This is a genomic window from Polynucleobacter yangtzensis, from assembly GCF_027924165.1.
Taxonomy (GTDB): Bacteria; Pseudomonadota; Gammaproteobacteria; order Burkholderiales; family Burkholderiaceae; genus Polynucleobacter; species Polynucleobacter yangtzensis.
Map to the genome: position 1 here is coordinate 799,650 of NZ_AP026973.1, position 56,499 is coordinate 856,148.

The 56,499-nt window shown below is 46.2% G+C and carries 64 protein-coding genes and 2 tRNA genes (2 of these 66 running past the window's edge); 58 read left to right on the plus strand and 8 right to left on the minus strand.

What is annotated here, in order from left to right:
- The 16 genes in view from leuD to QMF28_RS04245 are tightly spaced (at most 60 nt apart) and all read left to right on the plus strand, a layout consistent with a single transcriptional unit that may run on beyond the window.
- On the plus strand, positions 1-631 hold the 3' portion of the coding sequence (gene leuD, locus QMF28_RS04170; protein WP_068321370.1) for a 3-isopropylmalate dehydratase small subunit. It extends 17 nt beyond the left edge of the window; 631 of the gene's 648 nt are visible here — the last part of the coding sequence; its start codon lies beyond the left edge, outside the window; the stop codon is at positions 629-631.
- 23 nt (positions 632-654) lie between these two features.
- Positions 655-1,725: a 3-isopropylmalate dehydrogenase gene (gene leuB, locus QMF28_RS04175; RefSeq protein WP_281743396.1), complete on the plus strand. Its 1,071-nt coding sequence runs from the start codon at positions 655-657 to the stop codon at positions 1,723-1,725.
- A 50-nt stretch (positions 1,726-1,775) separates the two neighbouring features.
- Positions 1,776-2,933, plus strand: coding sequence for an aspartate-semialdehyde dehydrogenase (gene asd, locus QMF28_RS04180; protein WP_281743397.1), 1,158 nt, complete (start codon positions 1,776-1,778; stop codon positions 2,931-2,933).
- A gap of 10 nt (positions 2,934-2,943) precedes the next feature.
- Positions 2,944-4,341, plus strand: a complete 1,398-nt coding sequence (locus tag QMF28_RS04185) for a FimV/HubP family polar landmark protein (RefSeq protein ID WP_281743398.1) — start codon at positions 2,944-2,946, stop codon at positions 4,339-4,341.
- Between the two features lies 1 nt (position 4,342).
- Positions 4,343-5,173: a tRNA pseudouridine(38-40) synthase TruA gene (gene truA, locus QMF28_RS04190; protein WP_281743399.1), complete on the plus strand. Its 831-nt coding sequence runs from the start codon at positions 4,343-4,345 to the stop codon at positions 5,171-5,173.
- Between the two features lie 47 nt (positions 5,174-5,220).
- Positions 5,221-5,898: a phosphoribosylanthranilate isomerase gene (locus QMF28_RS04195; protein WP_281743400.1), complete on the plus strand. Its 678-nt coding sequence runs from the start codon at positions 5,221-5,223 to the stop codon at positions 5,896-5,898.
- A gap of 30 nt (positions 5,899-5,928) precedes the next feature.
- Positions 5,929-7,122, plus strand: a complete 1,194-nt coding sequence (gene trpB, locus QMF28_RS04200) for a tryptophan synthase subunit beta (protein WP_068321388.1) — start codon at positions 5,929-5,931, stop codon at positions 7,120-7,122.
- A 34-nt stretch (positions 7,123-7,156) separates the two neighbouring features.
- The gene (gene trpA / locus QMF28_RS04205; RefSeq protein WP_281743402.1) at positions 7,157-7,954 is read left to right on the plus strand and encodes a tryptophan synthase subunit alpha; all 798 of its coding nucleotides are present in this window, start codon (positions 7,157-7,159) and stop codon (positions 7,952-7,954) included.
- Positions 7,955-7,960: 6 nt separating this feature from the next.
- Entirely contained in the window at positions 7,961-8,848 is an 888-nt protein-coding gene (gene accD, locus QMF28_RS04210; RefSeq protein ID WP_068321394.1) for an acetyl-CoA carboxylase, carboxyltransferase subunit beta, read from the plus strand.
- Positions 8,849-8,852: 4 nt separating this feature from the next.
- Positions 8,853-10,178: a bifunctional tetrahydrofolate synthase/dihydrofolate synthase gene (gene folC, locus QMF28_RS04215; RefSeq protein WP_281743403.1), complete on the plus strand. Its 1,326-nt coding sequence runs from the start codon at positions 8,853-8,855 to the stop codon at positions 10,176-10,178.
- A gap of 3 nt (positions 10,179-10,181) precedes the next feature.
- Positions 10,182-10,997 carry an SPOR domain-containing protein gene (locus QMF28_RS04220; RefSeq protein ID WP_281743404.1) on the plus strand — a complete coding sequence of 272 codons (816 nt, stop codon included), beginning with the start codon at positions 10,182-10,184 and terminating at the stop codon, positions 10,995-10,997.
- Entirely contained in the window at positions 10,997-11,563 is a 567-nt protein-coding gene (locus tag QMF28_RS04225; RefSeq protein WP_281743405.1) for a CvpA family protein, read from the plus strand. The genes QMF28_RS04220 and QMF28_RS04225 overlap by 1 nt, the downstream gene beginning before the upstream one ends.
- Before the next feature lie 4 nt (positions 11,564-11,567).
- Entirely contained in the window at positions 11,568-13,106 is a 1,539-nt protein-coding gene (gene purF, locus QMF28_RS04230) for an amidophosphoribosyltransferase (protein WP_281743408.1), read from the plus strand.
- 60 nt (positions 13,107-13,166) lie between these two features.
- A complete protein-coding gene (locus QMF28_RS04235) occupies positions 13,167-14,375 on the plus strand; it encodes an O-succinylhomoserine sulfhydrylase (RefSeq protein WP_281743410.1) in 1,209 nt (402 codons plus the stop codon).
- A gap of 22 nt (positions 14,376-14,397) precedes the next feature.
- Positions 14,398-15,015 carry a class I SAM-dependent methyltransferase gene (locus tag QMF28_RS04240; protein ID WP_281743411.1) on the plus strand — a complete coding sequence of 206 codons (618 nt, stop codon included), beginning with the start codon at positions 14,398-14,400 and terminating at the stop codon, positions 15,013-15,015.
- A 10-nt stretch (positions 15,016-15,025) separates the two neighbouring features.
- Complete coding sequence (locus QMF28_RS04245) at positions 15,026-15,742, plus strand: Crp/Fnr family transcriptional regulator (RefSeq protein ID WP_281743412.1); 717 nt, start codon at positions 15,026-15,028, stop codon at positions 15,740-15,742.
- An 81-nt stretch (positions 15,743-15,823) separates the two neighbouring features.
- Here the strand turns inward: QMF28_RS04245 and QMF28_RS04250 are convergent, their stop codons facing one another.
- Entirely contained in the window at positions 15,824-16,132 is a 309-nt protein-coding gene (locus QMF28_RS04250; protein WP_215326902.1) for a high-potential iron-sulfur protein, read from the minus strand.
- Positions 16,133-16,332: 200 nt separating this feature from the next.
- On the opposite strand from QMF28_RS04250, the gene QMF28_RS04255 reads away from it, so the two are divergent.
- The 8 genes from QMF28_RS04255 (at position 16,333) to QMF28_RS04290 (ending at position 20,666) form a co-directional block, all read left to right on the plus strand.
- Complete coding sequence (locus tag QMF28_RS04255; protein ID WP_281743413.1) at positions 16,333-16,917, plus strand: rhodanese-like domain-containing protein; 585 nt, start codon at positions 16,333-16,335, stop codon at positions 16,915-16,917.
- Between the two features lie 214 nt (positions 16,918-17,131).
- On the plus strand, positions 17,132-17,659 hold the full coding sequence (locus tag QMF28_RS04260) for a YeeE/YedE thiosulfate transporter family protein (RefSeq protein WP_281743414.1): 528 nt from the start codon (positions 17,132-17,134) through the stop codon (positions 17,657-17,659).
- Between the two features lies 1 nt (position 17,660).
- Positions 17,661-18,227, plus strand: a complete 567-nt coding sequence (locus tag QMF28_RS04265) for a DUF6691 family protein (protein ID WP_281743415.1) — start codon at positions 17,661-17,663, stop codon at positions 18,225-18,227.
- Between the two features lie 17 nt (positions 18,228-18,244).
- Complete coding sequence (locus tag QMF28_RS04270) at positions 18,245-18,478, plus strand: hypothetical protein (RefSeq protein WP_281743416.1); 234 nt, start codon at positions 18,245-18,247, stop codon at positions 18,476-18,478.
- Between the two features lie 7 nt (positions 18,479-18,485).
- Positions 18,486-19,112 carry a DUF6969 family protein gene (locus QMF28_RS04275; protein ID WP_281743417.1) on the plus strand — a complete coding sequence of 209 codons (627 nt, stop codon included), beginning with the start codon at positions 18,486-18,488 and terminating at the stop codon, positions 19,110-19,112.
- A 10-nt stretch (positions 19,113-19,122) separates the two neighbouring features.
- The gene (locus tag QMF28_RS04280) at positions 19,123-20,100 is read left to right on the plus strand and encodes a sulfurtransferase (RefSeq protein WP_281743418.1); all 978 of its coding nucleotides are present in this window, start codon (positions 19,123-19,125) and stop codon (positions 20,098-20,100) included.
- Positions 20,101-20,111: 11 nt separating this feature from the next.
- A complete protein-coding gene (locus QMF28_RS04285) occupies positions 20,112-20,429 on the plus strand; it encodes an ArsR/SmtB family transcription factor (protein WP_281743419.1) in 318 nt (105 codons plus the stop codon).
- Positions 20,430-20,447: 18 nt separating this feature from the next.
- On the plus strand, positions 20,448-20,666 hold the full coding sequence (locus tag QMF28_RS04290) for a YgaP family membrane protein (protein WP_281743420.1): 219 nt from the start codon (positions 20,448-20,450) through the stop codon (positions 20,664-20,666).
- Between the two features lie 65 nt (positions 20,667-20,731).
- Here the strand turns inward: QMF28_RS04290 and QMF28_RS04295 are convergent, their stop codons facing one another.
- Together QMF28_RS04295 and modB are read right to left on the minus strand one after the other, a co-directional pair.
- A complete protein-coding gene (locus QMF28_RS04295; RefSeq protein ID WP_281743421.1) occupies positions 20,732-21,841 on the minus strand; it encodes an ABC transporter ATP-binding protein in 1,110 nt (369 codons plus the stop codon).
- Positions 21,841-22,494, minus strand: coding sequence for a molybdate ABC transporter permease subunit (modB, locus tag QMF28_RS04300; protein WP_281743422.1), 654 nt, complete (start codon positions 22,492-22,494; stop codon positions 21,841-21,843). The genes QMF28_RS04295 and modB overlap by 1 nt, the downstream gene beginning before the upstream one ends.
- 112 nt (positions 22,495-22,606) lie before the next feature.
- On the opposite strand from modB, the gene QMF28_RS04305 reads away from it, so the two are divergent.
- The 17 genes from QMF28_RS04305 (at position 22,607) to mnmH (ending at position 35,450) form a co-directional block, all read left to right on the plus strand.
- Positions 22,607-22,942, plus strand: a complete 336-nt coding sequence (locus QMF28_RS04305) for an ArsR/SmtB family transcription factor (protein ID WP_281743423.1) — start codon at positions 22,607-22,609, stop codon at positions 22,940-22,942.
- A 35-nt stretch (positions 22,943-22,977) separates the two neighbouring features.
- On the plus strand, positions 22,978-24,378 hold the full coding sequence (soxC, locus tag QMF28_RS04310; RefSeq protein WP_281743424.1) for a sulfite dehydrogenase: 1,401 nt from the start codon (positions 22,978-22,980) through the stop codon (positions 24,376-24,378).
- Positions 24,362-25,453 (plus strand): c-type cytochrome, encoded by a 1,092-nt coding sequence (locus QMF28_RS04315; RefSeq protein ID WP_281743426.1) that lies wholly within the window; start codon positions 24,362-24,364, stop codon positions 25,451-25,453. The genes soxC and QMF28_RS04315 overlap by 17 nt, the downstream gene beginning before the upstream one ends.
- Positions 25,454-25,534: 81 nt before the next feature.
- A complete protein-coding gene (gene soxY, locus QMF28_RS04320; RefSeq protein WP_216239504.1) occupies positions 25,535-25,987 on the plus strand; it encodes a thiosulfate oxidation carrier protein SoxY in 453 nt (150 codons plus the stop codon).
- A 54-nt stretch (positions 25,988-26,041) separates the two neighbouring features.
- Positions 26,042-26,350, plus strand: coding sequence for a thiosulfate oxidation carrier complex protein SoxZ (gene soxZ / locus QMF28_RS04325; protein ID WP_068321433.1), 309 nt, complete (start codon positions 26,042-26,044; stop codon positions 26,348-26,350).
- 52 nt (positions 26,351-26,402) lie between these two features.
- A complete protein-coding gene (gene soxA, locus QMF28_RS04330; RefSeq protein WP_281743428.1) occupies positions 26,403-27,218 on the plus strand; it encodes a sulfur oxidation c-type cytochrome SoxA in 816 nt (271 codons plus the stop codon).
- A 19-nt stretch (positions 27,219-27,237) separates the two neighbouring features.
- Entirely contained in the window at positions 27,238-27,876 is a 639-nt protein-coding gene (gene soxX, locus QMF28_RS04335; protein ID WP_281743430.1) for a sulfur oxidation c-type cytochrome SoxX, read from the plus strand.
- Positions 27,877-27,925: 49 nt separating this feature from the next.
- On the plus strand, positions 27,926-29,656 hold the full coding sequence (gene soxB, locus QMF28_RS04340) for a thiosulfohydrolase SoxB (RefSeq protein ID WP_281743432.1): 1,731 nt from the start codon (positions 27,926-27,928) through the stop codon (positions 29,654-29,656).
- A gap of 21 nt (positions 29,657-29,677) precedes the next feature.
- Positions 29,678-30,115, plus strand: a complete 438-nt coding sequence (locus QMF28_RS04345; RefSeq protein WP_281743433.1) for a DsrE family protein — start codon at positions 29,678-29,680, stop codon at positions 30,113-30,115.
- A gap of 43 nt (positions 30,116-30,158) precedes the next feature.
- Positions 30,159-31,079, plus strand: a complete 921-nt coding sequence (locus QMF28_RS04350; protein ID WP_281743434.1) for an MBL fold metallo-hydrolase — start codon at positions 30,159-30,161, stop codon at positions 31,077-31,079.
- Positions 31,080-31,156: 77 nt separating this feature from the next.
- Positions 31,157-31,468: a hypothetical protein gene (locus QMF28_RS04355; RefSeq protein ID WP_216214634.1), complete on the plus strand. Its 312-nt coding sequence runs from the start codon at positions 31,157-31,159 to the stop codon at positions 31,466-31,468.
- A 21-nt stretch (positions 31,469-31,489) separates the two neighbouring features.
- On the plus strand, positions 31,490-32,611 hold the full coding sequence (locus tag QMF28_RS04360) for a YeeE/YedE family protein (RefSeq protein WP_281743436.1): 1,122 nt from the start codon (positions 31,490-31,492) through the stop codon (positions 32,609-32,611).
- Positions 32,612-32,631: 20 nt separating this feature from the next.
- Complete coding sequence (locus QMF28_RS04365) at positions 32,632-33,069, plus strand: YeeE/YedE family protein (RefSeq protein ID WP_281743622.1); 438 nt, start codon at positions 32,632-32,634, stop codon at positions 33,067-33,069.
- A 1-nt stretch (position 33,070) separates the two neighbouring features.
- Positions 33,071-33,514 carry a YeeE/YedE family protein gene (locus tag QMF28_RS04370; RefSeq protein ID WP_281743437.1) on the plus strand — a complete coding sequence of 148 codons (444 nt, stop codon included), beginning with the start codon at positions 33,071-33,073 and terminating at the stop codon, positions 33,512-33,514.
- Positions 33,515-33,571: 57 nt separating this feature from the next.
- Positions 33,572-33,916 (plus strand): protein tyrosine phosphatase family protein, encoded by a 345-nt coding sequence (locus QMF28_RS04375; RefSeq protein ID WP_216214643.1) that lies wholly within the window; start codon positions 33,572-33,574, stop codon positions 33,914-33,916.
- 22 nt (positions 33,917-33,938) lie between these two features.
- A complete protein-coding gene (locus QMF28_RS04380; protein ID WP_281743438.1) occupies positions 33,939-34,358 on the plus strand; it encodes an acyl-CoA thioesterase in 420 nt (139 codons plus the stop codon).
- Positions 34,359-34,364: 6 nt separating this feature from the next.
- A complete protein-coding gene (mnmH, locus tag QMF28_RS04385) occupies positions 34,365-35,450 on the plus strand; it encodes a tRNA 2-selenouridine(34) synthase MnmH (RefSeq protein WP_281743439.1) in 1,086 nt (361 codons plus the stop codon).
- On the opposite strand, the gene QMF28_RS04390 is transcribed toward mnmH, so the two are convergent.
- Complete coding sequence (locus QMF28_RS04390; RefSeq protein WP_068321473.1) at positions 35,447-36,625, minus strand: acyl-CoA dehydrogenase; 1,179 nt, start codon at positions 36,623-36,625, stop codon at positions 35,447-35,449. The genes mnmH and QMF28_RS04390 overlap by 4 nt on opposite strands.
- A gap of 104 nt (positions 36,626-36,729) precedes the next feature.
- On the opposite strand from QMF28_RS04390, the gene QMF28_RS04395 reads away from it, so the two are divergent.
- Both QMF28_RS04395 and QMF28_RS04400 read left to right on the plus strand, forming a co-directional pair.
- Entirely contained in the window at positions 36,730-37,440 is a 711-nt protein-coding gene (locus QMF28_RS04395) for a queuosine precursor transporter (RefSeq protein WP_068321476.1), read from the plus strand.
- A gap of 103 nt (positions 37,441-37,543) precedes the next feature.
- A complete protein-coding gene (locus QMF28_RS04400; RefSeq protein WP_281743440.1) occupies positions 37,544-39,151 on the plus strand; it encodes an ABC-F family ATPase in 1,608 nt (535 codons plus the stop codon).
- A 51-nt stretch (positions 39,152-39,202) separates the two neighbouring features.
- Here the strand turns inward: QMF28_RS04400 and QMF28_RS04405 are convergent, their stop codons facing one another.
- From QMF28_RS04405 to QMF28_RS04420, 4 genes are all read right to left on the minus strand, one after another.
- Positions 39,203-39,472 carry a DUF1289 domain-containing protein gene (locus QMF28_RS04405; protein ID WP_281743441.1) on the minus strand — a complete coding sequence of 90 codons (270 nt, stop codon included), beginning with the start codon at positions 39,470-39,472 and terminating at the stop codon, positions 39,203-39,205.
- On the minus strand, positions 39,469-40,641 hold the full coding sequence (locus tag QMF28_RS04410; protein ID WP_281743442.1) for a GNAT family N-acetyltransferase: 1,173 nt from the start codon (positions 40,639-40,641) through the stop codon (positions 39,469-39,471). Before QMF28_RS04410 ends, QMF28_RS04405 begins: the two co-directional genes overlap by 4 nt.
- A gap of 2 nt (positions 40,642-40,643) precedes the next feature.
- Positions 40,644-41,030, minus strand: a complete 387-nt coding sequence (gene gloA / locus QMF28_RS04415; protein ID WP_281743443.1) for a lactoylglutathione lyase — start codon at positions 41,028-41,030, stop codon at positions 40,644-40,646.
- 74 nt (positions 41,031-41,104) lie between these two features.
- A complete protein-coding gene (locus QMF28_RS04420) occupies positions 41,105-42,775 on the minus strand; it encodes an electron transfer flavoprotein-ubiquinone oxidoreductase (RefSeq protein ID WP_281743444.1) in 1,671 nt (556 codons plus the stop codon).
- Positions 42,776-42,933: 158 nt separating this feature from the next.
- Between QMF28_RS04420 and QMF28_RS04425 the strand changes: the two genes are divergently transcribed.
- From QMF28_RS04425 to QMF28_RS04500, 15 genes are all read left to right on the plus strand, one after another.
- Positions 42,934-43,635, plus strand: a complete 702-nt coding sequence (locus tag QMF28_RS04425; RefSeq protein ID WP_068321629.1) for a CoA transferase subunit A — start codon at positions 42,934-42,936, stop codon at positions 43,633-43,635.
- A 42-nt stretch (positions 43,636-43,677) separates the two neighbouring features.
- The gene (locus QMF28_RS04430; RefSeq protein ID WP_068321494.1) at positions 43,678-44,328 is read left to right on the plus strand and encodes a CoA transferase subunit B; all 651 of its coding nucleotides are present in this window, start codon (positions 43,678-43,680) and stop codon (positions 44,326-44,328) included.
- 81 nt (positions 44,329-44,409) lie between these two features.
- Positions 44,410-46,239: an alpha/beta fold hydrolase gene (locus tag QMF28_RS09950; protein WP_345739975.1), complete on the plus strand. Its 1,830-nt coding sequence runs from the start codon at positions 44,410-44,412 to the stop codon at positions 46,237-46,239.
- Between the two features lie 21 nt (positions 46,240-46,260).
- Positions 46,261-48,294: a RelA/SpoT family protein gene (locus QMF28_RS04445; RefSeq protein ID WP_281743445.1), complete on the plus strand. Its 2,034-nt coding sequence runs from the start codon at positions 46,261-46,263 to the stop codon at positions 48,292-48,294.
- A gap of 18 nt (positions 48,295-48,312) precedes the next feature.
- Positions 48,313-48,389: transfer RNA gene (locus QMF28_RS04450), tRNA-Val, on the plus strand.
- Positions 48,390-48,513: 124 nt separating this feature from the next.
- Entirely contained in the window at positions 48,514-50,436 is a 1,923-nt protein-coding gene (gene thrS / locus QMF28_RS04455; protein WP_281743446.1) for a threonine--tRNA ligase, read from the plus strand.
- 33 nt (positions 50,437-50,469) lie between these two features.
- Complete coding sequence (infC, locus tag QMF28_RS04460) at positions 50,470-51,003, plus strand: translation initiation factor IF-3 (protein WP_420865686.1); 534 nt, start codon at positions 50,470-50,472, stop codon at positions 51,001-51,003.
- Positions 51,004-51,130: 127 nt separating this feature from the next.
- Positions 51,131-51,328 (plus strand): 50S ribosomal protein L35, encoded by a 198-nt coding sequence (gene rpmI, locus QMF28_RS04465; protein WP_011902674.1) that lies wholly within the window; start codon positions 51,131-51,133, stop codon positions 51,326-51,328.
- A 25-nt stretch (positions 51,329-51,353) separates the two neighbouring features.
- On the plus strand, positions 51,354-51,719 hold the full coding sequence (gene rplT / locus QMF28_RS04470; RefSeq protein ID WP_011902675.1) for a 50S ribosomal protein L20: 366 nt from the start codon (positions 51,354-51,356) through the stop codon (positions 51,717-51,719).
- Between the two features lie 25 nt (positions 51,720-51,744).
- The gene (gene pheS / locus QMF28_RS04475; protein WP_216156758.1) at positions 51,745-52,791 is read left to right on the plus strand and encodes a phenylalanine--tRNA ligase subunit alpha; all 1,047 of its coding nucleotides are present in this window, start codon (positions 51,745-51,747) and stop codon (positions 52,789-52,791) included.
- A gap of 33 nt (positions 52,792-52,824) precedes the next feature.
- On the plus strand, positions 52,825-55,281 hold the full coding sequence (gene pheT, locus QMF28_RS04480; RefSeq protein WP_281743448.1) for a phenylalanine--tRNA ligase subunit beta: 2,457 nt from the start codon (positions 52,825-52,827) through the stop codon (positions 55,279-55,281).
- A 49-nt stretch (positions 55,282-55,330) separates the two neighbouring features.
- Positions 55,331-55,654 carry an integration host factor subunit alpha gene (locus QMF28_RS04485; RefSeq protein WP_068321512.1) on the plus strand — a complete coding sequence of 108 codons (324 nt, stop codon included), beginning with the start codon at positions 55,331-55,333 and terminating at the stop codon, positions 55,652-55,654.
- A complete protein-coding gene (locus QMF28_RS04490; protein WP_216214672.1) occupies positions 55,632-55,982 on the plus strand; it encodes a MerR family transcriptional regulator in 351 nt (116 codons plus the stop codon). The genes QMF28_RS04485 and QMF28_RS04490 overlap by 23 nt, the downstream gene beginning before the upstream one ends.
- A 25-nt stretch (positions 55,983-56,007) precedes the next feature.
- A tRNA-Pro gene (locus QMF28_RS04495) sits at positions 56,008-56,084 on the plus strand.
- Positions 56,085-56,118: 34 nt separating this feature from the next.
- Positions 56,119-56,499, plus strand: partial view of a PaaI family thioesterase gene (locus QMF28_RS04500; RefSeq protein ID WP_216214674.1) — the 5' portion only. Its footprint extends 33 nt past the window's final position; 381 of the gene's 414 nt are visible here — the first part of the coding sequence; it begins with the start codon at positions 56,119-56,121; its stop codon lies off the right edge, out of view.

The window sequence follows — 56,499 nt, forward strand, 5'->3', positions numbered from 1 at the left end:
ATACAAAGGTTTAGTTGCTCCGCTTAATCGCGAGAACGTGGATACCGACGCCATCATTCCAAAGCAATTCTTAAAGTCCATTAAAAAAACTGGCTTTGGGCAAAATCTCTTTGATGAATGGCGCTATCTAGACCACGGTGAGCCTGGTCAAGATTGCAGCACTCGTCCAATTAATCCCGACTTTGTCCTAAATCAACCTCGCTATAAAGGTGCAGGTATTCTGTTAGCTCGCAAGAACTTTGGTTGTGGCAGCTCCCGTGAGCACGCGCCATGGGCATTAGATCAATACGGTTTTAGAGCAGTTATCGCCCCAAGCTTTGCGGATATTTTTTATAACAACTGCTTCAAAAATGGCGTTTTACCCATTGTTTTGACAGAAATGCAGGTGGATCATCTATTTAATGAAACCATGGCTTTCAATGGTTACCAGTTGACGATTGATCTAGAGGCTCAGCAGGTCATCGCCCCTGATGGCACCGCCTATAGCTTCGATGTCGCCCCCTTTAGGAAATATTGCCTTCTTAATGGCTTAGACGATATTGGCTTAACACTGCAACATGCAGATAAAATCAAGGCTTATGAAGCTGAACGCATCCTCAAGATGCCTTGGCTTGCGACACAATTGCCGTAATTTCGTTGATTTAAAGGCCTTTCATGAAAATTGCAGTTCTCCCGGGCGATGGTATCGGCCCGGAAATCGTTGCTCAAGCCGTTCGAGTACTCCACGCGCTTGGCCCAAAGTTTGATTTAGAAGAAGCTCCAGTTGGTGGGGCTGCTTATGATGTTGCTGGTCATCCTCTGCCACCAGCAACACTAGAACTTGCTAAAAAAGCCGATGCGATTTTATTTGGCGCGGTAGGTGACTGGAAATATGACACCCTTGCGCGCGAACTACGTCCTGAACAAGCGATCTTGGGTTTACGTAAGCATCTTGAGTTGTTCGCCAACTTTAGACCTGCTATTTGCTATCCAGAACTCACTTCTGCATCGAGTCTTAAGCCAGAAATTATTGGTGGCTTAGATATTTTGATTGTGCGCGAACTCAATGGCGATATTTATTTTGGTCAGCCGCGCGGCATTCGTACCTCAGAGTTACCTTTATTTAAAGGTGCTCGTGAAGGCTTTGACACTATGCACTATAGCGAGCCAGAAGTAGAGCGAATTGGGCATGTTGCTTTTCAAGCTGCACGCAAGCGCGGCAAGAAAGTATGCAGCGTTGATAAAGCGAACGTATTAGAAACTTCACAACTTTGGCGTGAAGTGATGATTCGTATTGCAAAAGAGTATCCAGACGTTGAGTTGTCGCATATGTATGTGGATAACGCCGCAATGCAGTTGGTTAAAGCACCTAAGGCATTTGACGTAGTGGTCACTGGTAATTTGTTTGGTGACATTCTGTCTGACGAAGCAGCTATGTTGACTGGCTCGATTGGTATGTTGCCATCTGCCTCATTGGATAAGAACAATAAAGGCTTATATGAGCCAAGTCATGGCTCTGCGCCGGATATTGCTGGCAAAGGCATCGCCAATCCATTGGCAACGATTTTGTCTGCTGCCATGATGTTGCGCTATTCCTTAGGAATGCCTGCTGAGGCGGACCGTATTGAAAAGGCGGTTCAGAAAGTATTGGCGCAAGGATTGCGTACGGCCGATATTTATACCGAAGGCACGAAAAAAGTATCAACCATCGAAATGGGTGACGCTGTTGTTGCGGCGCTCGCATAAGAAATAAAACAAACGTAAACAGAAATTAAATTCACTAGATAGTTAACATCATGGCAAATACACAAACACCTTTGGTTGGTTTAGTTGGTTGGCGCGGTATGGTCGGTAGCGTTCTTATGGAGCGTATGCTCGCTGAGAAAGATTTTGATCTAATTGAGCCAGTATTTTTTAGCACCAGTCAAGCCGGTGGTGAAGTACCACTTCTCAATGGTAAAAAAGTTACCAAGAGTGAAAGCACTTTGCAAGATGCCAACGACATCAAAGCATTGTCACGTTGCGACATCATCTTGACATGCCAGGGTGGCGACTACACCAACGATATCTTCCCTAAGCTACGCGCTGCAGGGTGGAATGGTCATTGGATTGATGCTGCAAGTGCGTTGCGCATGAAAGATGATGCTGTATTGGTCTTGGACCCAGTAAATCGTCCGGTGATTGATAAAGCTTTGGCTGCTGGTGGCAAGAATTGGATCGGTGCCAATTGCACCGTGAGCTTGATGATGATGGCTATGGGCGGTCTGGTGAAGGCTGACATGGTTGAGTGGATTAGCGCCATGACTTACCAAGCGGCTTCTGGTGCTGGTGCACAGAACATGCGCGAATTGCTCCTGCAAATGGGCGCATTGCGTGACAGCGTAGCTGCTGAATTAGCTGACCCATCTTCATGGATTTTGGATATTGATCGCAAAGTTACAGAGACATTGCGCTCTTCTGACTTTCCGAAGAAAAACTTCCGCAACACCGCATTAGCAGGTAGCTTGATTCCTTGGATCGACGTGCCTGTTGAGAACGGTCAAACTAAAGAAGAGTGGAAGGGTGGCGCTGAGTTCAATAAGATCTTGGGTCGTCCAGCATTCCGCACCCCAGGCAGTATTCCAATTGATGGTTTATGTGTGCGTGTTGGTGCGATGCGCTGCCACTCACAAGGTTTGACTGTAAAGCTCAAAAAAGATATCCCACTCAAAGAGATCGAAGCAATTTTGGCTGCTGACAACCAGTGGGTCAAAGTGGTTCCTAATGATCGTGAAACAACTGAGCGTGATTTATCTCCTGCAGCTATCAGCGGCACATTAACTGTGCCTATCGGTCGTTTGCATAAGATGGCAATGGGCCCAGAGTACTTAGGTGCATTCACGGTGGGTGACCAACTCCTGTGGGGCGCTGCTGAGCCATTGCGTCGTATGCTCCGCATTCTGCTCGAAAAGTAATCCCTTCTTTATGTACCGCATTTGCCAGCTGAGCTTTTTAAAGCTTCTTAGCTTTGTTTTGCTTAGCTGGTCTTTCAACGCCGCTGCAATCTCCTTAGGTGCGCCGCAACTCCAGTCTCGCCCAGGCGAACCATTGCGAGTAGAAATTCCTATTCGGGTAGGGGCTGATGAGCAGGCCGCTCTATCCAGTCTGAATGTGGCTATGCCGAATAAGGCTGCATATGAGCGCCTCGGAATCTCTCAAAAGATACTGCAGTTAAATCCACAGGCGATGGTGTATCGCAATCGTCAAGAGCGGTTAATGGTGCTTGTTGAAACCGTTGATTCTGTTCCTGTGACAGATGATCCATTCCTGGATGTATTAGTCAATCTCAATTGGTCGAGCGGAAGTCTCACTAAGACATTTACTTTATTGCTGGGTGATGTACAAAAAATTACCGTCAAGCCAGGCCAAACCTTATCTGAGATTGCCGCCACTATTGCGCCTCAACTAGAGGGCGCCACTCTTGATCAAACCATGATGGCTTTGTATAAAGCCAATCCGGATGCTTTTGCTAGCGGCAGTATTAATCGCCTGGCTGCTAGCGCAGAGTTAACTAAGCCAAGTCAGGCATTGTTGCGCTCAATCAGTCCTGCAGAAGCAAATCAATTTGTTGCTGATGCCAATGAACAATGGCGTGCTGAGCATGATGGTAAGGGTGCCAATGCAGGTACTGGATCAAATGCCGCCAAGTCGGGGGAAGTGGCACCTAAAGATCGCTTAAAGATTGGTTCAAGTGCCGAGGGTAACGAGCAAGAGCGTCGTTATACCGAGGAGTTGGTCGCTCAAGAGAAGATGCTCGAGCAAACTAAAGCTCGTGTCGCTGAATTGGAAAAGAATATTGCCGATCTACAAAGACTCTTAGATAAATCAAAAGAGAAAAAGGCGGTAGATAGTAATTTTGGTTTAGGAGGCTTTGGCCCAGCTATTTTGGCTATTGGCTTAATTGCACTAACCGGTCTACTTCTGTGGGGTTTAGCTCGTAATGCGCGTCGTTCAGAGGCGCCAAGTATTCATACGCATGCCCATCAAGCAAGCAAAGAAGAAAAACATCAAGAAGAGAAACCTGTAGCAGGAACACCTTTTGAAATGCCAGCTCGTGCTAAAGCATTGTTTGAGGGAATCGATCTTGATCTTTCAAAGCCAGCAAATGCGGCGCCATCAGATACGGCAATCCCACCTTCTAATCCTCTGGCTGATACCTTGCGCGTCAAACTCAATTTGGCACGCGCTTACATCACGATTGAAGATTTTTCTGCTGCTAAAAAGTCTTTGGATGAAGTGCTCCGAATGAGCAATTCGGTAGACCCTGCAATTACCATTGAAGCACAGGGCTTGTTGGCAGAAATCTCGCATCGCAATACCTAATATGCGAATAGCCCTTGGCCTTCAGTATGACGGCAGCCCATATTCTGGTTGGCAAACTCAGGTCAATCACAACACCGTACAAGATAAATTAGAAAAAGCAATCTCTGCTTTTGTTGGTGAGCAGGCGAGTGCAGAACATCCCATTCATACCATCACCGCAGGTAGAACGGATACTGGAGTTCATGCTCTGGGGCAGGTTGTGCACTTTGATACCAATGTCGAGCGCGAAGATTTTTCATGGGTACGAGGTGTCAACTCCTTCTTGCCACCATCGATTGTGGTGAACTGGGCTAAACCAGTTTCCGATGAATTTAGCGCGCGTTTCTCAGCTTATGAGCGCGAATATATTTACGCATTACAGGCCGGGCCTTGTCGTTCACCAATGTCGCATTCGCGTGCTGGATATTTAATGTTGCCACCAGGCAATTGGCTTGATGTAGAGGCAATGAAAAAATCCGCTGAATGTTTAATTGGCGAACATGACTTCAGCTCATTTCGCTCATCCGAATGTCAGAGTAAAACGCCAGTCAAAACGATTTACTCTATAGAGATTATTTCTGAGCAGCCTTGGGTTTATTTTCGAATCCGTGGAAATGCCTTTTTGCATCATATGATCCGCAACATTGTTGGGTGCTTTTTGCAAATCGGACAGGGCAGGCAAAAGCCAGAATGGATGATTGAAGTGTTGGCAGCTAAGAATCGGCAAATTGCTGCCCCGACCTTTATGGCGGATGGTCTGTATTTGGCCAAAATTACTTATCCCGAGGAATTTGCCATTCCACAGCCATGGTTGGAAAACTCCTGGCTACCTGCCAAGGTTATCGGGAAGTAAGAGAAAGAGCAAAAGAAATAATAGGCCCCAGGCCTTATCATTCATTTATGGGCTTACTGACATATTCTCCCGGCCGAACTAGGGTCAAAATCTGCGGTTTAAAGACGTCTGCAGACGTGGATTCAGCCGTTGCCGCAGGTGTAGATGCGGTTGGCTTTGTCTTTTATCCCCCAAGTGTGCGGGCTGTAAGCCCCAATATCGCTGCCCAGCTCATTTCTAGGCTTCCAGTAGGGGTGGATGCCGTTGGATTGGTTGTAAACGCTACAGATGAGCAATTTGCCGCTATTCGAGCTGCTGCCTCGATCACCTTATGGCAGTTTCACGGGGATGAGACCCCAGAGCGCTGTGCCCAGCTTGCTGCTGGCGAGCCCTGGATGAAGGCCGCCCGCGTAGGAACAGGCTTCGCTTTTGATGATTTTTCCCTACAATACGGTCAAGCAAACGCTTTTCTGCTGGATGCCCTCGTCGAGGGATATGGTGGCGGAGGCGTTCCTTTTGATTGGCAAGGAATACCGCAGACATGGGTAAGCGAAAACGCGCCTCGGGTCGTTTTGAGTGGTGGATTGAACGTGCACAACGTGGGCGAAGCGATTGCACGTCTGCATCCTTGCGCGGTTGACGTCAGCAGTGGCGTAGAAATCAGCAGGGGTATTAAAGATCCTGCGCTCATGGCTCAATTTATCCAAGCAGTGCGCGCAGCTGATGCGAAAACATCATCCCAATAATTTGCTGTAACCAAATCAAAAGAGGTAGTTATGTACGATAAGCCAGATGCACGAGGACACTTTGGTCCCTATGGTGGCGTATTTGTTTCTGAGACATTGATGTATGCATTGGATGAGCTGAAGGAAGCCTATGCAAAATATCAACATGATCCAGAATTCATTGAAGAGTTTCATTACGAACTCAAGCACTTTGTAGGCAGACCATCACCGGTCTATCACGCTAAGCGTTGGAGTGAAATGCTCGGAGGTGCGCAGATCTATCTCAAGCGTGAAGATTTAAATCACACTGGTGCACACAAGATTAATAACGTGATTGGTCAAGCAATGTTGGCTAAGCGTATGGGCAAGCCCCGCATCATTGCTGAGACTGGAGCGGGGCAGCATGGCGTTGCCACGGCTACTATCTGCGCCCGCTTTGGCTTGGACTGTACGGTTTATCAAGGTTCTGTTGACGTAGCTCGTCAGGCGCAAAACGTATTTCGTATGAAGTTGCTTGGCGCCAAAGTCGTTCCAGTGGAATCTGGCACAAAGACTTTAAAAGACGCGCTCAATGAAGCGATGCGCGATTGGGTCACGAACGTCGACAATACTTTCTACATTATTGGCACTGTTGCAGGACCGCATCCTTATCCAATGATGGTGAGAGATTTTCAAAGCGTGATTGGTGAAGAGTGCAAAGTACAAATGCCTGAGATGACTGGTCGTCAACCTGACTTCGTTCTTGCTTGTGTAGGCGGTGGTTCAAATGCGATGGGCATTTTCTATCCATACATTGATTACCCCGAGGTAAAGCTTGTTGGTGTTGAGGCAGCCGGTCATGGTTTGGGTAGTGGCTTGCATTCTGCAGCGTTATGCGTTGGTAAGCCTGGCGTATTACATGGTAACCGTACTTATTTATTACAAGATGAGAATGGTCAGATCTCTGAAACCCATTCTGTTTCTGCTGGCATGGACTACCCAGGAGTTGGTCCTGAACATGCTTGGTTAAAAGATTCTGGTCGAGCAGACTATGTGGCAATTACAGACGAAGAAGCATTGCAAGCATTCCATGACTGTTGCCGTATTGAAGGCATCATTCCTGCGCTTGAGTCTTCTCACGCCATTGCCTATGCCTGCAAGCTGGCTAAGACATTGCCAAAAGACAAAACAATCTTGGTGAACCTATCTGGCCGTGGTGATAAAGATATGCATACCGTTGCTCAAGCAACTGGCTCCGAAGGCTAAAAAGAAAAAACAAAAATAGAAAAATAAAATAGCTATGTCAAAAATTACTGCGCTCTTTAAGGAGCTAAAAGCAACAGGTAAAAAAGGATTGATTCCTTTTATTACTGCTGGCGATCCAGATCCAAAACAAACTGTTGAACTTATGCATGCACTGGTACGCGGTGGTTCAAGCGTGATCGAATTAGGCGTGCCATTTTCAGATCCAATGGCTGACGGTCCTGTGATTCAGAGATCATCAGAGCGCGCATTAACTCATGGCGTCACTTTGCATAGTTGCTTAGAGATGGTGAAAGAGTTTCGCAAGAAGGACACCAACACCCCAGTGGTGTTGATGGGCTATGCAAATCCTGTTGAGCAAATGGGGGCAGAGCGTTTTGCAACTGAGGCAAAAGCTGCCGGTGTTGATGGTGTTTTGGTGGTGGACTATCCACCAGAAGAGTGCGTTGATTTTGCTGCTCGTATGCGCGTTGCTGGCATTGATCCGATTTTCTTATTGGCGCCTACTTCATCCTATGAGCGTATAAAAGAAGCCGCCAAAATAGCTTCTGGTTATATCTATTACGTTTCTGTGCGGGGCGTTACAGGTGCATCCCACCTTAATACCCAGGATGTAGCTAGCATCATCCCGAAGATTCGAGAAGAAACCGATATCCCAATCGCTGTAGGCTTTGGAATTAGCGATGCCGCTAGCGCCAAGGCTGTGTCGGCTAGTGCTGATGCCGTGGTGATTGGTAGCCGAATTATTCGCCTTTTAGAGGATGCGCCCCCTGGCCAGGCGGTACAATTACTGGAAACCTTTATTCGTGAGATTCGCGACGCATTGGATAGTTAAAAACTAATGAGCTGGATAGATAAATTACTCCCACCCCAAATTCAACATACTGATCCTGCGAATCGCAAATCAGTTCCTGAAGGATTGTGGGTCAAGTGCCCTGGTTGCGAAACCGTTCTCTACAGCACTGACATCGAAGCGAATTTATCGGTTTGTCCAAAATGTAGTCACCACATGCGCATCGGCGCACGTCTCCGCTTAGACAGTCTTTTAGATGAAAAAGGTCGCTACGAAATCGGCGCAGATATTTATCCAACCGATCCACTGAAGTTCAAAGATTCCAAAAAATACCCAGACCGCATTAAAGAAGCAAACGATGCCTCTGGTGAATCTGAAGCGCTGATTGTGATGGGCGGCAAGATTGAAACGATTCCTGTAGTTGCTGCATGTTTTGAATTCCAATACATGGGTGGCTCGATGGGCTCTGTAGTGGGTGAGCGCTTTGCCCGCGGTGTTCAAGAAGCGATTAATAAGAAGTGTGCATTTATTTGCGTAACCGCTACTGGTGGTGCACGTATGCAAGAGAGTTTGTTATCTCTGTTTCAGATGGCTAAGACTAACTCGATGTTGACTTTGTTAGCTAAAAAAGGTTTGCCATACATCAGCGTTCTTACCGACCCAACGATGGGTGGTATCTCCGCGAGCTTTGCCTTCATGGGTGATGTTGTGATGGCTGAGCCTAAGGCTTTGATTGGTTTTGCTGGTCCTCGCGTGATTGAGCAAACTGTACGTGAGAAATTACCAGAAGGATTCCAGCGTTCAGAATTCTTGATGCAAAAGGGCGGCATTGACATGATTGTTGATCGTCGTCAGATGCGTGGTGAAATTGCCCGTTTGTTGGCTTTGCTACAAAAGCTTCCTGAGCCTGCGATAGCTGGTAGCGCAGCCGTTTAAGCGCTTGAGCTCCGCACACCAAGCCCCCATTTTATTTTCTAGCCTAGAGGCTTGGCTTAGCCACCTCGAAACTGCTCACCCTGTCGGCATTGACATGGGGCTAGAGCGCATCAATCGTGTGAAGGCCGTATTAGATTTGCATTTCGATTGTCCAGTGATTACGGTTGCTGGCACCAATGGCAAAGGATCCACTTGCGCCTTTTTAGAAAGCATTCTCCTCGCATCCGGTTACCGCGTTGGTTGCCACACCTCACCGCATCTACTGCAATTTAATGAGCGTGCCCGTATCAATGGTGAGGATGTTAAAGACAATATCTTGCTTGAGCATTTTGCTGCTGTAGAAAATGCGCGCGTTAGTTTGGTTGATGCGCCAACGTTGACTTATTTTGAATTCACCACCTTAGCCATCATGCATCTGTTTTCCAAATCAAATTTGGATGCAGTGGTATTGGAAGTTGGAATGGGCGGTCGTTTAGATGCAGTCAATATTGTTGATGCTGATTGCGCCATCGTGACTAGTATCGATATTGATCATGCGGATTTCTTAGGCGGTACACGCGAAGCGATTGGTTTGGAGAAGGCGGGCATATTCCGCCCGGGTCATATTGCAGTATGCGGTGATCCTGTGCCTCCACAAACACTCATCGATCATGCCGAAAAGTTAGGCTGTGATCTTTGGTTGCAGGGACGTGATTACAACTTCCAGGGCGATAAACAGCAGTGGGGTTGGGCAGGGCGCAATAAGCGCTTTAGTGGCCTTGGCTACCCAGCATTGCGTGGCGCCAATCAGATTCTTAATGCATCTGCTGTTATTGCTGCCTTAATGGCGCTGCATCAGCGCTTGCCTGTCAGCGCTCAGGACATACGCAATGGCTTTGCCCTAGTGGAGTTGCCTGGCCGCTTTCAGGTCCTTCCTGGGCAGCCTACGGTCGTTTTGGATGTGGCTCACAACCCCCATGCAGCAGCCACCTTGGCTCAGGGTCTGGATAAGATGGGTTATCACCCTTATACCTATGCCATTTTTGGGGCAATGGCTGACAAAGATATCGAAGGCGTCATCAAACCCCTTTTGAATATCGTGGATTTCTGGTTTTGCACGGATTTACCGACTCCTAGGGCGGCTTCAGGTCAGTTCCTTGCTCAGAAGCTTGAAAGCATGGGTGTAAAGCCTAAAAATGGGTCAGATGGTGGCATCGAAATCTTTGAAAATCCCGCTTTGGCGTATCAAAAAGCGCTATCTCAGGCTGGTGAGGGTGATAGAATTGTCACCTTCGGATCCTTCTATACCGTTGCAGGCGTAATGACTTACCGAAACAACCAGGCCCACTGATCCATGATTCGTTTACCAAGCTTTTTTAGGCGAAAAACCCAGTCTGATGACCTTGAATTTGATTCAAGGGGTGGTCGCACCGCCAAAAGAGCGGCACCACGTAGTTTTCAACGCGCAGCAGAAGCTGAAGAGTTAGCTCTAACCGAAGATCCTGAACAACAAAGAGCGCGACATCGTCTTATCGGCGCAGCTGTATTGGTCTTAATTGCAGTAGTTGGACTACCTCGTATTTTGGATAGCAAGCCCAAGTTAGCTCCAAACGATATCGCCGTAAATATCGTGACCAGCTTACCAATCCCCGGCACTGAATCTAAGCCTGAAGAAAAACCAAAAGCAGAAGTGCCTGTTGAGAGCGCTAAAGACGCACCCAAAGTTGTAGCCGCACCCGTACCTGCGCCTGAAGTAAAGCCGGAAACAAAACCGGAGACCAAAGCTGAAGTTAAACCAGTGGCTCCCGCAGCAAATAAATCCGGCACATTAGGTTTGGCGGCCGGTGAAGAAGTAGTTGCTACCAGCGCTCCCAAAGCAGACAAACCAAAAACAGATGATGCAACTAAACCTGCCACTACAAACGGTTCGGGTAAGTACGTTATTCAGATTGGTGCTTTTGCATCGGAAGAGCGTGCCAAGGGTTGGATTGCAAAACTCAAAGATCAAAAGATTCCAAACTATGTCTTAAATAAGACTGGCACTGATGGTGCTAAGTTGTATGTACTGCGCGCAGGACCATATACTGATAAAGAATCCGCCGAAGCAGCGGAGAAGAAAATTAAGGCGATGGGTCTGTCACCAAGACTCGTCGAATCCGGTAAGCAGTAATGGAATACTTATCCACCCTCAAGCTAACATCGGTGGATTACTTCACCCTAGTTGTGCTCTTGATCTCAGCTCTTGTTGGTATCTCACGCGGCCTGTTTAAAGAGGTGCTTGCTTTAGCTTCTTGGTTTGCTGCAGCTTGGGTTGCCTATCACTACAGCAATTATCTTTCTACAGAATGGCTGTCTACATTCCACCTAGATGAGTTGCTTAGTTTGGGTGTGAGTTTCATCATTCTGTTCATATTGACACTCATCATTTGTGGCTTATTTGGTGGGGTAGTACAGAAAATTATCTTGTCAGTAGGTCTGAGCTTGACTGACCGTTTTTTGGGTTTGATATTCGGTGTGATTCGTGGCGGCTTGATTGTTGTAGTGCTTGCTACCTTGGCTGCGCTCACTCCCATTCCGCAAAGCATGGCCTGGAAGAATGCCATTACCAGACCAGCAATTGATATGGCAACCGGTTTAATTAAAGGTTGGCTTCCTGCTGACTGGGCAAAGCAATTAGGCGATGCAATGCCTAAAGTTACCCCTACCATTACTCCTAAATTAACAATAGGAATCTAGAGATATGTGCGGCGTCGTCGGAACTGTTTCCCACTCACCAGTAAATCAACTTCTCTATGATGCCTTGTTGCTTTTGCAACATCGCGGTCAAGATGCCGCAGGTATTGCGACGATGAACGGAAATTCGTTCACGATGCATAAAGCCAACGGCTTAGTACGAGATGTTTTCAGAACACGCAATATGCGCAGCCTAGTAGGTAATGCGGGTATTGGTCAGGTGCGCTATCCAACTGCTGGTTCAGCTAGCAGTGAAGAAGAGGCGCAACCTTTTTATGTCAGTGCACCATACGGCATCATCCTGGCTCATAACGGCAATTTAACCAATGCGCCAAGTCTGCGTGTTGAGATGGCTTATCGTGATCGTCGTCACATCAATACGAGTTCTGATACTGAAGTATTGCTGAACGTGTTGGCTGACGAACTACAAAAAGAAACCAATAGCGCAGCTCTCGATGAGGGCGCAATGTTTAACGCCGTTACTGGAGTTACCAGTCGTGTTAAAGGTTCATATGCAGTTGTGTCGTTGATTGCTGGCTATGGTTTGTTGGCTTTCCGAGATCAGTACGGCATTCGTCCTTTGTGTATCGGACGTATTGATACACCGCAAGGTCCTGAGTGGATGATTGCATCTGAGTCGGTTGCTCTTGAAGGCTTGGGCTTCACATTTGTACGTGACGTCAATCCAGGCGAAGCAATTTATATCGATTTAGATGGCAATTTCTATTCACGTCAGTGCGTACCAAATGCAGTGCTTACTCCTTGTATCTTTGAGTATGTCTACATGGCTCGTCCAGACTCCACCATTGATGGAGTCACTGTCTATAACGTGCGCATGCGCATGGGTGATTACTTGGCGGAGAAGATTCGCAAAGAGACCAATGTCAACGAGATCGATGTAGTGATGCCGATTCCGGATTCTAGCCGTCCAGCAGCAATGCAGGTTGCTAAGAACTTGGGTGTGGATTATCGCGAAGGCTTCTTTAAAAACCGTTATATCGGTCGCACCTTCATCATGCCGGGGCAGGCTGTTCGCAAGAAGTCAGTTCGTCAAAAACTCAATGCGATGCGTATTGAGTTTAAAGATAAGACTGTGCTGATCGTGGATGACTCTATCGTTCGCGGAACCACTTCTTTTGAGATTGTGCAGATGGCTCGCGAGTCTGGTGCCAAGAAAGTGATCTTTGCTTCTGCTGCGCCTCCAGTACGTTTCCCGAACGTCTATGGCATTGATATGCCTACGCGTAGTGAATTGGTTGCCTATGGCCGCACTGATGAAGAAATCAACAAGATGATTGGTGCTGATCAACTCATCTATCAAAGTATTGAAGACATGAAGCAGGCAGTAAGGGATGTTAATCCCAATATTCAGCAGTTTGAAGCTTCTTGTTTTGATGGAAATTACATCACGGGTGATATTACTGAGTCCTATTTGGATGCTTTAGAAGCCGCCAGAAATACTTCAGCTGCTAAGGCTGATCGTCAAAAGGATTCGAGTGACTTCGCTCGCTCCCAGCTCCACCTGCATTTAGCTACCGAAGACTAAAAAGCGACAGGATATTGCCTCACATGAGGCAATTCCTCAATTCGGTGTCAAAATAGCATCATGAAGAGCAAAACCACACGCAAAAAACCGGATTTTTCTAAGCTGGCCCTAGAGACTCTAGCGGTCCGCGCTGGCACACGTCGTACTGCTGAGTATCAAGAGCACTCTGAGGCAATGTTCCTCACTTCAAGTTTTTGCTTTGATAGCGCTGAATTAGCAGCAGATGGTTTTGCTCACGCTGATCAAGGTTTTATCTATTCCCGCTTTACCAATCCAACTGTGAGTATGTTCCAAGATCGTTTGGCTGCTCTAGAGGGTGGTGAGGCTTGTATTGCAACTGCTTCTGGAATGGCTGCCATCATGACATTGGCGATGGCGCATTTGCAAGCAGGGGACCACGTTGTTTGCTCTCGTTCTGTATTTGGTGCAACGATTCAATTGTTCACCAATATCTTGGGTCGCTTTGGCATTACAACAACCTATGTTGATTTGGCTGATACCAAGTCATGGCAAGCTGCTGTCCAACCGAATACCAAACTCTTTTATCTCGAGACGCCTTCCAATCCATTGACTGAGATTGCGGACATTAAAGCAATTTCAAAGATCGCCAAAAAAGCAAATGCATTATTTGCTGTAGATAACTGCTTCTGCACGCCAGCCTTGCAAAAGCCATTAGCGCTTGGTGCTGATGTCGTCATTCATTCGGCTACTAAATATTTAGATGGCCAAGGTAGGGTAGTTGGCGGAGCAATCGTGGGTAGCAACGACTTCGTCATGGGTAAAGTGTTCCCTTATGTGCGTACTGCAGGCCCAACACTGTCTGCATTTAATGCTTGGGTATTTCTAAAGGGTCTAGAGACTTTAGAGCTTCGTATGAAGCAACAAAGCCAGAATGCGCTCGCCTTGGCTCAATGGCTAGAGAAGCAGCCTGGTGTCGAGCGTGTTTACCACCCAGGCTTGAAGTCACATCCTCAACATGCATTGGCTAAGCGCCAGCAAAAAGAGGGCGGAGCGATTCTGTCTTTCACTCTAAAAGGCGGCAAGAAAGCTGCGTTCAAACTCATTAACCAAACCAAGCTTTGCTCGATTACAGCAAACCTAGGTGACACACGTACAACCATCACCAATCCAGCAACAACGACGCATTGCCGCGTATCGCCAGAAGCCAGAAAAGCTGCAGGTATTACCGATGGCTTAGTGCGTATTGCGGTTGGCTTAGAAAACATCAACGATTTAAAGAATGACCTCGTTGGCGGACTCAAAAAATAACCAGATCCATCAAGATAAGCCCATGGGTTTCTCTGACGCTACCCGGTTCTGGAATGAACGCTTTGATAAAGAAGAGTTCATTTTTGGCAAAGAGCCAAATGAATATCTAGTTGAGAAGGCAAATCAATACCTAAAACCCAAGAGCAAGGTGCTATGCATCGCTGATGGTGAAGGGCGTAATGGTGTTTGGCTGGCCAAGCAGGGGATGCAAGTGATTGGCTTTGATGCCTCTGATATTGCACTAGCTAAAGCAAGGCAGTTTGCCAAAGATAATCAGGTCGAAGTTGATTATTCATTCTCAGATACTGATAGTTTTGCATGGCAAGCCAATACTTATGATGCAGTGATTGGCATCTTTATCCAGTTTGCCGATCCCGATATGCGCGAGCGCATCTTCAAACAGAGCTACGAAGCCTTGAAGCCAGGCGGCATCTTTATTCTGCAAGGCTACACACCAAAGCAATTGGAATATAAAACTGGTGGACCAAGCTTAATAGAGCATCTCTACACAGAGGAGTTAATCCGGGATCTTGTGAAAGAGTTTCAGATACTTGAGCTAGTGAGCTATGAAAAAGAGCTCTCTGAAGGCCCAAGACATACTGGTATGTCCGCAATCTTAGGTTTGGTTGCTAAAAAGTGAGTTTTCTCTTATGAAGACCATTGAAATTAAAAGTGCATGGCAGGGTAACAGCGATTGCAATGCATGTTCTATTCGTAGCTCAGCATTATTTGCCGAGTTGAATGAGGAAGATTTTTCCAAAATTCATTCGCCGATTGATGATCTGCGCTTTGAGGCTAACTCAGGCATCTACACACAGGGTGAGTCTGCAGAGTATCTTTATACATTGCGCGAAGGTTATATCAAGCTGTTGCACGTTAATTCTGACGGCTCAAGCAGAATCGTACGTTTAGTTATGCCTGGCGATCTTTTTGGCATGGAAGCACTGCTAGAGGAAAGCTACGCCCATTCCGCTAGCGCTTTATCGAATGTGCATTTATGCCGTATTCCAAAAGCCATCATCTCCAGCCTAGGGGAAGAGTCGCCACGTTTACATCGTCAGATAGTAAAAAAATGGGGCGAAGCTTTAGCTCAATCTGAATCCTGGTTTTCTGAAATTAATACCGGTCGAATTGAGGTGCGCTTGGCTCGCTTTTTTCTCAGAGTGGCAAAGGTGTCTGGAGAGATGGCGGTTGCACCGCTCTTTAAACGTGAAGATATGGGCTTAATGATGGATGTGAAGTTTGAGACTATTAGTCGAGCCCTTGCCTCAATGGCCGAGCAGGGGCTGATTTCCAATATCAGCAGATTAAGTATTCAGATTCCGAATATGGAAAAGCTTAAAAGTTTTTCTCAAGCAGGGGCTTAAAGTAAATAGAAATAGGCAAGAGGAAATAAAAAAGACTGCCGTAGCAGTCTTTTTTACCTTAGTGCTTAACTAAATATTTAATTAAGCCTTCTTAGCGTAAGCAGAGCACCAGCCTTTGCCGGCAACTTTCTTGGTGCCGAATAAAGAGCAGCCGCCAGTCGCATCGCCTACTTTACCTTGGAACAAAGCGCAGTTATCACACTCTTGACCAGCAGCGTATTTAGCATATTTAGCTTTATCTACAGTAGTTGCAACTGCCTTGTAACCCAATGCAGCAGCCTGTGGGTCAGTTTCAGCAACCATTGCTTGAGCTTGAACTTTGCCGTTCAATGCCAAAGTACAGGCACCAGCAGCAGACAAAATCATAAATTGACGACGACTATTCTTCATAAAGACTCCAGTGTTCAGGTAAGTATAAAAATTCAAATAACTAGCTATGTTGGATATTAAAGGGGATAACACCTTCAACAATAGGGGTTTCTCTGTATTAAGTTTAGCAAGTCTAGGCCTCACACTACGTAAATATGCATAAATGCGTATATAAACATTTAAATCACTGTTTTGCGACAAAATAATACATAGAGGGTTTTATGAAAAAGTTTATTTCTCTTGGTCTGATGTTGTTTTCAGGCCTCGTATCAGCACAATCTGCTGTACCTGCAAGTCCTGAGCTACTGCAGATTATTGATAAATCCACCAATTTTGTCGTTAACACCCCAAGGGGTCCGGTAGAAATCACTCGTGTGATGACGCCTTGTGCCAAGAATAAAGGCTGGTTGCAGCCATTGATTCCTATCAAGGGCGTTGTGCCAGTTGATGAGATTGATGTGCTTAATGCATTAAATGATAAGGATTCATTGGTGGTAGATATGCGCGTTGTCGATGACCGCGTAAAGGGAACAATCCCTGGTTCAGTCGGCATACCGTACACCGAAGTAGCGATGCGTATGGATGAGTTAGGTTGCAAAAAGCCTGCTGCTGGTTCAACCAAGTGGGATTGCTCTAAAGCGAAGAAGGTCTATGCATTCTGCAACGGTCCTGTTTGTCCACAAAGTCCAATGGCAATGGCTGCGATGACACGCGACGGCTTCCCAGCAACGAAGATTTATTACTATCGTGGCGGCATGTTGGACTGGGATGCGTTGGGATTAACAACTGTAAAGGGTGAGTTCTGATCCTTTTAACTTAAGATCCGATATTCAAAGGGGCCGAGCCCCCTTTTTTATTGTCTGATGCCTGCATTAGGACCCATTCAGCACACTAGGTCCATTCATTCATGATGTAGATCAAATTCTGTCGACTTGTTTGCTTGCTCCTATTGACATTGCAATTTAAATTGATAATATATAAATGTATATATTATTTAAACCTTAAATGAGGTCAGTAAAGATGGTAAATAAAGCAGGGCAGGCGAAACCAGCGCCGTATATGAACCCATTGCTAGCAGGCATCCTGCTTGGAATGGTTCTATTGGCAACTTTTGTGGTCACGGGTCATGGACTTGGGGCAACAGGATTTACCACTCGCTTAACTGCATGGGTTGGAATGTATGTTGCACCAGTTACCACTAATGCAAATGATTATTTGGGTGGAATGGTGGAAGAAGGCAAGCCTTTAAATGCCTGGATTACCTGGCAGGTGATCGGAGTAGCTTTAGGCGCATTGCTATCTGCATTCCTAGCAAAGAGAATTCACATTCAGATGGACGGCAAGAAGTTTCTCGGTGGCGCTAAGCGTCCGATGACGGCATTGTTTGGCGGTATCTTGGCAGGCTTTGGAGCACGTGTAGCTGCAGGTTGCACCAGTGGTCTTGGATTGTCTGGCGCCGCGGTACTCAGTTTGGCTGGATTTACTTTCCTTGGCACATTCTTTGCGGTGGGTTTATTAGTAAGCCGCTTCTTGAAAGAGGAGAAATAAGATGAGCGAGATACTTTCAGGGCTTCTTTTAGGCGCTGCATTTGGTTTCGTTTTGGAGCGTGCGGGTTTTGGTAATCCTAATAAATTAACTGGCCAATTTCGGCTAACGGATTGGTCAGTGTTTAAGGTCATGTTCACCGCTATTGTGTTTGCAGCAGTTGGACTCATGGTTTTAGAAAAGGCTGGGTTGGTGGACGCTGGTAGTTTGTTTGTGCCTCCAGCATTCTTGGGCGCAGCTGCATTGGGTGGAGCGCTTGTTGGTGCTGGCTTCGCAATTGGTGGGTATTGCCCTGGAACATCAGTGGTTGGCTTAATGTCTGGTCGCATTGACGCAGCAATCTTTTTACTTGGATTGCTTTTGGGTACCGTTGTTTTTGCTGTTATTTACCCAGAGATAGAGGTCTTAACTACTTTAGGCGAATTTACTAAAGCGGATTCATTGCCAGATGCTTTCAATATCTCAGATTGGTCCATTGATATCGGAATGATTGTTGCGGCCGTTGGTGTTTTTGTCTTGGGCTCTTGGATGGAGAAGAAATCCAAAGGTCCCGTTAGTTCTCAAGCTTAATCATTAAAAGGAAATATATGTCTAAGAAATCAACTGTAGCCGCATTGGCACTTGCCTTGGCGGGTTTATCTGCAGCACCGCTCGCCCTTTCTGCTGATGCCCCTGCGAATCCAACAAGCTCTGAGCAAAAGAATCCTTGCGGTCCTAAAAAAGAAGCCTCCAATCCTTGTGGTCCAGCAAAGAAAAAGGCAGCTAACCCATGTGGACCGGCAAATCCTTGTGGACCTAAAAAGCGTAAGGCAGCGGAGTAACTTTTACATGCTTACTCAATCCAATCTTTGGTTAGCTGCTCAGAAGCTGGCAAACATTCAAATGCAGTACGCCAAATCTGGACGTACTTTGAATGAAGCCGCTTTATGTGGCGCCAAGGATTTTGTTGAGTGGCAGCACTATCCGAGCAATGATTTAGCTGATGCGAATAGTGGATATGAGTTTTATTACCATGCGCATTCAGCTGATGAGATGGTCGATGGAGAGCATGGACATTTTCATGTGATCAAACGGGATGCAAAGAGCTTTCATCATCTTGTTGGTATTGCATTGGATCAAAAGGGCCTGCCAACCCGCTTATTTACAACAAATCAGTGGGTCACAGGCGAGGAAATGATTGATTCGGACTTAGTCATCAAGTCCTTAAAAGGCTTTGAGATGGTGGTCAAAGGTCGTATGGCACCAGTAAGTAACTGGGTGGGCGCACTTATTCAATTATTTAGCGCAGAAATTGAAAAATTGATTGTGGGTCGTGAGCAAAAGATTAGATTGCTAGAGGTCGAATGCGGCGGTCGTGAGAATGCACTGAATTCTAGAAAGCATCATGTGTTAACGGAGTGCAAGATTGATCTGCTGGGTCGTCTTTCAGAGAATTTATTGGTAGTTAATTCATAAGGGAGTAGAAATGAAAAAGATTCAATGGGCAGCAGCTCTTGTCTTGGCTAGCATGGTAAGTTTCGTGCAGGCTATTACATTGCCTGGGCCAGTAGTTAGCGCTGATTGGCTTGCTGCAAACCAATCTGAAGTGCAAATTCTGGAGGTAAGAGGCGATGTGGCTAGCTATGTACGTAGCCCTGAATTTGAAGTCGATAAAAAGACTGGAAAAAAGATGCTGGTAGAGGTTGGTGGCCATATTTCAGACTCTAGCTTGTTAGACTTTAAAAAGGTTAGAGCTGATCGCATGATTGATGGAAAAAAGATTAAATACTTGATTCCTGAAAAGGCAGATTTTGAAAAAATTATTCAAGCTGTTGGCGTTAATTCTGACAAGCCTATCGTTTTGGTACCAATTGGGTTGGATATTTCCGATGTGGACGAAGCCCTACGAGCCTATTGGCAGTTCAAGGTTTATGGTGAAGACAATATTGCCGTTTTAGATGGTGGCATGGCAGGCTGGCTTGCTGAAGGTCGTGAATTTGTAGTTAGCCCCTCAACCAAGACCGGTGGAAACTGGACTGCAAAAGCAGAGCGCAAAGAATTGATTGCCAATTCAGAACAAGTAGCCTCTGCATCAAAAAGCGGTAAGGTAAATTTGATTGATGCTCGTCAACCAGCACAATTTTTTGGCCTAAGTAAACGTGACTATGTAGGTGCTTATGGACATATTGCTGGTGCAAAAGAATTAGCCCCGGAGTTGTTGGCAAAAACATCAAAGGGTGCACTATATTTTTGGGATAAAAATACCTATAACGCTTTATTAACAGCAAACGGCATTAATCCAAAATCACCAGCTATTAGTTATTGTAATAGCGGCCATTTGGCAGCTGGTGGTTGGTTTGTATTGTCAGAGCTGGTAGGTAATAAATCAACCAAGTTGTATGACGGCTCCCTATATCTATGGACTCTTGAAGGCCGTCCATTGGTAGGTGTTCCGCTTAACTAAGAATGCCTGTCATGTCTCTTGTTGCCGCCAACATCAATCTACAAAAGATGCAGTCATCAGCAGACGATGCTTGTCGCTTAATGAAGGTTCTTTCTAATCGAGATCGGATGTTGTTGTTGTGTCAAATTAGTCAAGGGGAGAAGTGCGTAGGTGAGCTGGAGGCATGCCTTGATATTCAACAGCCAACCTTATCTCAGCAGTTAACTGTTTTAAGGAATGAAGCGTTGGTGAAAACCAGAAGAGAGGGCAAGCAAATTTATTACTCGCATTCCAATCATGTTGCCTTAGAAGTGATGAATGTGCTTTATCAAAATTACTGTAGTAAATAATTTAAAAGGAGCTTTAATATGAAATGCAATGTTGGCGGTATTGATCGTATGTTACGCATGGTAGTGGGCTTGGTATTAATTGGTCTGGCTGCAACTGGCACTGTTGGTGTCTGGGGCTGGATTGGTGTAGTACCGCTTGCAACAGGTCTATTTAGATTCTGCCCAGCCTATCCATTATTAGGAATTAATACTTGCGGTACTGATTCCTCATGTGGCAGCGGTGGTTGCTGCAAATAAGTCTTGCTACATAAGGCAAAATCTAGAAGGGGTGCTTAGACTTAAACACCCCTTCTACTTGACTCTTAGTGATCTACAAATCGTCTTGGATCATTAATTGGGCGCAAGGGCATGATATGAATTTGATCGCCATCAAATTCAATATGCATTTGACTGCCAACTTCCATTCCCAGTCTTTTAACTTCAGATGCTGATGCTACCCACTCGATTTTGTGTGAGCTATTCTGAATCTGTAACTGCACAACAGCAATTTGTCCTAGGCTGCTAATTTCTGCGGTGGTAGCTGGAATGCTGGATGAGGTCGGAGTGTTATTGATTCTTAATCCATCCTGTGGAATCACCCAAGCAACTTGCGCGTTTGAAGGAATCTTTCCTTTGTCAGCCACAGTAAAAGTTTTTTCACAGCCATCCCAAGTGAGATTTCCTGCATTAAATATTCCATGAAACATATTGCTGATGCCTACTAACTCAGCAACGCGTGAATTGCGGGGTTTTTGAAATAACACTTGTGGTGGAGCCGTTTGCAGGCTAATGCCGTTATCAATTACGGTAATGCGGTCAGCAAGTAGATCGGCCTCACGCAGGTCATGCGTAACCAACAGAATTGGAATGTTCAAGTCCTTGCGTAAATCTGCGAGGGTTTTGTAAAGACTCTGACGGGTTGGTGCATCTACTGCGGAGAAGGGCTCATCTAGTAACAAAATCTTTGGCTGCCGAGCTAGAGCTCTGGCAAGCGCAACGCGCTGCTGCTGTCCGCCAGAAAGTTGGTTGGGTAAACGATGAGCAAGCTCTGCAATTCCCATACGATTTAACCAATCTTGAGCAATTTCTTTGCGCTCACTTACCTCATAAGTGGAATTTTGCAGTGGGATGATGACGTTTTCAACGGCGGAAAGATGTGGAAAGAGGGCGTACTGTTGAAATAAGAAGCCGCAAGAGCGTTGTGCTGGGGCTAGGTTTTTAATTACCCCCGAAAGTTCGCTCGCTTCAAACCAGGTTTCTCCATCACACTCAATTTTCCCGAACTTGGCTTGACTCAGTCCGGCGATAGTTCTAAGGGTGCTGGTCTTGCCGCTACCAGACGGCCCTACAAGAGCATGCAATTGACCAGGAGCGCACTCCAAGTTGATTTGCAATGGATTGGGGAGAGTTTGGTTAATTTTGAGTTTGAGCATTAGCCTCTCCCTTTACCCTGTTGGGTGGCGCTTCTTCCAAAGACGCCATAAGAGAGCGCAATCGCAATCAGTGAAATTCCCAGAAGAAGCAATGCAAGCGCCCCAGCGCCGGCAGTATCAAAGCTCTGTACTTTGTCGTATATGGCAATGGATACCGTTTTGGTTTCCCCTGGGATAGCGCCCCCGACCATGAGGACGACCCCAAATTCCCCAAGAGTATGAGCAAAAGTCAGTACGGCTGCGCTGGTAATGCCTCTCCAGGCTAGCGGAAGCTCAATTAAACGAAAGATTTGCCAATTGGATAAGCCGCTTACTTGGGCGGCTTCGCGAATTTCGGGATTAATGGCTTCAAAAGCGCGCTGAATCGGCTGTATGGCAAAAGGCAGGTTAACTATGAGGGAGGCAATCAAGATGCCGGTAAAGGAAAAAACCAATGGAAAGCCCAAAAAGCTCTTCCCGCCCAGGCCAACCAGTAGGTAATAGCCTAAGACGGTTGGAGGCAAAACGAGTGGCAGAGCTAAGGCTGCCTCTACCCAGGGCTTGCTTCTGTTGAGGCTAAGCAGGCTATGTGCCACCCAAACCCCAAAAGGGATAATGAGAGCCAAAGTCCAAAGTGCCAGCTTTAGCGAAAGAAGGATTGCGTCTATATCCATCGTTTTGATTGTATTGCTAAGCAATATAGGGTAACTCACTATACCGATTTAACCGCTTCAGGAGTCCAATATATGCGTATACATGCATATATATTACAAGGCGATGATTTAGGTGAAATCTAGGGTTCAAAAAGCAACAAAAAACTTATCTCCGAAACAGATGGAGAAAGTGTTCTCTCAAGTCGCCGCCTATTTCAATGTGCTGTCTGAACCAGCGCGCCTTCGCATTATGTATTCAGTCTGCAGCGGAGAAAAGTCTGTAACTGAGGTTGTTGAAATGTGTGGCTCAAGTCAGGCGAATGTTTCAAGACATCTTTTAGCCTTGCATAAAGCGGGAATATTGCTCAGACGTAAAGAGGGTGTAACGGTTTATTACTCAATTGCAGACAATGCAACTGTAGAAATGTGTCAGTCAGTCTGCGCAAAGATTGCTGAAGGTATTCATTAAGTTTTGCAGTAAATCACTTTTCAAGTAGAGGTCAAATGACTAAGAAGCAAATTGAATTAAATGTCGAGGATATCTCGGCAGTTGAAAAGCCGGCAAATAGAGCCCGCTTAGTTAAAGCGCCAGAGCACTTTATCTCTCAAGAGTTAATTGCCGACATCAACGCCAATGGCCTTGATGAAACGCGCCGTGGCTTCTTGCGCAAAGGCTTCATGTCTGCAGTTGGCGGAGCGGCAGCAGGCTTGGCTGCACCACTGGCATTTGCTGCAGGCGAGGGCGACCCAGCAATTTTAGAAAAGCAAGAATGGCAAACAACACTTGGTAAGAACGTTGCCACCATGCCTTATGGCGTGCCCTCTATTTATGAGGCAAATTTAATTCGTCGTGAGTCACCTGGCTTAACGCGTGTATCAGCAGCATCGGTTGCCTTTACACCTTTGCAGGGCTTGTTCGGAACAATTACGCCAAACGGTTTGCACTTTGAGCGCCATCACCAAGGTTGGTACAACTTAAATCCTGAGACCCATCGATTGATGGTGAACGGTATGGTGAAAAATGCTCGCGTCTTCACTATGAACGACTTGATGCGTTTGCCTTCTGTTTCTCGTACTCACTTTATTGAGTGCGGAGCAAATACTGGTCTGGAGTGGGGCAACGTTGCTGTCCCGACAGTGCAATACACACACGGCATGTTGTCCTGCTGCGAATTCACAGGCGTGCCGCTCAAGGTATTGCTTGAAGAGTGCGGCGCCGATTTGAAAAAAGGCAAGTTCTTGCTTGCTGAAGGTGGTGATGGCTCTGGCATGACTCGCACCATTAATCTGGAAAGCTGCCTAGATGACACTATCGTAGCCTGGAGTATGAATGGCGAGATGCTCCGTCCAGAAAACGGTTTCCCATTGCGCTTGGTAGTGCCTGGTGTCCAGGGTGTTAGTTGGGTTAAATGGCTGCGCCGTCTTGAAGTGGGTGATATGCCCTGGAATGCAAAAGATGAGGCGGTTCACTATATTGAGCTTATGCCTGATGGCATGCATCGCCAATACGCATCTATTCAAGAATGTAAATCTGTCATTACTACACCGTCTGGTGGTCAGCAATTGCTTGATAAAGGTTTTTATAACGTAAGTGGTATGGCTTGGTCTGGTCGCGGCAAGATTAGGCGTGTAGATGTTTCATTTGACGGCGGTAATAATTGGCGTCAAGCACGTCTCGAGACTCCTGTGCTCACCAAGTCAATTACACGCTTCAATATTGATTGGGTTTGGGATGGGTCGCCTGCAATATTGCAATCTAGAGCGGTTGATGACACAGGTTACATCCAGCCTTCAATTAAAACTTTGCGTAATGTTCGTGGTACACGTTCGATTTATCACAACAATGCAATTCAGTCTTGGAAATTAGATTCAAACGGCGAGGTGAGCAATGTACAAGTTGGGTAAATCGATTGCTCGTTTAGGGCTGTTGTCCGCAGCGTTATTGGTCGCTAATCTTGCCTATGCGCAAGGAACGCAGGGGTCCGCTAAGTTTCCTGGAGTCGGCCGTAATGCCACTCCAGCTGAAGTAGCTGCTTGGGATATTGATGTGCGCCCTGATTTCAAAGGATTGCCAAAAGGATCTGGTTCAGTTGAACAAGGTCAGACCATTTGGGAGGCCAAGTGCGCTAGTTGCCACGGTATTTTCGGTGAATCAAATGAGATCTTTACGCCGATTACTGGCGGTACCACTAAGGATGATGTTAAGACTGGAAGAGTGGCTTCTCTTGCTGATATGAAGCAGCCACAGCGAACCACTTTAATGAAGGTTTCTACTGTTTCTACTTTATGGGATTACATCTATCGCGCAATGCCGTGGAATGCACCAAGATCCTTAACTCCAGATGAGACGTATGCTTTAGTTGCTTTCATCTTGAGTATTGGTGAAGTCGTTCCAGATGATTTCGTTCTCAGCAATACTAATATTGCTGAAGTACAAGCCAAAATGCCTAACCGTAACGGCATGACTAGAAAGCATGGCTTCTGGAACGTGAAAGACAAACCTGATGTCAATGGTTCTGCTTGTATGAATAATTGCGTAGCATTTGTTCAAATCGGCTCTACCTTGCCTGATTTTGCGCGTGATGCTCATGGCAATATCGCAGATCAAAATCGTATGTATGGCCCGTATCGTGGTGCCGATACTACCAAGCCGCCTGTTGCAAAACTCCCTGGCGCAGCGGGAGAGGGTCTAGCGCATGCTAAAGATACTCATGCCAATGCCCCTAAGGGTGCTGCAGCGTTATTTAAGAATGAGAATTGCTCTGCCTGCCATGCACCAAATGCCAAGTTGGTCGGACCATCCATATCAGATATTTCGGCTAAATATAAAGATCAAAGTGGCGCTGTAGATAAATTGATGGCCAAGGTTAAGAATGGTGGAGCTGGAGTTTGGGGTTCAATTCCGATGCCACCACAAGCGCAATTGTCAGATGCAGATCGTAAAGCACTAGTTGAATGGGTGCTTTCAGGGGGCAAATAAGGGCTGCTTAGGTAATAACCAGTATGGTTTATCAGAAAGCAGATAATATATTCACAGTAAGAGATTAATAAAGGAGTTTTTATGAATCAGCAGCGACGCAGTTTATTGAAATATTCAGCCGTTTTCGGCTTGATGGCTTCTGCGGGTCTTATTAGCGTAGCCCAAGCTCAAGAGTGGAATAAAGCCGCTTTTGAAGGCAAGAGTCTCGATGATGTATTCAAAATCTTGGGAGCAGGTAGCCCAGATAAGTCTGGTGCAGTCACTTTGAATGCCCCTGACATCGCAGAAAATGGTGCAGTTGTGCCGGTCGGCATTGTAACTACCCTTAAAGCAGAACAAATGGCAATCTTGGTTGAGAAAAACCCAAGCGCCTTAGCTGCTCAATTCTTCATTCCTGCTGGCACTGAGCCATTTGTTACTACACGTATCAAGATGGGTCAGACCTCCAATGTATACGCTTTGGTAAAAGCCGATGGCAAATGGAGCATGGCCGTTAAGGAAGTGAAAGTTACTTTGGGTGGTTGCGGCGGTTAATCCCCCAACATATCTGAATACCATTAATTAATTACTAGATTACAAGAGGAAAACATGGCTGATCCAATGCGCGTTAGAGCTGCTGAGAACGGTGGAATTGTGGATGTAAAAATTTTGATGAAACACGACATGGAATCTGGTCAGCGTAAAGACGCTTCTGGCAAGACAATTCCAGCTTGGTTCATCAGCACAATCAATGTCAAAGCAAATGGCAAAGATGTATTGAATGGTCAATTTGGTCCAGCGGTTTCTAAGGATCCATTCTTGAACTTCAAATACAAGGGCGCTAAGGGCGACAAGATTGTTGTGAGTTGGGTAGATAGCAAGGGTGACAAGCGCACCGACGAAGCAACCGCTTCTTAATTGCTCGTCTCCATAGATTTTTACTATCACCTGAGTTTTGAAAGGGTTGCAAATGCAGCGTAAATTAACTTTAGGGTTGGCCTCAGGATTGATGGCCACCTTATTAGCAGTGTCATCGTCAGTCTCTGCGCAAAAAAGTGCAACAGACGATATCGCTAAATATCGCGAGATGATCGCTGATGGCAACCCTTCAGAGCTCTATGAAGCAGCCGGTGAAGATCTATGGAAAAAACCAGCAGGTCCTAAAAACGCTACTCTTGAGAAGTGCGATTTAGGTCTAGGCGCAGGTGTTGTGAAGGGCGCAGCAGCGCAGTTGCCGCGCTACTTTAAAGATACCAACAAGGTGCAAGACCTCGAATCACGATTGATGACTTGTATGCAAGTCCTCCAAGGTCGTGATCCGCAAGAAATGATTGATGCTCCATTCCAAAAAGGTCCTAAGAAGGATATGGAGGCGATCGTTGCTTACGTAGTCACTGCATCTAAAGGCGACAAAATTAAGGTGAGCACCAATCATCCTAAAGAAAAAGAAATGTATGAGCTCGGTAAGCGCGCATTCTTCTTTCAGGGTGGCCCAATGGACTTCTCATGCGCATCTTGTCATGCTGAAAACGGTAAACGTATTCGTTTGCAAGATTTGCCTAATTTAACGGAGCAAAAAGGCGCCGCTATGGGTTGGGGTTACTGGCCAGCATATCGCGTTTCAAGCGGTCAGTTCTGGACGATGCAGCAGCGCTTGAACGATTGCTATCGTCAGCAGCGTTTCCCATTCCCAATTTATGGTTCAGATGTAACGATTGCTTTGTCTATGTATATGGCAAAGACTGCCAACGGCGGAACAGTTGAAACTCCTGGATTAAAGCGTTAAGAGATAAGAGACATAGATCATGAAAAATACAAATATCAAAAAGCTCTTGACTATTGCTGGATTTATTGTTGCTTCAAGCTTGTTACAAAACGTAGCTGTAGCACAGCAAAAGAATGATCCAAGGTTTAATAAGATGATGACTGATAGCTTCAGGGCAGAGGGCATTGCGGGATTAGATCGTATTCAGCAAGACGAAACGCAAAAGTTCTGTTCAGACCCTGTGTTCGCTAATAGCAAGCAGGGTGAAAAGATGCGCGACAAGATTCAGAAAATCAATATGGCTTCAATCAAGCAGCCATCTGATGGCAAATATATTGGCGACTGGAAGAAGGGCGAGGCAATTGCTCAAAGTGGTCGCGGTGCAACCTGGACTGACAAGGCTGACACTGTAGTGGGCGGTGGTTGCTACAACTGTCATCAGATCGACCCTAAAGAAATTTCTTATGGAAACATCGGACCATCATTGACTGGTTACGGAAAGCTACGTGGTTATTCGCAAGAGGTGGTTACTTACACCTGGAATCGTATTAATAATTCCAAGGCGTATAACGCCTGTAGCAATATGCCGCGATTTGCACACTTCAAGCTCTTAAATGAGCAGCAGATTCAGGATGTTATGGCTTTACTGCTTGATCCTGCTTCTCCAGTTAATCAATAACGAATCAAAGAACAGGCCGACAGGCCTGTTTTCTTAAGGGAATACTTATATGTCACTAAATCGTCGCGACTTTCTGCAGGCTTTAGCTATTGCATCAGCGGGCGGATTGAGTTTGCAGTCCAATTTCGTAAATGCTCAAAGCACTGCACAAAAGTTTTATGACTTACCTAAATTCGGAAATGTACATTTTTTGCATTTTACGGATTGTCATGCGCAACTACTGCCCATTTATTTCCGTGAACCCAATGTAAACCTTGGTATTGGCGCGCAAGAGGGCAAGACTCCGCACTTAGTTGGCGAGTATTTCCTAAAGGCTAATGGCATTGCACCAGGTACACGTGATGCCCATGCATTTACTTACTTGGATTACGTTGCTGCAGCCCAGAACTACGGCAAGATGGGTGGCTTCGCCCATATGGCTACATTGATTAAGCAAATCAAGGCAAATCGCCCTGGCTCGCTCTTATTGGATGGCGGTGATACTTGGCAGGGTTCTGGTACGTCTCTTTGGACCAATGGCCAGGATATGGTTGACGCGGCTTTGGCGTTGGGCGTAGATGTCATGACCCCGCATTGGGAAATGACTTTAGGTGAGAAGCGTGTGATGGAAATCGTGAATGGCGATTTCAAAGGCAAGGTCTCATTTATTGCTCAAAACATTAAGACGTCTGACTTTGGCGATATGGTGTTTAACCCATACGTCATGAAAGTTCAGAACGGTATTCAGGTTGCCATTATTGGCCAGGCCTTCCCGTACACCCCGATTGCAAATCCAAGATACTTCACCCCAGACTGGACCTTTGGTATTCAAGAAGAGAATATGCAAAAGACCATTGATGAGGTTAGATCTAAAGGGGCTAAGGTAGTAGTGCTTCTGTCGCATAACGGTATGGACGTTGACCTAAAGATGGCATCGCGCGTGCGTGGTCTAGATGCAATCCTGGGCGGCCATACTCATGATGGTGTGCCCATTCCAGTTAAGGTAAAAAATGCGGGTGGTGTAACGCTTGTTACTAATGCGGGATCCAATAGCAAGTTCCTGGGCGTACTCGATTTTGATGTGAAGGGCGGCAAGCCGGTCGACTTTAGATACAAGTTGTTACCAATCTTCTCCAATATGATTCCTGCTGATCCAACGATGAGTAAGTTGATAACCAAAATTAGAGCGCCATTCGAAGCTAAGTTAAATGAAAAATTAGCCACTACTGAAGGCCTCTTGTATCGTCGTGGCAACTTCAATGGTAGCTTTGATCAACTTATCTTAGATGGCCTCATGGTGCAGAAGAATGCGGAGATTGCATTCTCACCAGGCTTCCGCTGGGGCACCAGCCTGTTGCCAGGTCAAGCAATCACACGCGAGAACCTGATGGATCAAACGGCGATTACTTATCCATACACTACGGTTACCAATATGAGTGGTGAGACCATCAAGACCATTCTTGAGGACGTGGCAGACAACTTATTTAATCCGGATCCATATTACCAGCAGGGCGGTGACATGGTTCGCGTTGGCGGCATGCAATACACCATTGATCCCGCACAAACAGCTGGCAAGCGTATTACAGATATGCGTTTAAACGGTAAACCTATTGAGGCGAGTAAAACTTACAAAGTGGCAGGCTGGGCACCGGTTAGCGAAGAAGCAAAGAATGCTGGCGGCGAGGCGATCTGGGATGTGATGGAACGTCACCTGCGCGATGTCAAAGTGGTTAAAGCGGTCAAGCTCAATGAGCCAATTATTAAGGGCGTTTCTAATAACCCTGGCATGGCCCCAATCTAATTTATTACTGAGGATGTACGCATGAAAAAATTACTCTCTATTCTTGCCATATTGACTTTGGCTTTTGGCTTTAGTTCTTTTGCCTCAGCACAGTCGACTGGCAACACCAAAGTGGTTTACCACATTGATGATGCTGAATCACAAGGTCTTAAAGGTCTGCGCAATATCCGCAATCATTTGGATGTAGCGCCACAAACCACCATTATTGTGGTGACTCATGCCAATGGCGTCGACATCATGATGGAGGGGGCGAAAGATAAAAAGAATAATGTGGAGTACGCACCTTTGGTTGGCGCTTTGAAGTCTCGCGGTGTGAAGTTTGAGGTTTGCGAGATTACCCTCAAGAATCGTAACTTGAAAAAAGATCAGTTCACTTTAGATGCTGATTTCACACCATCGGGCGTGGTTCGTGTTGCCGATCTGCAATATAAAGATGGTTTTGCTTACATCAAGCCTTAAACAGTCTTGTATGAATTGCTTCAAAAGTCTTACAGGGATCCTGATGGGATCCCTTATCTTTTTGGGTTCTGCTTTTGCTCAGAGCAAGCCTAGCGATACGATTCAGCTAAAGCCAATACAGGTAGCGCCTCATACCTATTTTGTACAAGGCTTCCCTGAAATGGGAAGCAGCGCCAATCAAAACTTTATTTCTAACGCTGGCTTTGTAGTGACTCCAGGCGGAGTGGTTGTTGTAGATGCCTTGGGTTCGCCGATTCTTGCACAAAAGCTCATTGCTGAAGTCAAGAAAATTACACCACAAAAGATAGTGGCTCTCATCGTGAGTCATTACCATGCTGACCATGTTTATGGATTGCAAGAGTTTAAAAAAATTGGCGCAAAGATCTATGCGCAAGGTGAGGGTAGAAACTACCTCTCTTCTGAAACTGCTAAGCAACGCTTGGTTGCTTCAAGAATCGATTTCGCTCCTTGGGTTAATGCAAATACTAAGTTAATCTCTGCGGATGTATGGGTGGGTCTAAAAACAAAGCTAACGATTGGTGGAGTGGATTTCTTCGTAAGTAGAGTTGGGCCTGCGCATGCTCCTGAAGATCTGATGGTGTATGTGCCGTCTGAAAAGGTGCTGTTTGCAGGAGACTTGGTATTCAGGGGTCGCATTCCATTTGTTGGAAACGCCGATAGCAAAGGATGGCTGATTGCTCTAGATGAGATTGAAAGACTCAACCCTAATATTGTGATCCCAGGGCACGGCAATTACTCGGTTAAGCCAGCTGAAGACATCGCCTTTACCAGGAATTACCTCAAATATTTGCGTCAATCCATGTCTCAAGCCGCAATTAACCTGGATCCTTTCGAGGATGCCTATAAACAGGCCGACTGGTCTGAATACGAGGGGATGCCCCTGTTTAGGGCCGCCAACCGGATGAATGCCTACAACGTCTATCTGTCGATCCAGGCTGAGTAAGACAAGCAACTAAGCCAAATTCAGCCATTGGGCCTTAAAATAGAAGATTAATGCTAAATCCTTGATTTGTAATGAAAATGACTTTTCTCCGATCTATCTCAGCAATCGCATTCAGTGCCCTTATTAGCACTCCAGCGCTCGCTGCTCCAGATTTGGCTAATGGCAAGACCATAGACCAGCAAAAATGCTACGCCTGTCATGCCAAGAAAACCGGCTTTGGTAATGGCGACATGATTTACACCCGCTCTGATAGCAAGGTGAAGTCGCTGGCTGACTTGAAAAAGATGGTTGGTCTATGCAATACCGAACTACGGCTTGATCTGTTCCCGGAGGATGAAGCGGATGTTACGGCTTTTCTCAATAAACAGTTTTACAAATTTAAACCCTAATTTTTTCAAGATTTGATCGCTATGGATGTTGTGGATATTAGTTCGTTAAGCAAGTCCGTTCTCTGGGCTACTTTTGCCATCACCTTTTTTCTGGGTGCTGTTATGCAGAAAACTGGGTTTTGCAGCATGGGCGCAGTTTCTGACATTTTCATCATGTCGAGCTGGGGTCGTTTAAAGCAATGGTTTTTGGCTATTGGAGTTGCCATTATTGGTTTCACCCTGATGTCCTATGTTGGCTTGATTGATCCACTCAAAAGTTTTTACACCGGCAACAAATTTTTATGGCTTTCCACAATCGTTGGAAGCGTTTTATTTGGCCTGGGTATGGTTTTAGCGTCAGGGTGTGGCAGCAAAACCCTGATCCGTATTGGCGGCGGTAACCTAAAGTCCGTCGTGGTATTTATGGTCCTCGGATTGACGGCCTATATGACAATGCGCGGTTTCCTGGGTGTGGTACGCATCAATACTTTGGATACATTCTTTATCGCCTTTAATACTCCACAGGATTTACCTAGCCTTTTGAGTGCGCCCCTTGGCATTGCTCGCCCCCAACTTCATCTAGCTCTAGGATTGATCATTGGCGCAGCATTCATTGCTTATGCCTTAGCCAGCAAAGCTTTTTGGACTGCTGAAAATCTATTTGCAGGCATCGCCGTAGGATTGGCAATCTGTGCTGTATGGTGGGTATCAGGCAACCTAGGATATGTTGCCGAGGATCCAAATACTTTAGAAGAAGTATTTTTGGTGACGAATTCAGGTCGCATGGAAAGTCTTTCGTTCGTTGCACCTTATGCCTATTCCTTGGATTGGTTGATGATGTACAGCGACACATCTAAAGTAGTCACAGTGGGTATTGCCGCTGTTGTAGGAATGATTTTGGGTTCTGCTGCGGTATCGATTGCAACTAAATCATTCCGCTGGGAGTCCTTCCGCAATACTGAAGATACCGCTAATCATTTAGTTGGCGCTGCGCTGATGGGTTTTGGTGGTGTAACTGCTTTGGGTTGTACAGTAGGGCAGGGCTTGAGCGGCATCTCCACTCTTGCTATTGGTTCGATACTGGCTTTGCCTGGATTTATCTTTGGGGCTTATATAGGCCTACGTTATTTACAAATACGCCTTGCTCCTAACCCTTGCAGTTAATTGTTAAATACGGCTAAATGATGCAGATTGATTGGATGTCTTTTACCCCCATTCCTTCCTTATTAGGCGGGATGATTCTGGGGGTTGCGGCTGCCTTATATGTTTTATTGCATGGTCGCATTTTGGGTATCAGCGGAATTGTTTCTGGCTTGCTACATCCTAAATTGACTGATTCAGCATGGCGTATTGCTCTGGTGCTTGGTTTGATAACCGCACCTTTTCTGGCAGCGTTATTTTTTGGCATATTTCCGGTAGTGGAAATTGAAGCGGATTGGATCGCGATTGCGATTGCTGGTCTTCTTGTGGGCTTTGGTGCTCAATATGGATCAGGCTGTACTAGTGGTCATGGTATTTGCGGCCTTTCACGTTTATCGCCACGTTCATTAGTTGCCACCCTCTCTTTTATGGGCGCAGGATTTATCACTGTTTACGTGCTTCGTCACTTGATCGGATTTTGAGATGAGAAAACATTTCAGCCTCTTTGGTCAGTATGCAATTGGTGTGCTATTTGGTTGGGGTTTAATTATCTCCGGCATGAGTAATCCACAGAAGATCTTGGCATTTTTAGATTTAGCTGGCAACTGGGATCCATCGTTAATGTTCGTCATGATGGGCGCTGTGATTGTTGGCTTAGCGGGGTTCTATGTTGTGAGCAAAAGAACTGAAGCTTTCTTTGGAGGGGCGCTGCATATCCCTACACGCAGAGATATTACTAAGCCATTGATTATTGGCAGCTTGATTTTCGGAGCTGGCTGGGGAATCGCTGGCTTTTGTCCCGGTCCAGCCTTGGTTGCTCTGGGTGCTGGCCACCTGAAAGCCCTGGTGTTCGTGGTTGCCATGCTGGCTGGCATGGAGATCTGCGAGCGCTTCTTTACAGCCCATAAGAGTAAGCCAAACCTCTGAGTCAGCCCTGATTTAAAATCAACCCTATTGCATAATTTATTGAATGTAGAGGGTTTCATGAGTCTTCCTATTTCTTGCCATAACGCTCAGTTTGGCACTCTCGGTCAGATCGACCCAAGCCATTTGGCTGAAATTGCCAAACAAGGCTATAAGAGCGTCATTAATAACCGTCCTGATGGAGAGGGTGGCCCAAGCCAACCTTTGAATGCTGCAATTCAAGCAGAAGCAGAAAAGCTGGGCTTAAATTACGTTTACTTACCAGTGGTGCCAGGTGCATTCACTCCGGCTCAAGTACAAGAAATGGCTCGTCTCTTAAAAACTTTGCCTGGACCAGTTCTCGCTTTCTGTCGCTCTGGTGCACGCTCTACTAATTTGTACCAACTTGCTTTGCAGCTTGGTTAAGCTAAAGAGTACTCGCTAAACCATGCGCATCACCATTCCCGAAGAACGAAAATTAGTACATGAGATGATCATGCCTATTCGTTGGGGCGATATGGATGCGTATGGGCACGTGAACAATACTATTTACTTTCGCTTCATGGAGCAGGCCCGTTGTGAATGGATTACTGCAATGGGTTACGAAGTTGCTCCCGGTCGCGAATCCATGTTGATGCTGAATGGCTTTTGTAATTTTTATCAACAACTCTCGTTCCCAGGCGATTTGATATTAAAGACCTCCATTGGCGCCATTGGCAGAACTAGTTTGGACGTCTATACCAGCATGGCTTTAACTACCTCGCCTGAAGTCGAGGCGGCTATTGGTGGCGCCACAATGGTTTGGGTAGATCTCACCACCAATAAATCAGCGCCTTGGCCTGAACATATTTTGCAAAAGTTGCGCTAGTCTATCGTGCAACCCAGCAATCCACATATCTTAAGAGTTGATCAATTTTTATCTGAGCTAGATCAGTTTGATCTCGTGATTGATGTAAGGTCTCCAGCAGAGTTTGCTTTAGATCACATTCCTGGCGCAGTGAATTACCCCGTTCTTGATAATGAAGAACGCGCAAAAATAGGAACGCTTTATAAACAAGAGTCTCCATTTGCAGCTAAAAAACTGGGTGCAGCTTTAGTATCTAAAAACATTGCCACTCATCTTGAAAATCACTTTCTAGAATTACCCCGTGAATGGCGTCCATTAATTTATTGCTGGCGTGGTGGTGAACGCAGTGGCGCCTTTACTCATATTCTCAATCGGATTGGTTGGAAGGCTAAACAGCTAGAAGGTGGTTACCAAGGTTTTCGTCGTACGGTGATTGATGGTCTAGACCAAGCGGCTGGTCAATTTTCATTTCATGTTATTTGTGGAATGACGGGCAGCGGTAAGACGCGAGTACTTCAAGAAATTGGCGCTCTAGGGGCCCAAATCCTTGATTTAGAGGGGCTAGCAGTTCATCGTGGCTCGGTGCTTGGTAATGAGCCTAATGAAGACCAGCCATCGCAAAAAGGTTTTGAGACTGCGCTATGGAATGCCTTACGTTCGCTTGACCCAGCTAAGCCGGTATTTGTGGAGTCCGAAAGCAAGAAGGTAGGGGGCTTACACGTACCTGATGCTTTAATGGAAAAGATTCGCAATGGGTCTTGTATTGAATTGAGATCGACCACTCAAACACGAGTGTCCTGGTTAATTCGTGAATACCATCACTTTCTAACCGATACCGATAATTTCAAGCGTAAGTTAGCTTTGTTGACTGCTCATTATGGAAAAGTGCAGATTGCTAAATGGAACGAGGCAATTGATGCGGGTAATTTTCCGGAGCTCGTTGAAGAGTTGCTGGTAAAGCATTACGACCCATCCTACCAATCATCTATTGTCCGTAACTTTCCCCAATACAGAATTGAGAACTTTGTACAACTAGATGATGATAGTGATGAGGCCTTTGCCATAGCAGCAAAGGCCATCGTCGGTAAGCTAGGCGTTCAATTGGCTGATTAACTAAAGGCCTGAATGCCTGTTTGTGCACGACCCAAAATGAGGGCGTGAATATCGTGAGTACCTTCATAGGTATTAACGACTTCTAAGTTCAGCATGTGACGCACGACGCCATACTCATCTGAAATACCGTTACCACCATGCATATCGCGTGCCATACGAGCAATATCCAAAGACTTGCCGCAAGAGTTACGTTTCATGATGGAAGTGATTTCTGGGGCAGCAATGCCTTCATCTTTCATACGACCTAGACGTAAGCAGCCCTGAAGTCCTAAGGTGATCTCAGTTTGCATGTCAGCTAATTTTTTCTGAATCAATTGATTCGCAGCGAGCGGCTTACCAAATTGCTTGCGATCCATGGTGTATTGGCGTGCGGCGTACCAACACCATTCAGCAGCACCAAGTGCTCCCCAGGCAATGCCATAACGTGCTGAGTTTAAGCAGGTGAAGGGGCCTTTGAGGCCTTCAATTTCAGGGAATTCATTTTCAGCAGGTACGAACACTTCGTCCATGACGATTTCACCAGTGATTGAAGCGCGCAGACCCATCTTGCCGCTGATCTTTGGTGCACTTAAGCCCTTCATACCCTTTTCAAGGATGTAGCCACGAATGATGCCCTCATCATTCTTTGCCCAAACTACAAACACATCTGCAATCGGGGAGTTGGAGATCCACATCTTGGAGCCAGTTAAAGAAAATCCGCCAGGAACTTTCTTGGCGCGAGTAATCATGCCGCCAGCATCTGAGCCATAGTTAGGCTCTGTTAAACCAAAGCAACCAATCCATTCGCCGCTGGCTAATTTAGGAAGATATTTTTGCTTCTGCGCTTCGCTACCAAATTCATTAATTGGAACCATCACCAAGGAAGACTGCACGCTCATCATGGAGCGATATCCAGAATCCACACGTTCGATTTCACGGGCGATTAAACCGTAGGAGACGTAGTTCAGATTTGCTCCACCATATTGTTCGGGAATGGTGATTCCCAAAAGACCCAGTTCACCCATTTCGCGGAAGATGGCAGGATCGGTGGTCTCATTACGATAGGCATCATGAATGCGCGGCATTAAACGGCCTTGAGCATATTCAGCAGCAGCGTCACGAACCATGCGCTCTTCTTCAGTTAGCTGGGTATCAAGAAGTAGGGGGTCTGCCCAGTTAAAACTTACTTTACTCATTACCTTGTCATCCTCTATGCAGTGTTGTTGTTACTTTTTGCCTGCGCCCTGCGAATTTTCAGGAATGCAGATATTCTCTTTCTATTATCCATTTTTCTGGACTTATGGACTCGCCTAGACGTCACCATCGCTATTACGACCTCATTCTGACTGCCTTTGTGGTGGTTTTGTTGTGTTCGAACTTTATTGGCGCTGGTAAGGCGGCTGTAATTGATCTTCCGTATTTCGGGACTGTGCCATTTGGTGGAGGAATTCTATTTTTCCCCATCGCCTATTTCTTTGGCGATATTCTCACGGAAGTCTATGGGTACGCATACGATCGAAGGGCGGTTTGGGCAGGCTTTGCCGCTCTTGCATTTGCCGCAATCATGGCGCAAATAGTTATAGCTTTGCCGGTTGCACCTGGTGATTACATGGCTAATTATCAGCACGGGCTAGAAACGGTATTTGGAAATTCTTGGCGTATTGCCTTAGCTTCCATGTTTTCTTTCTGGTGCGGAAGCCTGGTCAACAGTTATGTATTGGCAAAGATGAAGATATGGACCCAGGGCCGTGCTCTATGGATGCGCACGATCGGTTCTACAGCGGTAGGTGAGATGGTCGACTCCTCTTTTTTCTATATGTTGGCGTTTTACGGTATCTGGCCAACCCATGAAATCATTCAGGTGGCCTTGGCGCAGTACGTTCTCAAGACATCCTGGGAGGTCTTGGCAACCCCATTGACTTACTTGGTCGTGAACTACCTCAAACGTAAAGAAAACGAGGATTTCTACGATATTCATACGAATTTCACCCCATTTAGGGTCAAAGTCTAAGCAAGACCACGGCTTCCTGCCAGCAAAGACGTCTAAGCCGTTAAAATAACGGTCTTTGCCCCTCCGGGGTAACTATTGAATTTCAGAAAGCTAGAAAACATCCGTGCTGTCAGCATCTAATATCACCATGCAGTTTGGGGCAAAGCCTCTGTTTGAAAACATTTCCGTGAAGTTTGGCGGCGGTAATCGTTACGGCCTTATCGGCGCAAATGGTTGCGGCAAGTCAACTTTTATGAAAATTTTAGGTGGCGAGCTTGAGCCGACTAGCGGTAACGTGAGCTTAGACCCAGGTATTCGTTTGGGTAAATTGCGTCAAGATCAATTTGCATACGAAGATGTGCGCGTTCTTGATGTTGTGATGATGGGTCACGAAGAGATGTGGAAAGCTGCAGCAGAGCGCGATGCAATCTACGCTAACCCAGATGCTACTGATGAAGATTACATGAAGGCTGCTGAGCTCGAAGGTAAGTACGCTGAATACGGTGGCTATACCGCTGAAGCAAAAGCAGGCGAGTTGTTGTTAGGAATTGGTATTCCTATCGAGCAACACAACGGCCCAATGAGCAATGTTGCGCCTGGTTGGAAATTGCGTGTATTGCTAGCGCAAGCATTGTTCTCTGATCCGGATGTGTTGTTGCTTGATGAGCCAACCAATAACTTGGATATTCACTCCATTCATTGGCTTGAAGACATCCTCAATCAAATTAAAAGTACCATCGTCATCATTTCCCATGATCGTCACTTCCTCAACGAGGTCTGTACGCACATGGCCGACATGGACTATGGAACCTTGAAGGTTTATCCAGGCAATTACGATTCCTACATGCTGGCATCCGTACAGGCACGTACACAACAACTAAGCAATAACGTAAAAGCCAAAGAAAAAATTGCTGAATTGGCAGCTTTCGTAGCGCGCTTCTCAGCAAACGCTTCTAAGGCGCGTCAAGCGACCTCACGTCAGAGACAGTTGGAGAAAATTGAGATTGTTGAAGTAAAACCATCATCACGTCAAAACCCATTCATACGTTTTGATACTGAGAAAAAATTACACAATATGGCGGTAGAGTGCAATGGACTGACCAAGGCTTATGACCGCGTTATCTTCAAGAATTTCAAATTAGGTGTTCGTGCTGGCGAGAAGATTGCCATCATCGGACAAAACGGCGCAGGTAAGACGACACTACTCAAGACCATTCTAAGCAAGCGCTTTGAAGGTATTGCTGCTGATAGCGGTGATGTGAAGTGGGCTGAGAACGCTAACGTTGGTGTGATGCCTCAAGACAATACCGAGATGTTCGCAAAAGACGAATTGCTCATGGATTGGATGAACAACTGGCGCAATACTGGCGATGATGATCAAGTCATTCGCGGCACATTAGGTCGCCTCTTGTTCTCTGGTGACGATATTGGCAAGTCCGTTAAGGTGCTCTCTGGTGGTGAAAAGGGCAGAATGATTTGGGGTAAATTGATGCTCCAAAAATATAACGTGCTAGCAATGGATGAGCCTACCAACCATATGGATATGGAATCCATTGAGAGCTTGCAAATTGCACTTGAGAAATTCGACGGCACTTTGATATTTGTTTCTCACGACCGCGAATTTGTATCTGCTTTGGCTAATCGCATCTTAGAAGTGAAGATGGATGGCACGGTAGTAGATTACTCCGGAACTTACGAAGAGTATTTGCGTAGCCAAGCATTAGCTGGCTAATTTAATTTCAGCAGTAAACCTGTTGGTAAAAGTATGTCCCTGAATAAGCCCCTACGCGGGCTTATTTTCTTTAGCTTGTCGTTGAAAGCGGGTCGCAGTACCTTCTTCGCGAATGCGCTTCCACACTAAATCTTTTTCTTCTTGAGAAAAGAACACCCAATTACTGACTTCTCCGAGAGTGCGACCGCATCCTTGGCAGATTTCATCGTAAAGAGTGGTGCACACACCAATGCAAGGGGAGTCGGACTCATTATCCCCAGTCGATAGGGAGTGAGAGCCATCTTGCGAGGCTGATTTGGTGTCGTTGCTTCCGGAATTCATGGCTGTACTTTAGACGATTTCAAAGGACTGTGCTCGGCAAGCTCATCGACATAAGCCCCAATCCCTTGATGCTCACGGTCTAAGAAGTGCTGCACTGCTTTGGCAAAGCGGGGATCGGCAATGAAATGCGCTGATTGAATCGTGGTGGGCAAGAAGCCGCGCGCCATTTTGTGTTCACCTTGTGCGCCACCTTCAAAGGTTTGTATCTTATTGGAAATGCAGTATTCAATGGCTTGATAGTAGGCGGTTTCAAAGTGCAGGCAGGGAATGTGTTCGATCGCACCCCAATACCTGCCATAAGCCTTGGAGGTTTTGGGGTCTATGACTAGTAATGATGCAGCAATAGGAATTCCCGCACGTTCAGCAATGATTAAATGAAGGTTCTCAGGCATTCGCTGCGCCCATAACTTGAAGAATGCCTCATTGAGATATGGATTGGAGCGATGCTCTAAGTATGTATTTTCATAGCAGCGATAGAAAAACTGCCAATCGTCATCGGTTGAAGAAACTCCTGGCACATGCCTAAAGCTAATAGATTCCTTTGCCACTTGCTCGCGCTCACGTCGAATATTCTTGCGCCGCTTCATTGTGAGTGCTGCTAAAAATTGTTCAAAGTTCTCAAAGCCCTGGTTATGCCAATGAAATTGAACGGAGTCACGCAGCATGAAGCCTTGCTTTTGAAGGCTTTTAGATTCTGAGGCGTAAGGGAATAAAACGTGCGCTGAAGACAGATTGTTTTGAGCAACTAAAGTTTTTAACCCTGTAATGACATGTTGCTTAACCAAATCGGCATCAATGTGACTGGCACTAAGAATTCTGGAGCCTTGTACTGGGGAGAAGGGGATGGCACAGAGGGCCTTTGGAAAGTACTGCATGCCTTGCTGCTCATAAGCCTGAGCCCATGACCAATCAAATACAAATTCGCCATACGAATGTTGCTTCAAATACAGAGGCATTGCGCCAATCAGTTGATCATGATCTTTTAGGAGTAGGTGCGCAACTTGCCACCCGGTATTGCCGCCAACGCAACCCGTCTCTTCTAAGCCGCTAAGAAATTCATGACGCAAGAAGGGGCCTGCATCAATAGGAAGTAGGGCATTCCAGTCCTGGCAAGAGATATCGCTTAAGCGATCGAGTATTTCTAATTGATATGAATCGGGCTGGGCCACGATTAGCGCTGAATAAGCTCTATTTTGTAGCCATCAGGATCGGTAACAAATGCAATGATGGTGTCGCCGCCAGCTACTGGCCCAGCTTCACGAGTGACATTGCCGCCAGCCGCCTTAATCTTGGCGCACGCAGCATAAGCATCAGGAACGCCAATGGCTATGTGACCATATGCTGTTCCCATATCGTAACTAGAGACTCCATGGTTATAGGTCAACTCAATCTCAGCTTGTCCATCGCCATTACCTTTGCCGTAGCCCACAAAAGCGAGCGAGTATTTTTGCTCAGGACGCTCAGTAGTGCGCAGTAAATTCATACCCAATACTTTGGTGTAGAAATCAATGGAGCGATTCAAGTCGCCAATGCGAAGCATGGTGTGTAGGATCATCATGAGCTAAATATAACGCTATTTATTGAATCATGTATTGAATGAAAAACCCCGGCATATAACCGGGGCTGTATTTATTACATGGAAGCATAGTTCGGGCCGCCACCACCTTCTGGCGTAACCCACACGATATTTTGGGTTGGATCTTTAATATCGCAAGTCTTGCAATGAACACAGTTTTGCGAATTGATTTGCAATCGTGGCTTGCCGTCAGTCTCTACATACTCATATACGCCAGCAGGGCAATACCGTTGCTCAGGGCCTGCATAGGTTTTAAGATTTACATCCACAGGCACCGAATCATTCTTCAAAGTTAAGTGTATGGGTTGATTCTCGGCGTGATTTGTATTGGAAATAAATACGGATGAGAGGCGATCAAACGTAATCTTCCCATCTGGCTTCGGATAATCAATTGGCTTGTGTTGAGCAGCGGGCTCTAGGCATTCGTGGTCAGCATGTTTTAGATGGACAGTCCAAGGCATGTTACCGCCTAACAACTTCTGCTCTAAACCAACCATAAGGGTGCCGAGATAGAGCCCTTTTGACATCCATGGCTTGAAGTTACGTGCTTGATTGAGTTCTGCATGTAACCAACTATTTTGGAATGCGGTTGGGTAGGCAGATAAAACATCCTCAGAGCGGTTTTCATTGATCGCTGCGACTGCCGCTTCTGCAGCAAGCATGCCAGTCTTAATTGCGGCATGACTGCCTTTGATACGTGATGCATTCAAATAGCCAGCATCGCAACCAATCAGTGCACCACCAGGGAACACGGTTTTTGGCAAGCTGTTTAAGCCGCCTGCAGTTAATGCACGCGCACCATAAGCAATGCGCTTGCCGCCTTCAAAAGTCTCGCGAATTTTTGGGTGCAACTTATAGCGTTGGAATTCTTCAAAAGGAGAGAGGTAAGGGTTCTTATATGAGAGGCCAACCACCAAGCCAACTGCAACCTTGTTATCACCTAGGTGATAGAGGAATGAGCCGCCATAGGTATCACTCTCCAATGGCCAGCCTGCTGTGTGGACAACCAGCCCAGGCTTGCTCTTGGAGGGCTCCACCTCCCAGAGCTCCTTGATACCAATGCCATAGCTTTGTGGGTCGGCATCTTTATCTAATGCAAATTTAGAGATGAGCTGTTTGCCGAGATGACCGCGTGAACCTTCAGCAAAGAGGGTGTACTTGCCACGCAATTCCATACCAAGTTGAAATTGATCGGTAGGGTTGCCTTCTTTATCCAAACCCATTGAACCAGTAATCACTCCGCAAACTGCGCCTTGATCGTTATAGAGAATTTCTGCTGCAGGAAAACCGGGAAAAATTTCAACGCCGAGATTTTCTGCTTGTTGACCGAGCCAACGTGTCACGTTTGCAAGACTAACAATATAGTTGCCTTCATTTTTAAAGCAGTGGGGCAACATCCAATTCGGAACTTGATAGGAGTTATCGCTGGTCAAGAATAAAAACTGATCTTGAGTAACTTCTGTTTCTAGTGGAGCACCCAGTTCTTTCCAATCTGGAAATAACTCAATAAGCGCCTTTGGATCCATCACCGCGCCAGAAAGAATGTGAGCGCCGATTTCGGAACCCTTTTCCAGAACGCAAACGCTGATCTCTTTTCCGGAGGCATTGGCCAGTTGCTTAGCTTTAATGGCGGCTGATAAACCTGCAGGCCCACCCCCAACAATGACCAAGTCATAGTCCATGGAGTCTCTGGGACCAAATTGCTCTACCAGTTCAGCAGCATTCATTCAATTTCTCCGAAATTTCTCAAAAATAGGGCTTTTCAGCCCTAATAGTTTAGTTCCAACTGCCAAAAACCGAATTAGTGCCAAGACGGCCTGGATCAATGGGCTTGAAGCGTTATGATTACTTTTTTACCCATTTTGGCAATATTAGGACAAAAGTTATGAATAAAACTTACCCATCGGCAGTTGATGCCTTGCGGGATATCTTAAAAGACGGACAAAAATTAGCCGTTGGCGGCTTTGGTCTTTGCGGCATTCCTGAGGCCTTGATCCAGGCAGTGAAGGATTTGGGTGCCCAAAACTTAACTGCTATTGCTAATAATGCTGGCGTTGATGGTTTTGGGTTGGGTTTGTTGTTGAACTCACGCCAAGTCAAAAAGATGGTTGCCTCATACGTGGGTGAAAACAAAGAATTTGAACGTCAGTATTTGGCAGGTGAGTTAGAGTTGGAATTCACGCCACAAGGAACCTTGGCTGAAAAACTAAGAGCAGGTGGTTGCGGTATTCCTGCCTTCTATACCAAGACTGGTGTTGGCACTTTAGTTGCCGAAGGTAAAGAAGAAAAAGAATTCGATGGCGAGAAATACATCATGGAACGTTCGATCGTTTCTGATATTTCTTTGGTAAAAGCATGGAAAGCAGATAAGTCAGGTAACTTGGTCTATCGCTATACAGCACGTAACTTCAATCCAGTTGTGGCAATGGCTGGCAAGATTACAGTGGCTGAAGTAGAAGAGATTGTTGAGAACGGTCAACTTCATCCGGATGAGATTCACACGCCTGGTATCTACGTACACCGCTTGGTGCTCCATACAACACCAGAAAAGCGCATTGAGCAGCGCACATTGACTGCAAAAGCGTAATTTTACGAATAGCAATAGAACAGAATATTTAGGAAGATCGACATGCCTTGGACAAGAGATGAGATGGCGGCACGTGCTGCTAAAGAATTAAAAGACGGTTACTACGTGAACTTGGGTATTGGTATGCCTACATTAGTTGCGAACCATGTACCAAAGGATATGGAAGTTTGGCTCCAGTCTGAAAATGGCTTATTGGGTATTGGTCCATTTCCAACCGAAGAAACGATTGACGCAGACCTAATCAATGCAGGTAAACAAACCATTACTACTTTGCCTGGTTCATCCATTTTTTCTTCTGCGGATTCTTTTGGAATGATTCGTGGCGGCAAAATCAATATTGCAATTTTGGGTGCAATGCAAGTGAGTGAGCACGGTGATTTGGCCAACTGGATGATTCCAGGAAAAATGGTCAAAGGTATGGGTGGCGCAATGGACTTGGTAGCAGGCGTAAAACACGTTGTTGTGCTGATGGAGCACGTCGCTAAGAAAAAAGATGGTACAGAAGAGCTTAAAATTTTGCCTAAGTGCACATTGCCTTTAACGGGCGTGGGCGTTATTAGTCAGATCATTACAGATCTATGTGTTCTTGACATTACCCCTAAGGGCTTAAAGTTGACTGAACTCGCTCCTGGCGTAACCAAAGAAGAAGTTATTGCAAAGACAGGTGCCCCTGTTGATACAACGGGTTTCTGAGCAATTTATCCAGATGAATGAAATAATGGAATCACTATGTCGGGATTCCATTTTTCTCATTCAAAGTCCTCGACACCAAAGATGAATTCCGGTGTTGATCCCTCGCTGCATGCTCATAAAAAGGGTGATGCAAAGCATACCCATAGTAAGCAAGTCTCCAATCAAAATTTACTGTTAATTGCCTTAGTACTTACTTTAGGCTTTTCCGGTGTTGAGGGGGCGGCAGCTTACTTCGCTAATTCATTGGCGTTGATTTCTGATGCTGGCCACATGGTTACCGATGCGGCAGCACTCGGGTTGGCTTTGTTGGCGCAAATTATTTCCCGTCGTCCACCGTCTCCAAAACATTCATTTGGCTTTGGAAGGGCGGAGGCCTTAGCTGCTTTTGTTAATAGTATTGTGATGCTGGCCTTGGTCGTGTGGATTATGGTTGAGGCAATCAGCCGATTCTACGAACCACATAAGGTAGATGGTCTTACCGTAACAGTTGTTGCTGCCATTGGCTTGTTGATGAACATCGTGGTTGCATGGGTGCTATCTCGCGATAAGAAAAGCGTAAATACCCGTGCAGCTTTAGTGCATGTCATGGGCGATTTGTTGGGATCAATCGCCGCATTGATTGCTGGTGTGGTTATCCAGTTAACAGGCTGGATGCCAATCGATGCCATTTTGTCTATCTTGGTTTCACTCTTGATTCTGAAATCGACGATCTCCATTCTTCATGAGTCATATCACTTCCTCATGGAGGGCGTACCCCTCCACATCGATTATTTGCAGGTAGGTACTGATTTAAAAAATGTCCCCGGCGTATTGGCTGTTCATGATCTTCATGTCTGGGAGATGACCCCTAGCTTTCCAGCATTGATTGGTCATATTGAAATTGCCGATATTCAAGAATGGCCTCAGATCATGGCCAGAATTAATGAAATGCTGTTAGATAAACATGGTATCGATCATGTGACCTTGCAGCCTGAGGTGATTGGTGAGGATCACGATCATGAGCATGATCACGCCAGTCATGAAGTTCACAATGAAGCGCAGGCAGCAAATGTATTTCATGACGGCGAAACTTTTTATGTTGATTGCTCTAGCGGCGATGAAAAACACCGGATGGCATATCACGCATGGGGTAATCCAGGTAATCCAGTATTGATGTGTGTTCATGGCCTCACAAGACGGGGCAGTGACTTTAAGACTCTTGCACTAGCGATGTGCAAAGACTATTACGTTGTCTGTCCAGATATTGTTGGTAGGGGTGATTCAGATCGGCTTAGCAATCCAATGCTTTATGCCGTGCCACAGTACGTTTCTGACATTGCTACGCTAGTTAAAAAGCTCGGTGTTTCACAAGTGGACTGGTTTGGTACGTCTATGGGTGGTCTCATTGGAATGGTTTACGCGGCAATGCCAAATTCACCAATACGCCGCATGCTAATTAATGATGTAGGTCCAAGAATTGAGCCTGAGGCAATCAAACGTTTGGGTTCTTATGTGGGGCAACCATTTTCTTTTGCCAATCGAGAAGACGCTCTTTCTCGCTTGAATGAAATCTGCGCTAGTTTTGGTGAACATACTCCGCATGAGTGGGAAATCTATAACGGACCTATGTTGATTCAGAAGGAAGGTAAATGGATCATGCATTACGACCCAGATATCTCGGTGCCTTTTGCTTCAGTTAATCCAATCATGGCCAAGGCAGGCGAAATGGCGATGTGGCATGCCTTCAAGCAAATTCATATTCCAATGTTGATTGTGCGCGGCGGTAATTCTGATTTACTATCCGCAGCAACGGTAGCGGAAATGTGCAAAGTAAATCCTTATGCGCGCAGTATTGAGATTCCAAACGTAGGCCATGCTCCTGCTTTTGTAAAGCCCGAACAAATTGCGTTGGCAAAAGAATTCTTTAGTTAATTCCTTATTTCATTTTTGCCGATGGCAAATGCTCCCACTAACCCCGAAAAGCTAGCAGTATTTCAGGATGCTTGGTATGGCGAGCCAGCTGAATCACACGCACTTGGGGTTTCGCAGATCCTGCAAACTCTCAACCTAGACGAAGCAACCCTCATTGCAGCAAGTAATATTGCGCGCACTCACGGCAAAGAAGCGCTTATCAAGCTTATTGGTGAAGAGCCTGCCAAGCTACTGATTGGTTATCGCGGTTTACGTCAGGCCCAAGCAAAATTGATGCGCGATGATGGTGGCCTCAGTGTCACCGGCCAAGAAGAAATGCTCCGCAAAATGCTTTTAGCATTCGGTGATGACTTAAGGGTGGTGCTGATTTATCTCGCATCTCGATTGCAGACCCTGCGCTGGGTCACCCAGGAAAAAATCGAGATGCCAGCTGCTTGGGCGCAAGAAATTCTCAATATCGATGCCTCATTAGCTAACCGTCTTGGTATTTGGCAGATGAAGTGGGAGATGGAGGATTTAGCATTCCGGACACTGTCTCCAGATACTTATCGTGAGATAGCCAAGATGCTCGATGCAAAGCGTATTGAGCGCCAATCCTTTATTGATCAAATTGTTTTGCAGCTGCAGGATGAGCTCAAGGCTGCACAAATTGATGGTGAAGTACTTGGACGTCCTAAGCACATCTATAGCATCTGGAAAAAAATGCAAGGTAAGTCCCTAGATTTCGCTAATCTCTATGACGTTAGAGCATTTCGAGTTTTAGTTGATGATGTGAAGTCTTGCTATGCCGTGCTGGGTATTGTGCATAACGTTTGGCAACCAGTGCCACGTGAATTTGATGATTACATTGCTAGACCTAAACCCAACGGCTATCAATCCTTGCATACCGTAGTCATGAATGAAGACGGTACTGCATTTGAAATTCAGGTCCGTACACAAGAAATGCATCAACAAGCTGAGTATGGCTTGGCAGCACACTGGCGTTACAAAGAGGGTGCTTATGTTGGAATGGCGACACCACCCAATCCAACAAAAACGAATAAGCCCAGCGCCAACCATCAGCAAGGCACGCACAGCGCAGAGGTAGCTTACGAGAGACAAATAGCCTGGGCTCGTCAGCTCATCTCTTGGAAAGAAGATGCTTGGGAGCAGCTCAAGCACCATGAGATTGATGATCATATTTATGTGCTCACACCTTTGGGTAAGGTGATCTCATTAGAGAAGGGCTCAACGCCGATTGATTTTGCTTATGCAGTGCATACCAATCTTGGTCATCGTTGTAGAGGCGCAAGAGTAGATGGCGCTATGGTGCCGTTAGAGACATCTCTGCAAAATGGTCAAACAGTTGAAATCATTGCGGTGAAGCATGGCGGTCCATCGCGCGACTGGATTAGTCCTGATAAAAATTACCTGCGTTCGCAAAGAGCGCGTCAAAGAGTGCGCGCTTGGTTTAATGCTTTGGACGATGAAGAGGCTGGCCAATCCACTAAGGCTGTTGATAACAAGCAAGAAGCCAGCCCGGAAATAAAAACAACTCCGACTACACCTGAAATTATCTTACGTAGTAGCACTCATAAATCTGGGCGGGGCGGTGATGTCTTGGTGGTTGGGGTGGACTCTTTGTTAACGCAGTTGGCGCGATGCTGCAGACCTGTTCCTCCAGACGCTATTGCCGGATTTGTGACTCAGGGTAGAGGGGTGTCGATACATCGACGCTCATGCAAAACCTTCAGAGGTCTTTTGGAAAGAGCTCCAGAGCGAGTAATTCAAACGGCTTGGACGGCTTCAGCAGTAGATCCTATCGTCAACCAGGAGCAAAAACGGGTATTCCCAGCAGATTTGGTCGTAACTGGCCTGGATCGACCTGAGCTCATGCGGGAGCTCTTTGAGATTCTCACGCGGCAGGGCGTCCAAGTGATCGATTTACGTAAATCAGCCAAAAAGGGCTTGGCTCAGATCCTTTTAACGGTTGAGGTGAAGGATTCTGAAGTGTTGCGAGTGGTTCAAAACAGCCTAGAAGAGGTCAAAGGGGTCACCCAAGTGCGTCGCCGGTGATAAACTCTATGGCTGAATAGGCTCGTAGCTCAGCTGGTTAGAGCACCACCTTGACATGGTGGGGGTCGTTGGTTCGAGTCCAATCGAGCCTACCAACGAATAAGACCCAAAAGAAGTGCCATCAAGGACTTCAAAGAGGCGCGGATGCCCATAAGCTACCGCGCTTTCTTTTTGGGAAAGAAGTCAGGAATGAAGTTCAGTAAATAAGATGGGGTCATCATGCTTGTAGTTACTCTGCCCGATGGATCAAAACGTGAGTTTGAGGCGCCCGTTCGCGTAGCGGATGTTGCGCAAAGCATCGGTAGTGGTCTTGCAAAAGCCGCCTTAGGTGGCATTGTTGACGGCAAGATGGTGGATACCAGTTTTGTTATTGATAAAGATAGTCAGCTTGCCATCATTACCGATAAGAGTCCTGAGGCATTAGAGATTGTTCGCCATTCCAGTGCTCACTTATTGGCGTATGCCGTAAAAGAATTATTTCCTGAAGCGCAAGTTACGATTGGCCCAGTGATCGAGAATGGTTTTTATTATGACTTCTCATATCACCGCCCATTTACTCCAGATGATTTAGTTGCTTTAGAAAAGAAAATGACTGAGCTCGCTAAAAAAGATGAGCCAGTAACGCGTACCGTAATGCCACGCGATGAAGCTGTTGAGTTTTTCAAAAAGCAGGGCGAAAACTACAAGGCAGAATTGATTGCAAGCATTCCGCAAGGCGAAGATGTTTCCCTTTATGCAGAAGGTAAGTTCACCGATTTATGCCGTGGACCACACGTGCCATCTACTGGGAAGCTCAAGGTATTTAAGCTGATGAAGCTTGCTGGTGCTTACTGGCGTGGCGATAGTAAGAATGAGATGCTGCAGCGTATTTACGGTACAGCCTGGTTGCGGAAAGAAGATCAAGATGCTTACTTGCATATGCTTGAAGAGTCTGAGAAGCGTGATCATCGCCGCCTTGGTAAACAGCTCGATTTATTTCACTTCCAAGAAGAAGCTCCAGGCTTAATTTTCTGGCATCCAAAAGGTTGGTCAATTTGGCAAGAGGTTGAGCAATACATGCGTCGCGTGTATCAGCAAGAAGGCTACCAAGAAGTTAAAGCGCCACAAATTTTGGATCGTGGTCTTTGGGAAAAATCGGGACATTGGGAAAACTATAAAGAGAATATGTTTACGACAGAGTCGGAGAATCGTGCTTATGCATTAAAGCCGATGAACTGTCCTGGTCACGTACAAATTTATAACTCTGGTTTGCATAGCTATCGTGAGTTGCCATTGCGCTTTGGTGAATTTGGTCAGTGCCACCGCAATGAACCATCGGGCGCTTTGCATGGTTTGATGCGCGTACGTGGTTTCACGCAAGACGATGGTCATATTTTCTGTACTGAAGATCAAATTCAATCTGAAGTGGCCGCATTTGATAAAGCAGTCCGTGCTGTATATCAAGATTTTGGCTTTACCGAGGTCGCCGTAAAACTCGCTTTACGTCCAGCTAAACGCGTTGGCGATGACGCTATTTGGGATAAAGCTGAAGATGCTCTGCGCGGCGCCTTGAAGGCCTCTGGCCAGGAATGGGAAGAATTGCCAGGCGAGGGTGCTTTTTACGGTCCAAAGATCGAATATCACCTCAAGGACTCTATTGGGCGCACATGGCAGTGCGGCACGATCCAGGTTGACTTCTCCATGCCAGCCCGTTTAGGTGCTGAATACGTGGCTGAAGACAATAGTCGCAAAACTCCAGTCATGCTGCATAGGGCAATTGTGGGCTCTTTAGAGCGTTTTATCGGCATTTTGATCGAAAATCACGCTGGAAACATGCCCGTTTGGCTTGCTCCGACCCAGGCTGTAGTCCTCAATATCTCAGGAAATTCTGCTGCATATGCACAACAAGTGCAGCAATTGCTGAAAAAACAAGGGTTTAGAGTCGAATCCGATTTGCGGAACGAGAAAATTACGTATAAAATACGCGAGCACGCATTACAGAAGATCCCGTTTTTGCTAGTTGTAGGGGATAAAGAATCTGAAAGTAATACGGTAGCCGTTCGTGCCCGTGGCGGAGTGGATTTAGGTGTAATGCCTCTTGATGCCTTCGTTGCCCGACTCCAGCAGGATATATCCCAGAAAGTCGGACCCGAGCCTAGCTAGGGTTAGAACGGTTTTTATTGTTTTTTTAAAGGAATTAAGAAGATCGCTACTGAAAAATTGCAACGCATTAACCGGGAAATTACTGCTCCTGAAGTGCGTTTGATTGGAATTGATGGAGAGCCCATCGGTGTAGTTAAGTTGAGTGAAGCCTTGGCTGCAGCAGAAGAGAAAGAAACCGACCTGGTTGAAATTGCTCCGACGGCTGTGCCACCTGTAGTCCGCATCATGGACTTCGGCAAATTCAAATACCAAGAAGCCAAGCGGATGCATGAAGCAAAGCTGAAGCAAAAGGTAATTCAGGTGAAGGAAGTTAAATTCCGCCCTGGTACTGATGATGGTGACTACGGTGTGAAGCTACGCAATCTAATCCGCTTTTTAGAAGATGGCGATAAGACAAAGATTACGCTGCGGTTTCGGGGTCGTGAAATGGCCCACCAAGAAATCGGAGTCAGAATGTTGGAGCGTTTGAAGTTGGATCTCGTTGAATACGGCCAAGTCGAACAGTTTCCAAAGATGGAAGGCCGCCAGATGGTGATGGTATTGGCCCCCATTCGTAAGGCTAAGTAATCAGGTTCTACCTGGTTCTTATGTAGGGAGGCGCTGAAAGGCGCCGGTAGTTTGAAGTGCTTCTGGGTACAGGAAGAGTAACCGTCGGTTACCACCTATGTTGCACAAGTAATTGAAGGGGTGCTTTATGCCCAAGATGAAGAGCAAGAGTAGCGCTAAAAAGCGCTTCACGGTTCGCGCAGGCGGAACGATTAAACGAGGTCAGGCTTTCAAACGCCACATCCTCACCAAGAAGACCACAAAGAATAAGCGTCACCTCCGTGGTTCCACAGAAGTTGCGAAAGCTGACGTTAAGTCAATTCGCTCTATGCTTCCATACGCTTAACCTCAGACTAGATTAGGAGAATTAAATGCCAAGAGTCAAACGTGGGGTTACAGCAAGAGCCCGTCATAAGAAAATCACCGATGCCGCTACAGGTTACCGTGGCCGTCGTAAGAACGTATTCCGTATTGCTAAGCAAGCGGTTATGCGTGCTGGTCAATATGCATATCGTGACCGTCGCAACAAGAAACGTGTATTCCGCGCTTTGTGGATTGCTCGTATCAACGCGGCAGTTCGTCAGCATGACATGACCTACAGCGTATTCATGAATGGCATGAAGAAAGCTGCAATCGAACTCGATCGCAAAGTACTTTCTGATATGGCCATTGCTGACAAAGCGGCTTTCGCTGCTTTGGTTACTCGGATCAAATCCGTAGTAAACGCTGCAGCTTAATCTTAGTTTTCTAAACTAAGCTGCAATGGTTTCTCTCGACCACATTGTCGAGGATGCTAAACGTGATTTCCTCGGGGCTGCCGATGCGGCAGCTCTAGAGGACGCGAAAGCCAAGTATCTCGGTAAGTCAGGTGTTCTCACTGAGCGTTTAAAAGCGCTTGGTGGAATGTCGCCTGAGGAGCGCAAAAGTGCTGGCGCCCAAATTAATCAAATCAAAACCCAAGTAGAAGCTGCATTACAAGAGCGTCGCCAAGCTTTGGCTGATGCGGTATTGATGCAACGTCTTGCGGCGGAGTCTATTGACGTTTCCTTGCCTGGCCGTGGCCAAGCAGTAGGTAGTTTGCACCCTGTGATGCGCACCTGGGAGCGTGTTGAAGAGATCTTCCGCTCGATTGGTTTTGATGTAGCGGATGGCCCTGAAATTGAAACTGATTGGTTTAATTTCACCGCCTTAAATAGTCCGGAGAATCATCCTGCTCGTTCCATGCAGGATACTTTTTATATCGACGGCAAAGATTCTAATGAGAAGCCTTTGTTATTGCGTACGCATACCAGCCCAATTCAGGTTCGCTATGCGAGCGAGCACGTTAAGAAATACGCCAATGCAGATGTGATGCCACCCATCAAAGTGATTGCTCCTGGCAGAACCTATCGCGTTGATAGCGATGCAACACATTCACCGATGTTCCATCAGGTTGAAGGCTTATGGATTGCTGAGAGTGTTTCATTTGCAGATCTCAAGGGTGTCTATACAGACTTCTTAAGAACTTTCTTTGAAACAAACGAGTTGCAAGTTCGTTTCCGTCCATCCTATTTCCCATTCACAGAACCTTCTGCTGAAATTGATATGGCCTTTGGTAGCGGCAAACTTGCCGGCCGTTGGTTAGAAATCTCCGGAGCAGGGCAAGTACATCCAAACGTATTGCGCAATATGGGTATCGACCCAGAGCGCTATACCGGCTTTGCTTTTGGATCTGGCCTAGAGCGCTTGACGATGTTGCGTTATGGCGTTGACGATTTACGTCTCTTCTTCGAAAACGACCTGCGTTTCTTAGCGCAGTTCCCCGCATAACCAAATCAGCATTACTAATTCTTAGATCGCGCTATGCAATTTTCTGAATCTTGGCTCCGTCAGTATGTAAACCCATCGCTTGATAGTGATGCGCTTGGTCATGCAATGACTATGGCGGGTTTAGAAGTCGAAGAGCAGCATTCAGTAGCTCCAGCATTTACCAAGATTGTGATTGCACAAATTTTGTCTGCTGAGCAACATCCTGATGCAGACCGTTTGCGTGTTTGCAAAGTGGATGCAGGCACTGGTCAAGAGTTGCAAATCGTTTGTGGCGCACCTAATGCGCGCGCTGGCATCAAGATTCCTTGTGCAATGGTTGGCGCTGAATTGCCTCCGGCAGAAGCGGGTGGTAAGCCTTTCCTGATTAAAGTCGGCAAACTACGTGGCGTAGAAAGCCAAGGCATGTTGTGTTCTGGTCGCGAACTCGGGTTGGGCGATGATCACGAAGGCATCTTAGAGTTGCCTGAAGATGCGCCAGTCGGAAAAGATATTCGTGAATACCTCAATCTCGATGATCAAATCTTTGTTATTAAGTTAACTCCAAATAAAGCTGATTGCCTCTCATTAATGGGTATGGCAAGAGAAGTCTCAGCGATCACTGGTGCTGCACTCTGTGCGCCAAAATGGACGCCGCCTGCAGTAACAATCGAAGATAAGCGCAAAGTCACAGTTGAGAGCAAAGAACTTTGCGGACGTTTTGCTGGTCGAGTAATTCGTGGTGTGAATCCGCAAGCTAAAACACCTGAATGGATCGTGCAGCGTTTAACGCGCGCAGGTCAAAGAAGTATTTCGGTATTGGTGGATCTTTCTAACTATGTCATGTTAGAAATGGGGCAACCTACTCACGTATTTGATATCGATAAATTGAATGGCGATATCAATGTTCGCTGGGCAATAGCAGGTGAAACACTGGAGCTTCTCAACGGTCAAACAGTGACTTTGCAAGGTCCGGACTCTGCAGGCAAGATGCAAGAAGCAGGCGTTGTTGCTGATCAGAATGGTCCAGTAGCACTTGCAGGCATCATGGGCGGTAATCACTGCGCAGTAACAGATGACACTAAGAATATCTATGTTGAAGCAGCTTATTGGCTGCCTTCAGCTATTCAGGGTCGTGCTAGACGTTTTAACTTCAGTACTGATGCGGCTCACCGTTTCGAACGCGGCGTAGATCCACAAAATACAGTTAATTGCCTGGAATATCTCAGCGCTTTAATCATTGAGGTTTGCGGTGGTCAAGCAGGCCCAGTGGATGATCAAGTTCTCAATGTTCCAGAGCGTAAGCCGGTCAAAATGCGTTTGGCTAGAGCTGAAAAAGTCATCGGCATTCCTCTAACAAGTGAAGTAGTGGCTGATGTATTTAAGCGTCTCGGTTTTGAATTCAAGCAAGAGGGTGATGCTTTTGTTGTTACACCTCCAAGCTACCGTTTTGATATCGAAATCGAAGAAGATTTAATTGAAGAAGTCGCACGCATGTATGGCTTCGAAAATATTCCCGATCAACCACCGGTTGCTTCATTGAAGATGAGCGCTAAAGCGGAAGCAAAGCGTGGTGTTCATTTACTGCGCCAGCGTTTAGCTTTGCAAGGCTACCAAGAGGCGGTGAACTTTGGTTTCACGGACCTTGAAAGTGAGCAGCGTTTAGCGGGTGCTCAAGAGCAAGATCTCATTAAGGTGCTCAATCCAATCGCTAATCAATATGGCGTGATGCGTAGCAATCTTTGGGGTGGTTTACTAGCTAACCTTAAAGCTAATTTAAACCGCGGAGCAGGTCGTGTACGTTTGTTTGAGACTGGCCGCGTATTTAAGCGTGACCCTAATGTGCAAGAAGAAGCCGGCAAAGTAGCAGGCTTTCATCAGCCGCAAAAAATCGGCGGTCTCGCTTATGGATCCTTTGTGCCAGAGCAGTGGGCCAATGCAACGCGTGCAGTAGATTTCTTTGATGTCAAAGGTGATCTTGAGCGCGTTTTAGATCCGCTACATTTCGTCACAGAGGCTGCACAACATCCAGCACTCCATCCTGGTCGTTCAGCTCAGGCGATCTTGAAGGTTGGCAAAAACAATGTTGCCATTGGTTGGATTGGTGAATTACACCCAGGCTTACAGCAAGCTTATGAACTTCCCCAAGCACCAGTATTGTTTGAATTAGATTTAGAGCCTATTCGTGAACTCGGTTTACCTGTGCCCGAAGAGTTAAGTAAATTTCCTGCGGTGCAACGAGATTTGGCATTGGTGGTAAAACAAAGTGTTTCTGCGCAATCTTTGCTAGATGTTATGGCTGCAAGTAAACAGAATTTTGTCCGTAATATTGAGCTCTTTGATGAGTTCAAGCCAAAGGCGGGCTCGACCAGCATGGCGGATGATGAAAAGAGTTTGGCTTTCCGTGTCACCCTGTTAAACCCTAATGAAACATTGCAAGATCCCCAAATTGATGCAGTAATGGCTGCTTTATTGGCTGCCGTTGAGAAAAAGTGCGCAGCCCGTTTGCGCTAGGTTTAATATTAGATATAAATCAAATAATTAGTTACCAAAGAGACTAGCAATGACCGAATTGATTTCTAACGATACCGTTACTAAGAATGAGCTTTCAGAGGCCCTCTTTGATCAGGTTGGATTGAACAAGCGTGAAGCGAAAGATATGATTGACGCTTTCTTTGATCGCATTGGCCAATCACTTGAGACGGGCGTAGAAGTAAAGATCTCCGGTTTTGGTAACTTTCAGCTGCGTAATAAATCGGCTCGTCCTGGCCGAAATCCAAAGACAGGTCAAATGATTCCGATTGCTGCTAGACGTGTAGTAACTTTTCACGCCAGTCAAAAGCTTAAAGATGTAGTGGAGTCACATGCTCGAGAAAACCGAGTTTGATGCTGGCTCAGTACTGCTGAGCTCTCAACTTCCCCCAATACCTGCCAAACGCTATTTCACCATTGGTGAAGTAGCTGATCTGTGCGGTGTTCGTTCGCATGTCCTGCGTTACTGGGAGCAAGAGTTTTCTCAGTTAAGCCCACAAAAACGACGTGGTAACCGTCGCTACTATCAACATCACGAAGTTGTTCTAATTAGAAAAATCCGCTCACTTCTCTATGAAGAGGGCTTTACGATTAGCGGTGCACGCAATCGCCTAGAAGAAGCTCGCGGTGACCTTCGTCTGCGCGAAGAATTGCAAGCAGTTCTGCAGATTCTCTCTAAATAGTTACTGATACAATTTTGTCTTTCGTCGGGGCGTAGCGCAGCCTGGTAGCGTACATGCATGGGGTGCATGTGGTCGGAGGTTCAAATCCTCTCGCCCCGACCATTCAATTTCATCCCATACTTTCTAAATTCATTCCATGACAAGCACTGATAAAACCACAGAGTATTTTGGTCTCAAGATTCCTTTTTTGGCACACTTAGGCGTAGTTCCTGAATATGCAAAAGATGGCAAGTCTCGGATCAGCCTGGAGATTAGGCCTGAATATGAAAATAGTTTTGGCATAGCCCACGGCGGGGTCATTATGACCTTGCTCGATTTTGCGATGGGAGCAGCAGCTAGAAGCACTACCGACGTTCCTCTTGGTGCAATGACGATTGATATGACCGTAAGCTTTTTACGGCCTAGCGTGGGCAAAATCGCCGTTGAAGGCACCATTTTGAAGCCGGGAAAAACCATTAACTATTGTGAGGCGATTGTTTTGAATGAGGCAGGGGAGATAACCGCTAAATCCAGTGGA

Coding starts and splice junctions, on each gene's coding strand:
- leuB (WP_281743396.1), top strand. CDS start 655: ATGAAAATTGCAGTTCTCCCGGGCGATGGTATCGGCCCGGAAATCGTT.
- asd (WP_281743397.1), top strand. CDS start 1,776: ATGGCAAATACACAAACACCTTTGGTTGGTTTAGTTGGTTGGCGCGGT.
- QMF28_RS04185 (WP_281743398.1), top strand. CDS start 2,944: ATGTACCGCATTTGCCAGCTGAGCTTTTTAAAGCTTCTTAGCTTTGTT.
- truA (WP_281743399.1), top strand. CDS start 4,343: ATGCGAATAGCCCTTGGCCTTCAGTATGACGGCAGCCCATATTCTGGT.
- QMF28_RS04195 (WP_281743400.1), top strand. CDS start 5,221: ATGGGCTTACTGACATATTCTCCCGGCCGAACTAGGGTCAAAATCTGC.
- trpB (WP_068321388.1), top strand. CDS start 5,929: ATGTACGATAAGCCAGATGCACGAGGACACTTTGGTCCCTATGGTGGC.
- trpA (WP_281743402.1), top strand. CDS start 7,157: ATGTCAAAAATTACTGCGCTCTTTAAGGAGCTAAAAGCAACAGGTAAA.
- accD (WP_068321394.1), top strand. CDS start 7,961: ATGAGCTGGATAGATAAATTACTCCCACCCCAAATTCAACATACTGAT.
- QMF28_RS04220 (WP_281743404.1), top strand. CDS start 10,182: ATGATTCGTTTACCAAGCTTTTTTAGGCGAAAAACCCAGTCTGATGAC.
- QMF28_RS04225 (WP_281743405.1), top strand. CDS start 10,997: ATGGAATACTTATCCACCCTCAAGCTAACATCGGTGGATTACTTCACC.
- purF (WP_281743408.1), top strand. CDS start 11,568: ATGTGCGGCGTCGTCGGAACTGTTTCCCACTCACCAGTAAATCAACTT.
- QMF28_RS04235 (WP_281743410.1), top strand. CDS start 13,167: ATGAAGAGCAAAACCACACGCAAAAAACCGGATTTTTCTAAGCTGGCC.
- QMF28_RS04240 (WP_281743411.1), top strand. CDS start 14,398: ATGGGTTTCTCTGACGCTACCCGGTTCTGGAATGAACGCTTTGATAAA.
- QMF28_RS04245 (WP_281743412.1), top strand. CDS start 15,026: ATGAAGACCATTGAAATTAAAAGTGCATGGCAGGGTAACAGCGATTGC.
- QMF28_RS04250 (WP_215326902.1), bottom strand. CDS start 16,132: ATGAAGAATAGTCGTCGTCAATTTATGATTTTGTCTGCTGCTGGTGCC.
- QMF28_RS04255 (WP_281743413.1), top strand. CDS start 16,333: ATGAAAAAGTTTATTTCTCTTGGTCTGATGTTGTTTTCAGGCCTCGTA.
- QMF28_RS04260 (WP_281743414.1), top strand. CDS start 17,132: ATGGTAAATAAAGCAGGGCAGGCGAAACCAGCGCCGTATATGAACCCA.
- QMF28_RS04265 (WP_281743415.1), top strand. CDS start 17,661: ATGAGCGAGATACTTTCAGGGCTTCTTTTAGGCGCTGCATTTGGTTTC.
- QMF28_RS04270 (WP_281743416.1), top strand. CDS start 18,245: ATGTCTAAGAAATCAACTGTAGCCGCATTGGCACTTGCCTTGGCGGGT.
- QMF28_RS04275 (WP_281743417.1), top strand. CDS start 18,486: ATGCTTACTCAATCCAATCTTTGGTTAGCTGCTCAGAAGCTGGCAAAC.
- QMF28_RS04280 (WP_281743418.1), top strand. CDS start 19,123: ATGAAAAAGATTCAATGGGCAGCAGCTCTTGTCTTGGCTAGCATGGTA.
- QMF28_RS04285 (WP_281743419.1), top strand. CDS start 20,112: ATGTCTCTTGTTGCCGCCAACATCAATCTACAAAAGATGCAGTCATCA.
- QMF28_RS04290 (WP_281743420.1), top strand. CDS start 20,448: ATGAAATGCAATGTTGGCGGTATTGATCGTATGTTACGCATGGTAGTG.
- QMF28_RS04295 (WP_281743421.1), bottom strand. CDS start 21,841: ATGCTCAAACTCAAAATTAACCAAACTCTCCCCAATCCATTGCAAATC.
- modB (WP_281743422.1), bottom strand. CDS start 22,494: ATGGATATAGACGCAATCCTTCTTTCGCTAAAGCTGGCACTTTGGACT.
- soxC (WP_281743424.1), top strand. CDS start 22,978: ATGACTAAGAAGCAAATTGAATTAAATGTCGAGGATATCTCGGCAGTT.
- QMF28_RS04315 (WP_281743426.1), top strand. CDS start 24,362: ATGTACAAGTTGGGTAAATCGATTGCTCGTTTAGGGCTGTTGTCCGCA.
- soxY (WP_216239504.1), top strand. CDS start 25,535: ATGAATCAGCAGCGACGCAGTTTATTGAAATATTCAGCCGTTTTCGGC.
- soxZ (WP_068321433.1), top strand. CDS start 26,042: ATGGCTGATCCAATGCGCGTTAGAGCTGCTGAGAACGGTGGAATTGTG.
- soxA (WP_281743428.1), top strand. CDS start 26,403: ATGCAGCGTAAATTAACTTTAGGGTTGGCCTCAGGATTGATGGCCACC.
- soxX (WP_281743430.1), top strand. CDS start 27,238: ATGAAAAATACAAATATCAAAAAGCTCTTGACTATTGCTGGATTTATT.
- soxB (WP_281743432.1), top strand. CDS start 27,926: ATGTCACTAAATCGTCGCGACTTTCTGCAGGCTTTAGCTATTGCATCA.
- QMF28_RS04345 (WP_281743433.1), top strand. CDS start 29,678: ATGAAAAAATTACTCTCTATTCTTGCCATATTGACTTTGGCTTTTGGC.
- QMF28_RS04350 (WP_281743434.1), top strand. CDS start 30,159: ATGGGATCCCTTATCTTTTTGGGTTCTGCTTTTGCTCAGAGCAAGCCT.
- QMF28_RS04355 (WP_216214634.1), top strand. CDS start 31,157: ATGACTTTTCTCCGATCTATCTCAGCAATCGCATTCAGTGCCCTTATT.
- QMF28_RS04360 (WP_281743436.1), top strand. CDS start 31,490: ATGGATGTTGTGGATATTAGTTCGTTAAGCAAGTCCGTTCTCTGGGCT.
- QMF28_RS04365 (WP_281743622.1), top strand. CDS start 32,632: ATGCAGATTGATTGGATGTCTTTTACCCCCATTCCTTCCTTATTAGGC.
- QMF28_RS04370 (WP_281743437.1), top strand. CDS start 33,071: ATGAGAAAACATTTCAGCCTCTTTGGTCAGTATGCAATTGGTGTGCTA.
- QMF28_RS04375 (WP_216214643.1), top strand. CDS start 33,572: ATGAGTCTTCCTATTTCTTGCCATAACGCTCAGTTTGGCACTCTCGGT.
- QMF28_RS04380 (WP_281743438.1), top strand. CDS start 33,939: ATGCGCATCACCATTCCCGAAGAACGAAAATTAGTACATGAGATGATC.
- QMF28_RS04390 (WP_068321473.1), bottom strand. CDS start 36,625: ATGAGTAAAGTAAGTTTTAACTGGGCAGACCCCCTACTTCTTGATACC.
- QMF28_RS04395 (WP_068321476.1), top strand. CDS start 36,730: ATGGACTCGCCTAGACGTCACCATCGCTATTACGACCTCATTCTGACT.
- QMF28_RS04405 (WP_281743441.1), bottom strand. CDS start 39,472: ATGAATTCCGGAAGCAACGACACCAAATCAGCCTCGCAAGATGGCTCT.
- gloA (WP_281743443.1), bottom strand. CDS start 41,030: ATGATGATCCTACACACCATGCTTCGCATTGGCGACTTGAATCGCTCC.
- QMF28_RS04420 (WP_281743444.1), bottom strand. CDS start 42,775: ATGAATGCTGCTGAACTGGTAGAGCAATTTGGTCCCAGAGACTCCATG.
- QMF28_RS04425 (WP_068321629.1), top strand. CDS start 42,934: ATGAATAAAACTTACCCATCGGCAGTTGATGCCTTGCGGGATATCTTA.
- QMF28_RS04430 (WP_068321494.1), top strand. CDS start 43,678: ATGCCTTGGACAAGAGATGAGATGGCGGCACGTGCTGCTAAAGAATTA.
- QMF28_RS09950 (WP_345739975.1), top strand. CDS start 44,410: ATGAATTCCGGTGTTGATCCCTCGCTGCATGCTCATAAAAAGGGTGAT.
- QMF28_RS04445 (WP_281743445.1), top strand. CDS start 46,261: ATGGCAAATGCTCCCACTAACCCCGAAAAGCTAGCAGTATTTCAGGAT.
- thrS (WP_281743446.1), top strand. CDS start 48,514: ATGCTTGTAGTTACTCTGCCCGATGGATCAAAACGTGAGTTTGAGGCG.
- rpmI (WP_011902674.1), top strand. CDS start 51,131: ATGCCCAAGATGAAGAGCAAGAGTAGCGCTAAAAAGCGCTTCACGGTT.
- rplT (WP_011902675.1), top strand. CDS start 51,354: ATGCCAAGAGTCAAACGTGGGGTTACAGCAAGAGCCCGTCATAAGAAA.
- pheS (WP_216156758.1), top strand. CDS start 51,745: ATGGTTTCTCTCGACCACATTGTCGAGGATGCTAAACGTGATTTCCTC.
- pheT (WP_281743448.1), top strand. CDS start 52,825: ATGCAATTTTCTGAATCTTGGCTCCGTCAGTATGTAAACCCATCGCTT.
- QMF28_RS04485 (WP_068321512.1), top strand. CDS start 55,331: ATGACCGAATTGATTTCTAACGATACCGTTACTAAGAATGAGCTTTCA.
- QMF28_RS04490 (WP_216214672.1), top strand. CDS start 55,632: ATGCTCGAGAAAACCGAGTTTGATGCTGGCTCAGTACTGCTGAGCTCT.